Origin of the sequence: Mucilaginibacter limnophilus, from assembly GCF_004005815.1 — a bacterium.
GTDB lineage: Bacteria > Bacteroidota > Bacteroidia > Sphingobacteriales > Sphingobacteriaceae > Mucilaginibacter > Mucilaginibacter limnophilus.
This window is the reverse complement of record NZ_SACK01000003.1, coordinates 1-57,671: the sequence shown is the minus strand read 5'-3', so window position 1 is coordinate 57,671 and position 57,671 is coordinate 1. Positions and strand designations below refer to the sequence as shown.

Sequence of the window (57,671 nt, the reverse complement as noted above, 5' to 3'; positions counted from 1 at the left end):
ACAGGCGCAAGATGCTTGATGAAGTATCGAAGTTAAACCATATGTCGTATGAAGAATTTGGCGATCCTGAAATAAGCGCCAAAATACAACAATACGAAATGGCCTACCGTATGCAAACGGCGGTGCCCGAAGTGACCGACCTTTCAAAAGAGCCTGATGATATAGTAAAGATGTATGGCCCTGATTGTTTAGTACCAGGTACCTATGCAGCAAACTGTTTGCTGGCACGAAAACTATCTGAAAATGGAGTGCGCTTTGTACAACTTTACCATCAGGGCTGGGATCAGCATGGCCGTTTACCACCAGAAATGGCAACACAGGCAAAGGATACAGACCAGGCGTCGGCAGCGCTGGTTACCGATTTAAAACAGCGCGGATTGCTTGATGAAACTCTGGTAATTTGGGGTGGAGAATTCGGCAGGACAAACTATAGCCAGGGCAAACTTGAAAAGGATAATTACGGTCGCGACCACCACCCGCGCTGCTTCAGTATATGGATGGCCGGCGGTGGTATAAAACCGGGCATTGTTTACGGCGAAACTGATGATTTCGGTTATAACATAGTAAGTAATCCTGTGCATGTACATGATTTTCAGGCAACTGTTTTAAACCAGTTAGGCCTCGATCATGAAAAGCTTATTTACAAACACCTTGGCCGCCGCTACAGGCTTACTGATGTTTCGGGCAAAGTAGTGCGCGACTTAATAGCTTAAACCAATTATACCTGATTATGGAACGAAGAACATTTATACGGAACACTGCTGTAACCGCGGCAAGCTTTTTTATCATGAAAGATATGCTTGCCAGACCGAAAGGCACTGTGTATGGCCACAATGGCATGCAGTACACGATGGATAAGGATTGGGGCGTGTTAAACCGCGATGTAAACCCGGTTAACGACTGCCATGAAATGGTGCAGGACAGTAAGGGACGTATTTTGCTTACTACCAACGAAACTAAAAATAATGTACTGATTTACAACAAGTCGGGTAAACTACTTGAATCGTGGGGACATGATTTCCCGGGAGCACACGGCTTAACACTGGCTGATGAAAACGGCACCGAATCGCTGTTTATCACCGACTATGCAAAGCACGAGGTGTATAAAACTACCATTAGTGGCAAAACATTGCTTAGCATCAGCGCGCCGATGGAACCGGGTATCTACAAAACTAAAGAAGAGTTTACGCCTACCGAAGTTGCTTTCGATACAACAAACGGGGATTTTTTTGTGGCCGATGGGTACGGTTCACAATACATTCTGCATTACGGCAGTGACGGCAAACTAAAAAACTACTTCGGCGGGCGCGGCGGGGGCGATGAACATTTTGATAACGCGCATGGTATTGTTATCGACAGGAGAAAGAGTACACCTACCCTGCTGATTACCGACCGTACACGCAATAGTTTCAAGCGTTTCAGTATGGATGGTAAATTATTAGAAGTGATCAAACTGCCTGGTGCCTGTGTTTGCCGCCCGGTGATTAAAGGAAAGCATCTGTATGCGGCCGTACTGATGTCGCACGATTTGAAGCAGGTTGGTACCGGTTTTGTTACTATTCTGGATAAAAACAACAAGGTGGTATCCAATATCGGTGGAACCGAGCCTGTTTATAAAGACGGTGTTTTAAAGGAAATGGCCCAGGCTGAAAAGATATTCATTCATCCGCATGATGTATGCGTTGATGACGACGAGAACCTATATGTATCACAATGGGCTTCGGGCAAGGTTTATCCTTATAAATTTAACCGCGTATAATTAGCAACCTCCACTCCTTCCGTTAAACTATGAAGAGCAACCTTAAAGGTTTTGCAGAGAACTTATTATTTGTCCTTAATATCCTGATTGTATTCTTTTTACTGTTCGAAAGTAAAATTGTAATACCGCATTGGCTTATTCCTGTAGGCCGTATGCACCCAATGATACTGCACTTCCCTATCGCCATACTGATATTAGCAATGGTGTTGGAGTTCTTCCGGTTTAAGGATAAATATCAGGCCGAGCTGTTTTATCAACGTTTTACTTCAAACCTGCTGCTTATCGGCCTTATTTCAGCTGCAGTTACAGTCATCATGGGGTTGTTCCTTTCTAAGGAAGAAGGTTACGAAGGCAGTATACTGCAGTGGCATAAGTGGACAGGCGTCAGTATAGTTTTGGTTGCTTCGGTTATTTACTGGTGCCGAAATTTTACGTGGTACAATGCACCGCTGGCTAAAGGTGGCGCGGTGGTTACCATACTATGCCTGGTACTTGCAGGGCATTTCGGCGCTACGCTTACGCATGGCGAGAGCTTTGTATTAGGTCCGATACTTCCGCAAAAAACTATGCCGCAAGTATCTTTAGAGCAGGCGCAGGTTTATGAGCATGTTGTAAAACCAATTCTTGAAGCTAAATGTAACAGTTGCCACAATCCCGAAAAACTAAAAGGCCAATTGATGCTTACTGATGAAGCATCGATACTAAAGGGCGGCAAAACAGGCAAGCTTATTATCCCCGGCAAACCAGAGTTGAGCCTGCTGATTCAGCGCATACATTTACCTGCTGAAGATAAAAAACACATGCCCCCAACAGGCAAACCGCAGTTAACAGATGAAGAAGCGCTTTTATTGCAACTATGGGTGAAGAACGGTGCAGATTTTAAACGCAAGGTAGTCGATCTTCCGGCAAATGATTCTTTGCGTAAGCTTGCTTCTTTATTTATAAAGCCGGCAATTGCAGCAACTCCGGCTTATGCTTTCGAGGCGGCATCAGAGGCAACAATAAAGAATTTGAACAATGATTACCGTACGGTAACGCCACTGGCCAAGGGCTCACCTGCATTGGCGGTTAACCTGTATAATCGTGCTAATTATAAAGCCAAACAACTGGATGAACTTGGCGAGATAAAAAAGCAAATTGTATCACTTGACCTGAACATGATGCCTGTTAAAGATGATGATCTGAAATACATCACATCGTTTGAAAACCTTACAGCACTTAACCTGAATTTCACCGATGTTAATGGCAGCGGGCTAAGCAAAATTGCCGGATTAAAAAATTTGCGGACATTGTCGTTATCGGGGTCTAAGGTCACATTACAAAATCTTCAGCAAATAAAAGGATTTAAAGCACTTAAAACACTTACACTTTGGAATACCGGCATTGCTGCCAAAGATATTGAGAAACTACAGGATGCAAACAAAAATATTCAAATTATAAGCGGTTATAAGGATGACGGCAAGGCAATGAAGCTAAATCCACCACAACTTAATAATGCGCAACAAATATTTAAACAAACAACGGCGTTAAAACTGAAACATCCTATTCGTGGTGTTGAGATACGATATACATTGGATGGAAATGATCCCGACAGCTTAAAGTCGCCAGCATTTAACAAGAATATCTTGCTGAACAAACATACAACTGTACGGGCTAAGGCTTTTAAAAAGGGCTGGATAAGCAGCGACATAGTTGAATTTAAATTTTATAAAAGTGCTTATACGCCCGATACCATTTATCTTACTAACCAACCCGTTGAACGGTATGCCGCTAACGGTGCACAAACTTTGATTGACAATGAACTTGCCGATCTGGTAAACCTTAACAATCGCTGGTTAGGTTTTGAAAAGAAGGATATGGAGGTGTTTATGCACTTTGATAAGCCTGTAAACTTATCATCGGTAATGGTGCAAAACGTTTCGCTACCGCTGTTTTTACTATTACCGCCTGCGCAGATAGATGTTTGGTGCGGGCCAAATGAGGGTAATTTGAAATTATTAGGTACGGTTAAACCTGCTGTGCCAAAAGTACCGGGAGTATCAGTTTATACAGATTCATTTGTGGGCTTCAAACCTCAAAAAGTGCAATTTTTAAAGCTAAGGGCCAAAACACAGTTTGTACTATTGGTTGATGAGATCTTTTTAAACTAAATTGCCTCAGTTTGCGCAAAGATTATATCTGCACAAACTGACGCTATATTAATAATTATTGCTGAACCGACATATCAATCACATCTGCCTTGCGTGACGCCGGACTTACAACCAAGTCAATCAGCTTACCGTCTTTTACTTTTCCCTGAACTGTAGTTTTGTACGGCGCGTTCAGTTTAAATTCGGCATCCCAACCTTTTGGCCAGGCAGGTAACAGCATGATCTTTTTGCCATCGGTTTGCATCAGCATTTGCTGTAAGCCATGCTCGCCATTACCACCATTGTCTTCATCAGGTGCATAATCATGCCCGGTTGCCCAAAAAGCAGGAAATTTCAAGTTGGGTTGCTTCCGTGTTAGCGCAAAAGTCACATAGTCCTTAGCCACATCAGCATAGCCTATCATTGCAGCCTGAATCGGATCCTGGTGCCAGCAGCCTTTGTCTTTAAACTGACGTACGTCAAACGAATTTTTTGCAAGTTGCAGGTCAGATTTTCCTAAGCCGTATATACGGAACGGATAAATGGCATACAACTCAGGATTTTCAAAGTTATGCCCCTTTACAGTTTGCGGGCCGGTGTAAGGAAGCAATATTTGCTTATCATTCTTAACACCTACAGGCAAAGGTGGCAACTCGCTGTATAGCCTTTTCCATCTTGAAATTGATGCCTCGTCGGCTACATCTCCAGTCAGGCTTATCATGCGGGACGTAACAGCCCTTAAACCTGCAATGTCAGGTGCAGGGTTATGCGCCTTCCAGAACATTTCAATTGAGTTATCCGGATCAAGCAGTAGCTTGCCCTGCTCATCACGTTTAAAATGCTCATCAAAAAACTGTAAGCCTGCCGAAGCAACGGGTAGCAATATTTCCCTGGCAAATTTTTTATCCTGGGTATGTTCGTAATAATCAAGCATCATCATGCTTAATTCCAGTATAGGTGTAAAATAATGCCCTGTCCAGTTTTCAGGCACTTCGGGGCCCATGTAAAGCAACCCACCCCAAAATGGCGCTGTTTCGGCAAAGTAGGCGCCGCCGTGGTTGTAATATTTTCTAACCAGTTCTTTGTTTCCGGGAAGGATGCTGGCATACATTTTAAATAGCGGCAACATCTCGTCAAAATCACCTGCCGATAGCCGTGGCCAGTACATTGCACGGGTATTTTGGAACCAGTACTGTCCGCCCCATTCACGGTAGTCAGCATCAATAGCCCGGGCAGGCTCATTTCTGTTCGGTTGATATTGCGGATTATCAACCACAAATATCGACCCGTTGAACTTTATCGGGTAAGCCCCTCTTCCCGCACAAGCCGTAACAAAACGTTGTAAAATATAGCCCTGCGTGGTTTTTTCAGCGTCATCGTTACCGCCAATAAATACCCAGCTGCGCTGCCAGAAATTACTCCACCATTTTTGATGCTCGGTTTGTGCGATGGACAAAGGTTGCTTGTCAGCAACAGTTTGGCTGTTAAGCTTGGATAAAAATTGTTGTGCCGTACCTGTTTTTGTTGTAAGCGGATAAATTGATATAACCTGCTGAGTTAATGGTTTAGCCGATTGCAGCGTTGTGTCATTTCTATTTACCATTCCGCTGCCTTTTACGGTAGCGCCAAAAATTATATTATTTAAAGGGGTTAACTCACTTTTACGATTGCGGTGATACCATGTGATATTGTTGGCTTGTTTGGCAAGTAAGGTATCGCCCTTGCCCAAGCGCCAGTTATCAACCGTAACTTTTACTGAAACAGGTTTAAGGCTTTTTGTTTCAACCCTGATTACCGGGTTATTGGCATCAACCCAAACTTTTAGCTCAGTATCACCTTCTTTTACCAGTATTTCACCTGTGTGAAGTTTTAATATTTGCTTAAAGGCCGCATCTTTGGTCAACGAAGAAGGACTTAACGATACCCGCACTTTCCCAAGTTTCATCAATACGCCGCCTTCGCGTATCCAGTTGTTTTTCTCGTTAACGTCAGCTACACCCCATGCATCGGTTTTGGCAATGTAAAAAAGCAGGTCGCCATTAGGTTCAACCCAAACGTTCAAACCGATATCACCATTGCCAATAGGCATTGATTGTGATGATGTTGGCCCGGGCGTATCCCAGCTTACATTATATTTTTCGAGCAAACCGGCCACATTGGTTGTCTGGCCGAAACAAACCGATGTTAAAAATAAAAGCACGGGCAACAGCAATAAAGAAATTTTATACTTGTTCATTTCAGGTTAGATATGTTGGTTGGAAGCCGTGAGTATTTACAGCATTTGATTGATACGAAGGTATGAGGCAGATCAGTATAAAGCAGATGACTGACAAGGATTTATCAATCATCTGCTGAAGAAAAATATTAGATATAACGGTTGATCAGGTTTTCAAGATATTCCTGTTTGCCGCTTATGGTTGCAGGCTCACCGTTATTGGCAGCATATTGCCTTAAATCTTCTAATGATAGTTTACCTGCTTCAAAATCAGCACCGGCACCGCTGTCGAAAGATGCATAACGGTCAGTTCTGATCTTTTTGTAATCAGATTTTTGAAGGATGTTATCTGCAGTTACAAGCGCACGTGCAAAAGTGTCCATGCCGCCGATATGCGCGTAAAACAGATCAGCCGGGTCTGTTGAGTTACGACGGATCTTCGCGTCGAAGTTGATACCACCTCCCTGGAAGCCGCCGCCTTCAAGAATGATCAGCATTGCCTCGGTTAGTTCGTTAATATCATTCGGAAACTGGTCGGTATCCCAGCCGTTTTGATAATCACCACGGTTGGCATCTATCGAACCTAATAAACCTGCGTCAACAGCCACCTGAAGCTCATGCTGGAATGTATGCCCAGCCAGTGTAGCATGGTTTACCTCAAGGTTCAGTTTAAAGTCGTTCAAAAGATCATATTTCTGCAGGAAGCCTAATACGGTTGCCGCGTCATAGTCATACTGATGCTTGGTTGGTTCACATGGTTTCGGCTCGATAAAGAAAGTGCCTTTAAAGCCTTGTTTGCGGGCATAGTCTTTTGCTGTATGTAAAAATTTGGCTAAATGCTCCTGCTCGCGTTTCATGTCGGTGTTCAACAAAGTCATATAACCTTCACGACCACCCCAGAATACATAGTTTTCACCGCCTAAAGCAATTGTAGCGTCAAGCGCGCCTTTAACCTGCGCGCCGGCATGCGCCAGTACGTGAAAATCAGGATTTGTTGAAGCGCCGTTCATGTAACGTTTGTGGCTAAACAGGTTAGCAGTACCCCAAAGTAGTTTCACACCGCTATCCGCTTGTTTTTGTTTTGCATATTCAACAAGTCCCTGAAGTCTGCGATCGTTATCATTCACATCATCAGTGTAATCAACCACGTCAACATCATGAAAACAGTAAAAAGGCAGGTTCATTTTAGTAATGAACTCAAAAGCCGCATCCATCTTGTCTTTAGCGCGCTCAACAGCGTCGGCTTTTTCATCCCATGCAAAAACGTGGGTCGGCCCTCCAAACGGATCAGCACCGGTACCGTTGAATGAATGCCAGTAAGCACATGCAAAGCGCAGATGTTCTTTCATGGTTTTGCCCGCTACAACCCTGTTCTCATCATACCATCTGAACGCTAAGGGATTGTCTGACTCCAGACCTTCAAATTTGATCTGGCCAATTCCTTTAAAAAATTCCTTGTCTCCGGTTATTACACTCATATTATTGTTTATTAGATTATTATGTGTTTTAATTAATTAATAACTCACGGTCGAGTAGTGCCTTCCACTCGGCGTAAACAGGCTCCATAGCACTGCCTGATGGCTCAACTACGTCGATACGCTGCATGTTTGAAAATGCTTCAGCCGGCGAAGTAAAGATGCCTGCACCTATCCCGGCACCTAATGCTGCCCCGGCGCTACCATCGTTTTTATATAACTCGACAGGCACGCCGGTAACATTTACAAAGGTTTCGGTAAACAGGCGGCTCAGGAACAGGTTGCTCCTTCCGGCACGGATTACAGTTGGGTTCATGCCGTTCTCGCGCATAATATCAAGCCCGTAACGAAAAGCACATGCAATGCCCTCTTGCACTGCGCGGAAAATATGCGCCCGGGTATGCAAATTCAGGTCAATATGATGCAGATGCACACCTACCAGTTTATTGTTAAGCATACGTTCGGCGCCGTTACCAAAAGGCAGTATGCGCAAACCGTTACTGCCAAGCGGAACCTGCGTGGCTTCATCGTTCATCTGATGATAGCCAATGGTAGTACCAAACAAATTTTTCGTCCAGCGGTAAAGGCTCCCCGTACCGTTAATGCAAAGCAATACGCCAAGTCGCTGCAAATCATGCGCATAGTTAACATGGGCAAATGTATTTACCCGCGATTGCGGATCGAACCTCAGCTTGTCGCTCACGCCATATATCACACCCGAGGTACCTGCTGTTGCGGCAACTTCTCCGGGATTTAGCACATTTAGTGACAAAGCATTGTTCGGCTGGTCGCCTGCTTTATAAGCCACGGGTATGCCTTCAGGTATGCCCAGTTGCCCTGCCATCGATTGCAGAACAGTGCCATGAGAAGAGAAAACAGGGTGTACGGGTGGAAATAGCGACTCGTCGAAACCGTAGTAATTTGTCACCTGCTTGGCTATACTGTTATTCTTAAAATCGAAAAATATACCTTCAGAAAGCGCCGATTCAGAAGTGGTGATCTCTCCTGTCAGCTTCATGGCAATGTAATCACCCGGAAGCATGATCTTATCGATCTTCGCGTAAACTTCCGGCTCATTTGCTTTTACCCATGCCAGTTTCGAGGCCGTAAAATTACCTGGCGAATTCAGCATGGTTGACAAACATTTGTCGTGACCGATGGCATCAAACGCCTTGTCTCCTATTTCAACGGCGCGGCTGTCGCACCATATGATGCTGTTACGCAGTAAGTTTTGGTCTTTATCTACCAAAACCAAACCATGCATTTGGTAGGCAATGCCTATAGCTGCAATATCGTTGGGATTGTAAGTGCCTGTGGCATGACAGCGTTTAAGCGCTTGCTGCATTTGCTCCCACCACATAGCGGGTGATTGTTCGGCCCAGCCCGGTTGTAAAGAAATTATGGGCGATTCTTCGTCCGGGTACTGCGCCGAAGTAACTATCTGCTGCGTATCAGCATCAACAACGCATACTTTTACCGACGAGGTGCCGATATCAATACCTAATAAAAGCATATGTAAACGTCAGGTTTATTTTTAGGAATACGTATAATTATTATTTTGCAACGAATTTAGAGTTAATTTTCAAACCTGCAATCGATTGCTTAAATTATTTTTCAGTAGCTTTAACCTTTCATGAAACCCAAAAAACGCACCACAATATATGATATAGCCGAAAAGCTGAATATCACAGCATCGTCGGTATCGCGCGCGCTCAACAACAGCAATCATGTTAATGAGGAAACAAAAAAGCTGATACTTAAAACCGCTGCCGAACTCAATTATAAGCGCAATGTGCTGGCGTCTAACCTGCGTAAGGGGCAGACGAAAACTATTGGGGTTGTGGTGCCACGTATCAATCAGAATTTCTTTTCGAATGTAATTGCAGGGATTGAGGAAACTACTTATAGCAAGAATTTTAATCTCATCATTTGCCAATCGAATGAATCGCACGAGAAAGAAATAAAGTGCATTAACGCGCTTATTAACCAGCATGTTGATTGTATTGTGATATCGGTTGCAATTGAGGGGACAGACTACTCGCACCTGCAAAATGTAATCGATCATGGCATTCAGTTGATACAGTTTGACCGTGTGGCTGACGAGATTGAGACGCTTAAGGTGATCAATGATAACGAGCAGGCAACATTTGAGGCCATCACCCACCTTATCGACCAAGGGTATAAGCGCATTGCCTTGCTTGAGGGGCCGCAAACGCTAAACATCTTCAGGCAACGTAAGGAAGGCTATCTTAAAGCGCTGAACAAGCATAAAATACCTGTAATAGATGAACTGATAATCGAGAATGCCTGGACCAAGGAACTGGGCGCCGAGGCTACCCGCAAACTGCTGAGCCTGCCAGAACCGCCTGATGCCATCTTCGCTTCTACTTCTGATTTCTCTGCATTGGGCGTGTTGGAGGTTGCTACTTCAATGGGCTTTAAGGTACCGACTGAGTTAGGCATTTTGGGATATGCTAACGAACCATTTACCGAACTCACCAGTCCGTCCATCACCACAATCGACCAGTTTTCGCAGTACATGGGAAAAACCATAGCCAACCTGTACTTCCAGGAATCGGAAAATAAGGACACTACGGTAGTACCGCGTACCATCAGTGTAAAGCCTAAATTGATCGTCAGGGCATCAACGTCGAGGAAGTAATTTTGTGCAGGTGTTGACGTCAACAGAGTCAACACCCGTCAACACTGTCAAAATATTGGCAGTGGTTAAACCGGTATATTATAAAAAGCAATTTACTTACCTTACTATAAGCAACTTATAATATTATTACTGTAGGCGGAAAGTTCTGCAAACGTCAGGAAGTCAACACCGTCAACACCTGAAAAGGTAAAAATCAACACCCCGTCAACACCCGTCAACACTGCAAAATTTTGGCAGTAGCATTATTTATCCCCACCTTTCACCTTCATCTTTAAAATATAAATGCCTTTTGAAGCGGTGATAAATAATACATCCCTGTTCTTCCCCCCGAAAACAACATTGCCTGTCCATTGCTCAGGAATGGGTATGTTAGTTATCTTCTTCCCTTCCGGGCTGTAAATGGTTACACCTTTTCCTGTCAGATAAATATTGCCGAGGTTATCAACGGTCATCCCGTCCGACCCCTGTGTTATAAGCAATGTTTTATTGGTTAACTGTCCGTTTTTGCCAATGTTATAGCGGTAGGTTTTATTATCTCCAATATCGGCTACATACAAATACTTACCATCGGCAGTACCTACAATGCCATTCGGCTGTTTAAATTGAGCGTCGGCTACCACCGGTTTTGAACTGTTCTTTGCCAGGTAATATAATTTCTCTCCGTCAAGGGCTGATGATTTACGTGTCCAGTAGTCGCGCTGGTAGTATGGATCAGTAAAGAACATGTCGCCGTTAGGCGTTATCCAAACATCGTTGGGGCCGTTCAACAGTTTGCCGTCAAGATCTTTTACCAACACTTTTACTTTGCCATCAGGCGTGATAGACCATAACTGGTTATGCTCATCGGCACAAGCTATCAAATTGCCTTTCTTGTCAAAATACAAGCCGTTGCTGCGCCCGGCATTATCCATAAATACCGAAAGTTTACCATCAGTATCATACTTCCATATCTTATTATTCGGCTGATCGGTGAAAAAAACATTACCATATTTATCAGTTGCCGGTCCTTCAGTAAATATGAACTGCCCCGACACAAGCTGCGGTGTCGCTCCTGCCTCAAACAGGTTATACGTGGTGTCCTGCATTGTAAAATCAAATTTGGGAGCGCTAAAGTCAGGCTTAAAAGCAAAAGCGACAAACAGTACCAAATGCGCCAGGCTGATGTAGATGATTTTTTTCATAGGTTTTATATAGATGCTTACAAATATAAAATTCATTTACAATAAATAAATTGCTAACTTTGTTAGCATGAAACGCTCAGGCAATGCCGATCTTCCTTTGCATTACGGCTATGTACCAACATGGCTTGCCGAACGTATGGCTAAACTCGGGCTGGCAATTGTTGAGAATATCGTTGCTGATTATGGTACCAATGAAGTGCTCACCCGCCTAAGCGATCCGTTCTGGTTTCAAAGCATGGGCGCCGTTATGGGTATGGACTGGCATTCGTCGGGCATTACCACATCGGTTATGGGCGCGTTGAAGCGTTCCGTCAATCCGCATAGTAAAGAACTGGGTATTTATATCTGCGGCGGCAAAGGCAAACATTCAACCAACACGCCGGCCGAGCTACTGAAGGTTTGCAACACTACCGGACTGGATGGCAATCACCTGGTTAAATGCAGTAAACTAAGCGCCAAGGTTGATAATACTGCCGTACAGGACGGCTTTCAGCTATACACCCACAATTTTATAGTAAGCAATACCGGGCAATGGTGCGTTATACAGCAAGGTATGAGCGATGTTACACGTACCGCGAGGCGCTATCATTGGCATTCGGAAAGCCTCAAATCGTTTGTTGACGACCCGCATACATCCATCTACGGCCCGAATACAGGCTATATCCTGAATATGGCTGATAAGCAGGCTGAGCCTTCACGCAACGGTGTAATGCAGATTGCCAAAGAGAATCCAGACCTGATGCTGAAGGAAATAAAGCATCTGATTATGCCCTCGCATCATGATGTACGTGCCGAAAATGTTGATTTAAAACGTTTGGGTACAGTGCTTTGGCTGGCGCAGGAAAAACAACCCCAGGATTTTGAAGAGCTGCTTTTATTGCAGGGACTTGGCCCGCGTACACTGCAATCGCTGGCTTTGGTTAGTGAGGTTATACATGGTTCGCCATCAAGATTTAAAGATCCTGCCCGGTTTTCATTCGCACATGGCGGCAAAGATGGGCATCCCTTCCCGGTACCAACAAAAGTGTACGACGAAACTATCGGCGTTTTACAAACGGCCGTTTATAAATCAAAATTGGGAAACAGTGAGAAAAGTGAGGCGATTAAAAGGCTGCATACTGTAGCTGTTCGTGCCGAACAGGACTTTATACCGAATGCGAATTTTGATAAGGTGATTGAAGAAGAGCGGAAAAATTCGTGGCGCTATGGCGGCCGCACTGTATTTGGTAAAGAGCGCCCGCCACAGCAGCAACAGCTTAAATTATTTTAATGAAGCCTGCAAAGCTTTAGCCGAGTCGAGGTGTGCTTTAAGCTTCGGTACAGTTTTTTCGGCAAGATCAGAAACGCTTTTTATACGGCTGTGAGAGGCTTCTGAAAAAAGTTGAACAGCTTTTTCATGCTCTTCTACCATCATCTGCGCGTATGCTTTATCAAAGCCGGCAGGTTGTTTTGACAGGGCAAGCACCTGTTGTTGTCTTTCGGTACTCATGGTATCCATATGCGAAACCATTTTATCATCCTGTACTTCACGCAGTTTATCCAGCAGTGCCTTATGGTCTTTAATTATCATATCGGCAAATGCCAGTACTTTTGGGTTTTTAGAAGAGTTTTTTGTAGCTATAGATGCCTCAATCTCGGTTTGACTGCCCAGTACAGCGCTTTGTACAAAGCGATAACTGTCATCGTCAACCTGTGTTTGACTGTTGCTGTTAAAATTCTTAGCGCGACGCTTTTGCTCGCAACCCTGTAAAGCTACAAATGCTATTAATAAAAGCCCGAATACAGAACAAATGAACCTACTCATAGATAGTAATTATTATATTGGTAACACCAACATAACAACTTTATGCGGTTCCTGTTTAATAAATTTACTATTAAGTAAAAAATTAAGCCAGATTACGGCCTGCATTCACAATACCATACACCGTACGCACTACAAGCTTATTGTAAATTTCACTTAATTCGGGATGACTGTTTTTATTCAGCTCTTGTAAAGCATAGTGCTGCATAATTACCAGCGGCAGTACTATTTTTTCTCGAACAGCTATTGAGCGGCGTTCAACAGGATACTCCTGCATCAATACTTCGCTGCCGGTCAAATCAAGCAATAAGGCTTTAGTCAGCTCAAACTCGTTGTGCAGCTTTGTCCAGAACGCGCCGAATTTTTCATCATTCTGCAGATAAGCCGTTACCCTGAAATCTGATTTAGACATCGACATCATGCAATTATCCAGCATGGTACGGAAAAAGCCTGAGCCTTTGTACAAGTCACGCACCTGCTCCCAGCTGCCTTCGTCTTTCATTTTCTTCAAGGCTGTGCCTACACCATAAAAGCCGGGAATACTTTGTTTTAATTGGCTCCATGAGGTTACAAAGCTGATGGCGCGCAGGTCTTCAAGCTTCAACGGAGCATCGGCATTACGCTTGGTTGGGCGGCTGCTTATGTTAACACGTGAAAGCAATTTAAGCGGACTGAATTTCTCGAGATATTCTACAAACAACGGATCTTCGCGCAGTTCAAGGAACAGGCGGTGGCTTTCGCCCGCCATATCCCCTATCAGTTTTTTATGTTTTGCATCCAGCAAGTCGTGCTGATTAGGATGCAATGCTGATATAATACCTGCGTGTATAAGTTGTTCGGTATTGAACCTTGCCGTTTCAACCGAGCCATATTGCGAACTCACAGTTTGCCCCTGAATAGTTAATTGTATGTGGCGGTTGGCAATCTCACTACCCATTGATGAATAGAAACGGTGTGTTTTACCACCACCACGTGCCGGCGGGCCGCCACGGCCGTCAAAAAATGTCAGGTCGATATTGTACTTACGCGCCATAGCTGTCAGCTCGACTTTACCTTTGTATATCGACCAGTTGGCCATCAGGTAACCACCGTCTTTGGTACTATCGCTAAAGCCAAGCATGATGGTTTGCTTGTTGTTGCGATGTTTAAGGTGTTCTTTGTAGAATGGATGCGTGTAAAGTTTTTCCATTACGCCGGCCGCATGCTGCAGGTCGTTCACGGTTTCAAACAACGGCACAAAATCTATAGGCAGGTGGTCTTTTTCCCATCCGCTCCATAAAAACAAATCGATAAGCTGAAGGATATCTGATGCCTGCTGACAGTTACTTATAATAAAGCGCTGACAGGCTTTTTCACCGTTGCCATGCTGAATCTTTTTCACCAGGCGGATGGTGTTCAACGTATCCTTTGTCATTTCGTCGGCGTCATCCGGGCAAAGGAAATCAGCCTCGTTAAATTTGATGTTCTTGAGCTTTTTTGCTTCGTCAAACTCGAAGTATTCCGGCTTTATACCTGCTTCGGATATTTTTTCGGACGCATATTTAAATACATTACGTAATATGCGGCTGTCCTGCCGGATATCAAGCGTAGCGAAGTAGCAACCGAACAAACGCACCTTGCGGATCATGCCTTCCACCACATCGACAAACAGGCTGTCGTGATCGGTTATTAATGTTTTATGTATTGATTGCAGCAGGCTTAACAGCTCTTCCTGTACATCGTGCGGTTCGCGCTGCGGGTTAAAAGCGTTTTGATAAAGCAGTTTTTCAAGCTTATCAATGGTGTTGCCAAAGCCCCTGAATGTGATACGGCGTTTCAATACCCTGAAATCACGGTAATAGCACCTGAATAATATCTGCCTTAAAATACTGGCAACTGACTTGGTAGTATCGGTGGTTACGTTGGGGTTGCCGTCACGGTCGCCGCCCGGCCAAAAACCAAGCTCCAATATCTGGTTCGACGCATCGATATCGTATTCTTCCTCAAGGGTAGTTTGTATACCCGACATGGCATGGTAAAAAATATTCTCCATAAACCAAATCAGGCTCACCGCCTCGTCAACCGGTGTTGGCGAAGTCTTATTAAAGAAAGGCGTTTTACCTAATTGCTGCAGCAGTTCGTCAATCGAAGTAAGGTCGTTATGCTTCAGCGCCTCAATAAGGTCTGTCATAATACCCAATACTGTACCCGGATAAAACTGCGTAGGGTGAGCAGTTAGCACCAGCCGGAGCGAAAAATCTTTAAACTTATCGCTGATGTCTTTGCGTGTTTGTTCGTTTATAACGGTTTGCTGTAAACTTTGCAAGGTACCTACATCGGCGCGGCTCAGCTTGCCGAATGAAGAATCTTCAATGGCATCAAACAAAACCACCTGACGTTCGATATATTGAATAAACCTGAACATGCGGTTTATCTGTTCCTGGTGGTCGATATCCGGTACATGTTTTTTAAAGAATGATTCAATAATTTCGGTAGGAGATTGCTCCTTTGCGGCGCCCTTTTCGCAATGAGCGCTGAAGAACGGCAGCAATATGCCTATCTCTTTTACCTGATAAAACGGAAGTGTTTGAAACAAACTGTTATACAACTCAAAACGGGCGACAACTTCGTTGTTAAAAGTTGTTTCTCTTTGGCTGAGCTTTAACGATGCGGACATATGATGTATAAGATTAAGAGCAACCGGCGTACTAAATTATACGCTCAAATCGCGGTGAATTTAAACAAAATCATGCAACTTCTGCTTATTAATTACCAATTCGGCAAGTTTATGTCGAATTTTGTGACAAACTAATGCCATTATAAAAGCTATTTTTGTAAAGTGTCTATATTTTCGATCAAAACACTCACTGATTATCCGCCGCTTGAGGTAAAAAGCTTCTTTTACAGCCAATATTTTACCGATGGGTTGCGCATTACAACAGGTGTGCTGCTCCCCTCTCTGGTGCTCTCGCACTTCGGGTTGTTTGATATTGGCTTCATCCTTTCCCTTGGTGCATTGTGTACCTGCGCAATTGACAGTCCCGGCCCTGTAGTGCATAAGCGTAATGCCATGGCCATAGGTAATTTATGTGTTTTTCTGGTAGCGCTTATTACGGGTTTCGCCCGGTTAAACATTTTTATTCTTGGTGTTGAGATAACCGTTTTCTCGTTTATCTTTTCCTTGCTTACCGTTTATGGCAACCGCGCAGCCTCAGTGGGTACGGCTTCCCTGCTTGCCATGGTATTTATGATGGGTAAGGATACCCAGCCGGATGAGGTACTGAAATTTAGCGGCATATTGCTTGCCGGCGGGGTTTGGTATATGCTGTTCAGCTTACTATTCTTCAGGATACGCCCCTACCGTGCCGCGCAGCAAACGCTTGGCGAAAACATTGCCGACATCTCAAAGTTCCTGCGCATTAAGGCCGACTTTTATGATGTAACAAAGGATATCGATGACAGTTATCACAGGCTTGTAGCACAACAGGTACAGGTAAGCCAGCACCAGGATGCCGTACGCGAAATGTTGTTTAAAACGCGTATAACCGTTAAGGAGTCAACCAACGCGAGCCGTATTTTAGTGTTAACGTTTGTCGACCTGGTGGATATGTTTGAGCAGATAATGGCTACACATTACGATTACAGCCGTATACGTGAGACGTTTAAAGACAGCGAAGTGCTGATGCACATAAATAAGCTGTTACATAAAATGGCCGATGAACTGGATAACGTCGGGTTTATGGTGCTGTCAAATATTCGTTATAAACGCATAAATGATCTCAATAAGGAACTTGAACACCTGAAGATTGAGATTGACAAGGCCGGTACCAATCCGGAAGGTGCAAGTAACCTTGTGTTAAAGAAGATATTGATCAACCTGCGCGACCTTAACCAGAAGATACATAACATTTACGATTACTATAATTCAAGTTCGTCAAAGCTGTTGTTTGAAAAAAGCAGCCGTATCGAATTCTCTAAATTTGTAACACATCAGGATTACGCGCCGCACATCTTTTTTGATAACCTCACATTTAGTTCAAGCGCCTTTAAGCACGCGCTGCGGGTGTCGCTGGTGTGTCTTACAGGTTTTATCGTATCAAAATTTATAGCCACCGGACATCATAGCTACTGGATATTGCTAACCATTATCGTGATACTAAAGCCGGGTTTCAGTTTATCGAAACAGCGGAATTATCAGCGTTTAATAGGGACAATAATAGGCGCAGTTGTTGGGGTACTGATACTGGCACTCGTAAAAAATTCAACAGCATTATTTTTAATTATGCTGGTTTTTATGGTGGGCACCTACAGCTTTATCAGGCTGAACTATGTTGTCGCTGTAACGTTTATGACGCCCTTTGTGCTTATCATGCTGAAGTTTGTGGGCATAAGCAGTTACGGCATTGTGCAGGAACGCATTCTTGATACTATAATAGGTTCATCTATAGCTTTTATAGCCAGTTATTTTATCTTTCCATCGTGGGAGTTTGAGCAGATACGCGAAAACCTGCGCGACGTGATACATGCTAACGTAAATTACCTGGTTAAGATAGGTTATTCACTCGCCGGTAAATCAGTAGATATTACCGAATTTAAACTTGCCCGTAAGGATGTATTCGTACACTCGGCTAACTTATCGGGTGCCTTTCAACGGATGACATCCGAGCCAAAAAGCAAACAGGTACGCATTAAGGACATACACAAACTGGTGGTGCTAAACCATATCCTGTCATCATACATCGCTATGATAGCCGCCGGGATGGTTGGTAAGCCGCCCCGCCTGGCCAGACCTTCGGCATTGCGTTCGTTAAAAAGAAGTATAGCCGTATTAAATGATACCAATAAAAAGCTTCACGGCCCGGTTGCCGAACTAAAGATAGATAAGCAGTTAACAGAAGATTTCGGCCCGAACGGACCTGAGGCTACTGCCGACGACAATCTGTTAAAAGAGCAGCTTGCCTTTATTAACAAGATAAGCAACGATATAGCCCGTGTGGCTGATGGGTTTGCTACAGCAATTCTGTAGCTAAATTAGCCAGTTCGCTGCGTTCGCCTTTTTGCAGGGTGATGTGCGCATACAATGGGTGATTTTTTGCTTTATCAATCAGATATGATAAGCCGTTACTTTCCGCGTCCATGTAAGGGGTATCAATCTGGTAAATATCCCCGGTGAACACAAACTTGCTGTTTTCTCCCGCTCTTGAAATGATGGTTTTTACTTCGTGAGGCGTAAGGTTCTGCGCTTCGTCAACAATAAAAAAGATCTTGCTAAGCGTACGTCCGCGTATAAAAGCGAGTGGCGATATGGATATTTTATCGTTATTAACCAGTTCCTCAAGCTTGGCCTGCATCTTTTCATCGCCTGCAAACTGGTCTTTTATAAACTTCAGGTTATCCCAAATGGGCGCCATGTAAGGGTCAACCTTTGATTTTACATCTCCCGGCAAAAAGCCGATATCCTTATTACTAAGCGGAACAATTGGGCGGGTAACAAATATTTGCCTGTAAAACTTTCGTTGTTCAAGGGCGCTGGCAAGCGCCAGCAGTGTTTTACCTGTGCCTGCGTTGCCTTGTATGCTAACCAGCTTTATATCCGGATGCAGCAGCGCATGTATAGCCATGGCCTGTTCGGTATTGCGTGGGAAAATGTTTAACGCCGGCTGCTCTGTTACTTTTTCAAACTGTCCCAACTGGGCGTTATAAAATACCGGTACTGACGTTTTTTTGCTGTTAAGAATGTAAAAATGATTACCGGGATAAGCTTGAACGTTTAACTGATTGGCAGAAAGAACATTGTTTTTGTTTAACTGCGATAACGACTTTTCGGTTATTTTATCAACTGATGTAACGCCGGTGTACAGCTCATCAACATTTTTAACCTTACCTGTTTCGTAGTCTTCCGCATTTATGTTAAGCGATTTCGCTTTCAGCCTGAGGCAGATATCTTTTGATACCAGGATCACCTTTTTATCAGGATGCTCTTCCTGGATGCTTAGGGCGGAGTTAAGTATACGGTGGTCGGTTTTGTCTGATCCGAATACCTTTTCGGCATCGGTAGACGATTTATTGTCCATTATCACCCTGAAGCTCCCCCGGCTGTTTCCGTTTAACGGTGTCCACTGGTTAAGCAGGTTGTTTTTGCTGATATCGTCTATCAGGCGTAAAAAGCTTCGCGCTTCAAAGTTGCGGGTATCGTTCCCCGACTTCTTATTATCCAGCTCTTCAAGTACCTGAACGGGTATTGCCACGTCATGCTCCTGAAAATTCTCGAATGCGTTATGGTCGTACAAAATAACCGAAGTATCCAGAACAAATATCTTTTTAGCCGTAGTCTTATTCCTGCCATCCTTCATACATGGCTAAATTAGTAAAATTAGTGCATTAGTGAGTGGTGAGTAGTTAATAGTGAGTAGTATATGTCATTTCGACTATAAGGAGAAATCTTTGAAGCGGAGTGATTTCTCCCCGTTCCTTGTCGAAGTTAATTCGCCTAATTATTAAAAACTATGTCATTTCGACTGTAAGGAGAAATCTTCTTGAAAGCGGCATGATTTCTCCCCGTTCCTTGTCGAAGTTAATTCGCCTAATTATTAAAAACTATGTCATTTCGACTGTAAGGAGAAATCTTCTTGAAAGCGGCATGATTTCTCGCCGTTCCTTGTCGAAGTTAATTCGCCTAATTATTAAAAACTATGTCATTTCGACTGTAAGGAGAAATCTTCTTGAAAGCGGCATGATTTCTCCCCGTTCCTTGTCGAAGTTTAGTAATTAAAAACTATGTCATTTCGACTGTAAGGAGAAATCTTCTGAAATCGATGTTTGCATGTGCATATCGAAGAAGATTTCTCCTCGTTCCTCGTCGAAATGACAATTAGAATTAACTTCTATGATAATAGATATTTCCTGTTAAGCCCCTCTCCCTTGGAGAGGGGTTGGGGTGAGGCAGGCCTAAAATGCAAAACGGAAGCCACCTCTTGCGATCGGACTTCCGTTTCTAACCCCTTACACGGCCGTAGCCGGTATAGAGCATCAAGTTTTGTGTACTGTTGAACCCGTCAGGCTCTTCAATCCTGTCACCCTCGCGGGTGTCCGGCTGATCATGCCAATGACTATTGCTTCTTGTTGCTTTTACTCCGTAGAGTTCCGCAATTTCTGCAATACCCCGTTAACTACGTTTCTTGTTCGAATTAACTTTCGTAAATTCTCTTTTTCTATGTAGTTCAAGCACTTCCCTTGATCTTTAGCTCCCCCGAAGGTTCGCCCGATTCAATTTCTTTTACTTGTAGGGCTGTCAAAGTACGTCGTTCTTGATAATACTAAGGTAGCTCGTTGAGGCACACTTGTCAAGTGTTTTCTGAAATTTTTTGTTAACAGGTTATGCACAATTTCATTAACATTAATAGACATTGATTTATAATTACTTACGCTACAAACACATAATCATTAACATTCGGCTTATACACAATTTTGATGGAATAAATAAATTGCTGCGCTTTTTAAAACTACTGAAATCAGAATTTTTCAGGCAGATGTTTCCAGTACCTTCGCGGTATATGGCGTAAATGCAGCTTGGTGTTTTTGCGCGAAGGAATGTTTACGCTGTGAAAATAATTTTTCCAAAGATGCTGATATAAGCCCTCATCCTCTGTATATGAGGCTATAGTATTAACTGCCTGGTTATTGTCATTAAAATCAATAGAAATGAATTGCGTATCGTGCAGATCGTAATAGATACCATATTGACGCCTGATATCATAAATTATCCATTTCTGATCGGCATAGCGGTTTTTAAAATGCCGCACAAGCAATGGCAATACGTTAAAATCGGGCTCAATAGCCGAATAGAAAACACCATCTTTCAGTTTTTGAAAACGCACAAATGCTTCCATCCTGTGCTTTTCGCGCCGCAACGAGCGCACAATTTCTGATACGCGCATAACATACCTGTTGCCATAATCTTCCTCAATATTTTGCGACGAATCAAACACATAACGTATATAGCCTATCAGCGTGTTCTCCTCTCCTTCCATGTCGCCGGTATGTGCAATGTATAATCGCTGTATTCCGGCCGCCGACAGCTTTTTATGCAAGCCTTTTAATACTCTTACAGCACGGCCTTCATCAGTAACAACCTGCATTACATTTTCAAACAAAGCGGTGGTATTCCATTCACCTTTCTTCAGGCGCACATGCTGCAGTTTATGCTCATAAATTTCGAAAACGGCCGTAAGCAAACCTTCAAACGTGCCGTCGTAAATCAGGGTTGTCATTAAAAGATACTCAGTTGTGTTGTCGAATTCTTTAAATACTTGCTTGTTGATTCGGCCAGTATAAACTGCTTTATTTTTGTGCCGGTAAGGTCGCGACGTTCATAATCGCGACTGTTGCAAAAAATAAAATACCGTGCCCGGTTGATAGCTACGCCTATTTTTTTTAGCTGATCCCAACCAAGTTTACCAAACATACGTGCGCTCACAATTTTTTGTGCCGACTGCAACCCTATCCCGGGCACACGCAATATCAGTTGCAAATCGGCCTTATTTATGTCCAGCGGAAATATATGCAGGTTACGTATGGCCCAGCTTAGTTTTGGGTCGATATCCAGATCAAGGTGCGGCTGGTTTTGATTGACGATCTCGTTTACCGTAAACCCGTAAAAACGCATCAGCCAGTCGGCCTGATATAGGCGGTTCTCCCGTACCATTGGCACGGCGGTATTTAATGCAGGCAGGCGGCTATCGGTAAGTACCGGTACATAGCCCGAATAATAAACCCGCCTCAGCCGAAAATTCTTATAAAAGTAATTAGCCGATTGCAGTATCTGGTTGTCATTCTCGGGTGTGGCACCGATGATCATTTGTGTACTCTGCCCTGCCGGCGCGAACATCGGCGCTTTTTTGAATATCTTTTTTTCTTCTGTCCGCTGGATGATCTCATTCTTCAGGAAACCCATCGGCTGTATCATGTCCTGACGGTTTTTATCCGGCGCGAGGAGTTTCAGACCTTCTTCAGTCGGCATTTCAAGATTTACACTTAGGCGGTCGGCATACAGGCCGGCCTCGCGCATTAGTTCATCACTGGCACCGGGAATGGATTTCAGGTGGATATAACCGTTAAAGTTATGTTCGGTGCGCAGTTTTTTTGCCACCAGCACAAGCCGCTCCATGGTATAATCGGCATTTTTAAAAATGCCTGAACTTAAAAATAAGCCCTCGATATAGTTTCGGCGATAAAAATTAATGGTCAGGTCGACAACCTCCTGAACGGTGAAAGCAGCGCGTTTAATGTCGTTACTTTTGCGGGATACACAGTAAGCGCAATCATAAATACAATGATTGGTAAGCAGTATCTTCAGCAACGACACGCATCGGCCGTCTTCGGTATATGAGTGGCAAATGCCATTACTGGCATTGCCTAAACCCTTATTCTCATTCTTCCGCTTGCTCCCGCTCGACGCGCATGATACATCATATTTGGCCGCATCGGCCAATATATTAAGCTTTTCGGTTATCCTGTCAACATTCATCTCAAATCAAAAATACTAATATTTTTAGTATTTATAAGATTTGATCGAAATAGTTTACTCCTATTTAGTTTATTCTGAAGTATCTGCTTTTATGATGATATTTTTAATCGCTTCATCCAGCCGGTTGCTGCTTTCTTCCAACATAGCGCATATGGCTGCTTCGCTTGCACCAAGATTCAATTTTTTTAAAATGCCTACCAGTCCCATTATATTAGCTAATGGTGCACGTACAATATGTGATTGTTCGTAGGCTATTGTTTCAAGCAATACCTGTTTGTTCTCAAGGTCTTTATTAATATTCTGTACCTCGTTTTTAACACTTTCATATTCGGTGATATCATAACCCAGGCAAAAGATTCCTTGCGGCACGCCATCTTCTACCATTAAAGTAAACTCCCACTGGGTAACAACATATCCGCCCTGTCCGTTATGCTTGCGTATAGTGGCCGGAAAAAGCTTGCCCGGTTCAGCAAAGCATTTGCCGCCAACTTCTTCACAAACCTTTATATCGTCCGGATGCATGGTGATATAAAAAGGCTGGCCTACCAAGTTTTCATGTATGTATTTAAAGCTATTGGCGTAATTATTATTTATATAGCTATATTTTCCTTCGTTGTCAGTACAGATGATATAATAAAAATTAGAATCGTGAAGCAGCTTTTTGGTAGGTTCGAAGTTGGATATAAGCATATTCAGTAAAGTAATTTAGCCGTAATTATATTGTGTAGTTGATTTTACTTTACTGGTAATATAATTATGAAGTTGTTTGTTTATTTAAAACGAGGTTTTCAAAATTTTCTTTGATACGCGCCCTTACATTATAATCTGTGAAATCTATAATATTAAGATTATAGGTGATATTGCTGAATGTATAAATTTCTATTAGATCCATGCCTACCGAAATAGATGTAATATCGCTTACATTAATTTCCTTTGGAATGTTGTTGTCGAACAATTTATAGAATATTTTATGTGACCACCATTTGATATACTGGCTTTTTCTTTTGCTAAGTCTCTTGAAAGATGTAAACGAAGAAATTGAGCTGAAAAGCAAAAGCAAACAATCAAAAATAAATCCTATACCTTTCTCTGAATGCAAATTCAAAATTATTTTTGCGAGAAAGCATATAAATAATAGTAAACCTGCGATTAAAGATATTTTAGCAAAGTTATCAGCCTTGTTACTTTTTACTTCGTCAAGTAAAACGTCTTCCATTAAATAATGATATTACCCAATCACTTCATTAATACTCATTTCCCTAACTTCTTTCACTTCATTAGGACGGCCGTTTTTAAAGGCTTCGCGTGGTTTTAGGCCAAGCAATTCAAACATGGCCATATCATCGCTGAAAGCAGGGTTTGGTGTGGTCAATAATTTATCACCGGCAAATATGGAGTTTGCGCCGGCCATAAAGCAGAAAGCCTGTTCAAGTGTGGTCATTTCGGTACGACCGGCTGATAGGCGTACAACCGTTCTCGGCATAATGATGCGCGCGGTAGCTATCATGCGCACCATTTCCCAAACAGAAACACGCGGCTGGTCAGCCAATGGCGTTCCTTTAACCGGAACCAGTGCATTAATCGGCACCGATTCTGGATGTTTAGGCAGGTTTGATAGCGTTTTCAGCATCGAAATACGGTCTTCTTCAGTTTCACCCAAGCCGATGATGCCGCCGCTGCAAACGGTAAGTTTTGCTTTGCGGGCATGCTCAAGGGTTTTCAGGCGGTCGTCGTAAGTACGGGTAGTAATGATACGTTTATAGTCGTCTTCAGATGTATCAAGATTGTGGTTGTAGGCATATAAGCCTGCATCAGCAAGGCGTTGTGCCTGGTTTTCGGTAAGCATACCAAGGGTACAGCAAACCTCCATGTCCATAGAGTTTACGGCCTTCACCATTTCAAGCACCTTATCAAAGTCGCGGTTATCGCGTACTTCCCGCCAGGCCGCACCCATGCATAAACGGGAAGCGCCGCCGTCTTTGGCTCTTTGAGCGGCCATTACTACCTCGTGTAAAGGCATCAGGGCATGTACGTCAACCCCTGTATTATAACGGGCGGCCTGAGGGCAATATGCGCAATCTTCAGGGCAGCCGCCTGTTTTTATTGATATTAACGAACTTATTTGCACCTCGGCATAGTCTTTATTCTCGCGGTGAATGGTAGCCGCGCGGTAAACAAGATCTAATAAAGGCGAGTGGTATATTTCAGCTATTTCTTCTATTGTCCAGTTGTTCCGTACCTCTGTCATATCTTTTCAAATGGTTTGAAGCGTGCAAATTTATAATAAAAGCTTAGATGCCAACCAAAGCGGCAGCAAAAAGCCTATACAATCGGTAAATGTCGTAATAATTATTGATGATGCCACCGCAGGGTCGATCCCTACCCTTTTCAATATCAGCGGTATAGTTGCTCCTGTTAAACCAGCAATTATCAGGTTACCCGTCATCGCCAGAAACATCACCAAACCCAGCATCGGGTTAGCATCATAAAAATAAGCTACCGCGAACACTATTACGCCGTTGGTAGCGCCATTTATCATGCCCACCAAAAATTCTTTTAATACAGTAACGTATGCTTGCCTGTCGCTCAAATCGCTAAGTGATATACGCCTTACTGTTACCGCCAATGCCTGTGTGGCTGCGTTGCCACCCATACTTGCAATAATTACAATGTAGGCGGCAACAATGGGCAGTTTTTTAGCTGTATCGTCAAAACTACGTATGACCGATGCGGCTAAAAATGCTGTACCAAGGTTTACAATAAGCCAGGGTAAACGGCTTTTCACCGCGTCCTGCCAGCTACCGGCAAGTTCCTCGTCTTCAGATACACCTGAGATCTTTAAGATGTCCTCAGTGTTCTCTTCTTCCATTACGTCAATAATATCATCAACAGTAATGCGGCCAAGCAACTTCATGTCGGCATCAACAACAGGGATACTCGTTAAGTTATATTGCGATATCAGTCTGGCAACTTCTTCCTGATCAACATGCGCCTCTACATAAACAAACTCATTAACCAGCAGGTCTTTTATTTTAGCGTCGGCACGGGCTTTTATAATGCTTTTTACAGATACTATTCCCTGAAGAGTCCCTTCATCATCAATCGCATAAATGGTGTAAAACTCTTCCATTTCTTCAGATTGACGGATAACTTCATCAAGGGCGTTTTTCTTGTTCAGGCAAACGTTAACCTTGATTACATCAGTATTCATCAGTCCGCCTGCGGTATCCTCATCGTAGGTTAGCAGCGTACGGATATGGGTGGCATCCTCTTCATTCAGGTCTTCAAGTATCTCCTGCTGATCTTCTTCATCAAGCTGCGAAATAATATCGGTAGCAACGTCGTAATCCAGCTCTTCAACAATTTCCGAGCGTTTTTCAGGATCAAGGCTAATTAATATTTCTTCAGGGTGATGTTCTTCATCCATCTCGGAGATAACTTCCGAGGCAAATTGGGCCGGCAGGATGCTGATGATCTTTTCTTTCGCTTCATGCGGAAGTTTTTCGAAAATTATGGCAATTTCTGAAGCATGATATTCCTGCAAAATTGTTTCCAATTCTGCGTCATCCCTTTCAAGCGCAGCTTTTATGCGTTGAAGGTCTGTTTTATCAATTTCAAAAGATTGCATATCCGACTAATGTAAGCAAAATTCCGGCCTGCAGGAAACAAAAAAGGGCGATATTACTATCGCCCCCGTGGGAATGGTCAATTAATCACAATGTCTTTTATTAAGCTACTTTTTGCAGTTTGTAAGAGGTATTCTCATGGTTTATAACAAGTTCGTCAAGGCCGATATGCTCAACCATTATCCTGCGCTCGCCTAACCTATCGTAATTATGAATAAGTAAATAAAGATTGCCGTCAGCCTTAATCATGCGGAATGGCGACACAATTGTTCCGGCAGGTTTGGCATCCTTGTAATAACTTATTTTTAGAAGATGCCTCACAAAATCGAATTCGAACCTTTTCTCATTTTCGAGATAGATTCCCAAAGGCAGGTTGTTCATGATGTTATAGTAGGATTTTTAGTTTCTTACTATTACAACAGCATGGTTTGCCTATTGTTTGATGAAATAGAAAATAATTTATTAAACTGTTAAAGATATTGCAGTGCTTGCGGCCCCTGGTTAAACAACAGATCGACAATGCTTAAATCGGGCAAAAAGCCGTGCCTTTCCTCAAATACCTGGTAGTATGTCTTTGATATTGCAACTGCAGGCTTTTTTGGGTGGATGCTTTCGCGGAAATCGGCAACCGGCGCAGCGTACGCAGGTTCAAAAGATTCAGTAAATCTCAGTTCCGTTTTTATTTTGAGAAGCTTCAATATCAGCTCAAGCAATTGCTGATTGTAATCAAAAAGATATTCAAACTTACCCTCATAAAACGGAGTGAAATAGTCTTCGTAATATTCAAAATAGGCTGAACGGCGGTAACAGGCCTGCAGGCTCATCCAGTGCAGGCGCTGCCAGTTAAAATCGTAACTAATGCGTACATCCTTAACCTTAGTATGATTCTTTGAACCTTTTATAACAGGTACCACCAGACTCAACACACCGTCCGGCGAGTAAACATTGGCCCGGTTGCGGTAGGTTTGCTTGGGGAAATGTTCCTCCCTTTCAATATAAACATCAGGCTTAAATGTGTTGAATTGTGTAAAGTAAGCTGCCGGTGGCAGATAAAACAATGGTAGCACAGCGCCTTTATCGATCATATATTTTATGTTTGTGGTCAAATTTCGCAGAAAATAATGATAAACAAAGGGCTTTCATATGTTGGGATAGGTATTTTATACCTTATCTCGCTGTTACCCTTTTGGTTATTGTATTTAATTGCCGATGTTTTATTTGTGCTGATGTACTATGTTATTGGTTACCGGCGCAAGGTTGTGCAAGACAATCTGAAAAATGCTTTCCCCGAAAAAGGCGCAGAAGAAAGGCAACTTATTGAGCGTCGCTTTTTTCGTTATTTTGCCGACCTGGTAGTTGAAACTATTAAGGGTATTACTATATCCGAGAAAAGTTTACGCCAACGTATGCAGGTTCCGAATATCGAGATCATTGAAAAATATTTTGGCGAAGGTCGAAATATAATTGGTGCTGTAGGACATTACTGCAACTGGGAAATGGGAGCGCTGGGTTTTAGTATTTATACCAATAAGAACCGGGTTATTGTGTACAAACCGCTTAGCAGCGAAATATTTGATAACTTTTTTATTAAAGTACGCTCCCGCTTTGGCGCTACGCTGGTTTCAATGAAAAACACCCTGCGCAAACTGGTTGAGCTTAAAAATGAGCTTACCATGAGCGTACTGGTAGCCGATCAAACGCCGGTGCAGCACGAGGCGCATTTTTTTACTGAGTTTTTAAATCAACCAACCGCTGTATTTTTAGGCATAGAAAAACTTGCCAAACTAACCAACGCAGTTGTTGTTTTTTGCGATATTAAACGCGTAAAAAGAGGCTATTATACATGTACATTTGTGCCGCTCGCTGAAGAACCCAAACAAACAGCTGAGTATGAAATTACTAAGCTGCATGTAAAATATTTGGAGAGCATGATAAAGCACGAGCCGCAATATTGGTTGTGGAGCCACCGCAGGTGGAAATTTAAGTCCCGGGAACAAAATTAAATGAGTATTTCACCTAAAGTAGCCGTAGTAATATTAAACTGGAACGGCATAAAACACCTTCAGCAATTTCTTCCCTCCGTATTGGCGTCAACCTGGCAAAACATTGAGATCGTGCTGGGCGACAACGCGTCTACAGATGGCTCAGTTGAATGGGTTAAAAGCCGGTATCCACAGATAAATGTTATTCAAAACGACGCTAATTATGGCTTTACCGGTGGATATAACCGTGTTTTACAGCATGTGGACGCTGACTATTTTGTGCTGCTTAATTCAGACATTGAAGTACAGCCCCGCTGGATAGAGCCGGTGATCTCGATGATGGAAAGCGATGACAACATTGCCGCGGCTGCTCCGAAAATATTATCATACGCAAATAAAAGCATGTTTGAACATGCCGGGGCTGCAGGCGGCTTTATCGATAGTTTTGGTTATCCATTTTGCCGTGGGCGAATGTTCTATGAAATTGAAGAAGATAAAGGCCAGTACGATGTTTCAGACGAAGTGTTTTGGGCTACAGGTGCCGCGCTGTTTATAAAGAAGAAATGCTGGGACGAAGCAGGCGGTTTTGATGAGCGTTTTTTTGCCCATATGGAAGAAATTGACCTGTGCTGGCGTTTGAAGAACATGGGCTACAAGATAATGTATTGCGCGCAGTCGGTAGTTTATCACGTGGGCGGCGGTACGCTCAATACCGAAAATCCGTTTAAAACATACCTGAATTTCCGCAACAACCTGCTTCTGCTGAAAAAGAACCTGCCTAAGGGACGTGCTTCATTTGTAATCGGCACGCGTTTCTGGCTCGATCTGTTGGCCATTTTCCGGTTTTTAAGCGAAGGTAAACGCAAGGATGCCTGGGCAGTAAGCAAAGCGCATCAGAATTTTGTACGTCACATCTTTAAAAAAGAAGACCGGCCGAAAGCACCACGTGCATTAACCGGCATGTACAAAGGCAGTTTAGTGGCGGAATTTTTTGTTAGGAAAAAGAGAAAATTTTCTGATTTGGATAAAGGTTGCTTTGAGTAAAGAATAATTATTTGTCATCCCGAACTTGTTTCGGGATCTCTCAGAACTGAGTAAGATAGCAAGAGAGATGCTGAAACAAGTTCAGCATGACATTTTGAGAATAATTATCAAACAAAACTTTCCACCGCCAATCTGTACGATTCCATCCCGAAACCGGCAATAACCCCCTTACAGTTTTTGGCCATTAATGATGTCTGGCGGTATTCTTCACGCTTGTACACATTGCTTATGTGTACTTCAACAACCGGGGTGTTGATAGCGGCAATAGCGTCGGCAATAGCTATGGACGTATGAGTGTAAGCGCCGGCATTCATTACAATGCCATCATAACTAAAGCCAACTTCATGCAGTTTATTTATAATTTCGCCCTCAACATTACTTTGGTAGTAACTGAATGCGATGTTTGGGTAACGCGAACGCAATTGCTCAAGATAAGCTTCAAAGCTGGTGTCGCCGTAAACAGATTTTTCGCGAACACCAAGCAGGTTTAAATTAGGGCCGTTGATAATGAGTATATTCATTTGCCCAAACTTAATTATAAAATAGCAAAAGCAAAATCAAATTGAACTGGCAGGCTGCAATAAAAGGTTTTCAAAACTATCTCAAGCTTGAGCGCTCGCTTTCGGGTAACTCAATTGAGGCATACACAAGAGACATAGATAAACTTGCACAATTTGCTGACAGTGAAATAAATAAGCTTTCTCCGGAAGGCATCAAGTTAGCAGACCTACGCCGTTTTATTATCTGGATAAACGAGCTGGGCATGATACCCTCATCACAGGCGCGCATCCTGTCGGGCATTAAAGCCTTTTACAAATACATGCTGATGGAAGACCTGATAAAGGCCGATCCATCTGAACTATTGGAAGCACCGAAAATACAGCGTAAGCTGCCCGACACGCTGAGTTATGATGAGATAAACGCCATAATTGCCGCCATCGACCTTTCAAAACCTGAAGGCCCTCGAAATAAGGCGATACTTGAAGTTTTATATGGTAGTGGACTTAGGGTGAGCGAGTTAACTGAACTAAAGTTATCTAACCTTTACCTTGATATTGAATTTATAAAGGTAACCGGCAAGGGAAACAAGGAGCGACTGGTACCCATAGGAGAAGCTGCAATAAAGGCGCTTAAAATTTGGATAAACGAGGCACGTGTACATGTGCCTGTTCAAAAAGGTGAAGAAGACATTGTGTTTCTGAACCGGAGAGGCAAACGGCTTACACGGGTATATATTTTTTTAATGCTGAAAGAGCTGGCGCAGCTGGCAGGTATAAGGAAATCAATTAGTCCGCATACACTGAGACATTCGTTTGCCACTCACCTGGTTGAAGGCGGCGCCGACCTGCGCGCCGTACAGGAAATGCTGGGGCATGAAAGCATCACCACTACCGAAATTTATACGCACCTTGACAGGGAGTATTTAAAGAGCACGATTATTCAATATCACCCGCGTAATTAGGACTCGAATTTTAGGAATTAAGGAATTATCAGAATTTAGATTGCGTTAAGGGAAATTCTGATAATTCCTTAATTCACAAAATTCTGGTTCAGACACTTGCTTTCACCATTCTATCCCTCCCTTTCATATCCTGTCTTAACTCGATGTTTTTAAACCCCTTATCAGTCAGCATATCAACTGTTTGTTTACCGTAGCTTTCATTTATTTCGAAGAATAATAGTCCGCTTGGCATTAGCGTTTTAAGTGCATAATTGGCAATGGCTTTGTAGAATAGTAACGGGTCATCCTGCGGCACAAACAAAGCTGTGTGTGGCTCAAAATCGGTTACGTTGGTATGCATCAACTCCTTATCGGCCGGGGTGACGTATGGCGGGTTGGAGATGATTAGTGAGTAGCGATCAGAAAGTAGAGATTTGTTGTTTGCCGCATTTAATATATCAGCTTCAATAAAGTTAACCTCAGTTTTGTTGAGTTCAGCGTTTACTTTGGCTGTTTTTAACGCCTCGGGAGAAATATCTATAGCACTTACCGAAGCGTCAGGCAGATTTTTTTTCAAACTGATAGCAATACAACCGCTACCGGTGCCGATGTCAAGGATGGTTAATGGCGAGGCACTTGGTGCAGGGTGCTTAGCGTTTACACCATCCGCCTTCCGCCATGCTCCAACTACTACCGAAATCACCCACTCTACCAGTTCCTCAGTTTCAGGGCGGGGTATTAGTACCGAAGAATTGACTTTAAATGGCAATCCATAAAATTCAGTTTCACCGGTAATATACTGTAATGGTCTGCCGGTTTTAAGTTCTGTGAGGATGGCAGATAGTTTTCCTGATTGTGTATCCATAAGCTCTTGTTCAGGAAACGCCTTAACAGTAGCCCTTGAGAAACCGGTAATATCTGTTAATATCAAAAGGGTAAGCGCCTCAATTTCAGTAGGCGCGTATAGGTTGGCAAGCTCTAAACGGAATATATTGAAAGCATCCTTCACAGTTTTCATGCAACAAAGTAACATAAAAGCTACTTTTGTGCCATGCCTTCGCACGAAATATATATGCAGCGCTGCCTGCAACTGGCCGCTTCAGGCGCGGGCAATGTTAGCCCCAATCCTATGGTTGGCTGTGTAATTGTCCACGAAAATAAGATTATTGGCGAAGGTTATCACGGCAAATATGGCGAAGCACATGCAGAGGTTAACGCCATAAACGCGGTGATTGCCAAATACCCTAATCATGCCGAATTGCTTGCCCAGGCTACATTATATGTATCGCTCGAGCCCTGCGCGCATTATGGCAAAACGCCTCCCTGTGCCAATCTCATAATTAAGCACCACATACCACAGGTGGTTGTTGGCTGCCGCGACCCGTTTCCGCAGGTTGATGGCAAAGGCATTGAAAAACTTATAGAAGCCGGCGTTGAGGTTGCTACCGGTGTATTAGAAAACGAATGCCGTGAATTGAACAGGCGTTTTTTTACCCGCGTTCAAAAGCACCGGCCATATATCATTTTAAAATGGGCGCAAACACAGGACGGCTTTTTTGCTCCTGCCGATAAATGCCAGTACTGGATAACTGGTACTGAAGCCCGTAAACTGGTGCATAAATGGCGCAGCGAAGAAGATGCCATACTGGTTGGCAAAAACACAGTTGCCATTGATAACCCGCAGTTAAACACACGCTATTGGGCTGGCAAGTCGCCAAAGCGGGTGGTTATCGATCGTCGGCTTGAACTTGATAACAACTTTAATATTTTCGATCAAAGTATTGAAACGCTGATATTTAATGAACTAAAAACTGATATTGACGGTAAAATAAAATACATCGCCCTTGAGGACTTCGACCGCTTTGTGCCGCAATACATCATGTACCAATTGTACATGCAGGATATCCAGTCGGTGATTATTGAGGGTGGTGTATATACGCTTAATTCATTCATTGAAGCCGGATTGTGGGATGAAGCACGCATTTTTACAGGAAGCGGTGATTTGCTTGCAGGAATAAAAGCGCCTGAAATTTCGGGCACGCTGTTGGCCGAAGAAAATTTTGGTGCCGATAAACTAAAAATCCTTCAACATAATACCGCCCTATAGTACCATGCTGTTTGACGATACCTACAATACCATTGATAAACCGGCCGAAGGACTGTTTACTGATCGCGGCAGCAAATTTATAGCGTATGCCTATCCCATTACTACCGATAGCGAAGTAAAAACTTTATTGCAGCAGGTTAAAACTGAGCACCCTAAAGCCAGGCACCACTGCTGGGCCATGCGCCTTACTCCCGACCGTTCTGTATTCCGCATAAATGATGACGGTGAACCATCGGGAACAGCGGGCAGACCAATACTTAACACCATGCTGTCGCATAACATTACCAATGTATTTATTGTGGTTGTACGCTACTTTGGCGGAACATTACTTGGCGTACCCGGGTTGATCAATGCTTATAAAACGGCTGCAAACGAAGCGGTTAAAAACGCTAATGTTATCTCAAAAACGGTCAATGACATTTATCAAATTGAATTTGATTACCTGCAAATGAACGAGATAATGCGTATTATCAAAGATGAAAATCTGAACGTAATAAAACAGGAATTTGATAATCAATGTGCGGTTACATTATCCGTCAGGCAGATGCAGGTTAACACGGTTACAGCAAAATTTGGTGCTTTGGATGGTGTGAAGATTAAATTCCTGTACAGCGCTTAAAATCCTTACCTATTTTTAGTTAATAAAAATCCTTGGTTATTGCTAATATATTTAGCAATTTTACTTCTATGAATCAAAACTCAACAGAAATACGTACCGAACCGCGCGTATTGTTTGTTGATATGAACAGCTTTTTTGCGCGGTGTGAGCAGCAGGTGAATTACTGGTTGCGTAACCGTCCTGTGGGCGTTTGTGTATATACGGGCAAATATGGGTGTGTAATTTCACTATCAACCGAGGCTAAAGAGCTTGGCATTAAAGCAGGCATGCGTTTAAACGATGTAATGGCAAAATGCCCCGATTTTGTCCCGGTTGAAAGCAACCCTACCCGTTACCGAGAATTTCATAAAAAGATCATCCAGGTGATAAGGCAGTATTGTAATGATGTGGTGCCCAAAAGTATTGATGAGGCTATAGTAAACCTTACAAATTATGAAGGCACTACCCCTTTCGATATAGCCCGGAATATTCAGCGCGATATACTGGAAAAGGTGGGCGACTGGCTAACCTGTTCTATCGGTATTGCACCAAATGCCTTCCTGGCCAAACTGGCATCGGTACAAGGTAAAAAGCGCGGCGGGCTGGTAATAATAACGCCTCAGAATATTGACGATATACTGCGTCCGTTAAAATTGGGCGATTTGCCGGGCATAGGCTACAACATGTCGTACAGGCTGGAGCGAAACGGCATTAAAAGTCCGCTGGAAATGCGCTATGCTACGCCTCAACGCCTCAAGGCGATATTTAAAAGTATCGAAGGTATATACTGGCATTACCGGCTCAATTTTATGGAGACGAATATCATGTCGCATGATTACCGTGGCATGCAGGCCATGAGGCAGATATCGGCAGAAAAGAGAAAAAACATCGAGTATATCGACCAGTTGTTTATGACGCTTTGCCTCACGCTTGAGAGGCGCATGGTACACCATAAATTCTATTCTAAATCCATAGGCTTTACGGCTGTTTACGAGGATGGAACCCGCTGGGACGACGCGTTTACAATCAGTACCCCGGTACAGGACGCTGTTAGCCTGATGCGTATGATACGCCTGCGGATTGATAAGTTCAGGGAGAAAACAGGTTGCGGGCCCGTGCTGAACACCCAGGTTACGCAAATGCGTGTCGCGGTAACCAACTTTGTTACTAATGGCGATACCCTATACAGCTTGTTTGAAGATATGGACCGAAAAGAAACCGCGCTGAAAACCATGCACGCCATCAAAAACAAGTTCGGTTCAGAAAAATTGGTTCGTGCCGTTGAACTGACCGATGGCAAGGTGATTAAAGATGTTATTGGCTTCGGTTCAGTGAAAGACCTTACCGATTTGGATTACAAGATGATGGAATAGACTAACTAAATATATTTTTTAAACAATCCCTTACTTGCCCTGCATATCCGCCGCCAAATAAGTTTACATGTACTAGCAGCGGATAAAGGTTCCACAAATCGAGCCGTTGCTGCCAACCTTTAGCTAAAGGAAAAGCTTCGTTATAAGCTACATAAAACTCATTATTGAAACTACCAAAAAGCGTCGTCATGGCAATATCAAACTCGCGATGGCCGTAGCTTACAGCCGGATCAATGAGGTATGGCCTGCCATCTGAACCGATAAGATAATTGCCTCCCCACAAGTCGCCATGAATAAGAGCCGGTGGTTCCTCATCAAACATACCGGGTAACATTTTATAAAGCGCTTCAAACTTTGAAGCATCGGCGATGTTAAGTCTGGCTTTGTCAACCGCCATTTTTACCATCGGCTGAAGGCGCTGGGTAACGAAAAATTTAGCCCAGGTACTGTGCCGATCATTACGTTGAGCTAAAGAGCCCATATAATTATCGCTATCTAAACCAAATTTAAGTGCTGTAGACTTATGCATGGCCGCAAGTTGAAGCCCAAGTTGACGTGCGTCTTCTGCTCCTGGTCGCTTGGTGTCTAACCATTCCAGCAATAAAAAGCTCTCGTCGTTATGGTCGCCTTGCAAAATAACTTTGGGTACAGCTATGGTGTTGCTTTGATGTATCAGTTCAAGCCCATTTGCTTCGGCGTGAAACATACCTGGAAAGCGGCTATTGCTGTTTGTCTTCAGAAAGTATTTACCTGTAGCCGTATGTAAACAGTAAGCCCTGTTAATATCACCGCCTGAAACCGGTATTGCATTCACAATGTCCTGCCCAAGGTATGCTGCAATAGAACCGAACTGGCTGTTCATCAGTTTATCGCTGCATCAGCCGTGCAACATATTTGCCTATAATGTCAAACTCAAGATTTACGGTTGAGCCTTTTCCGACGTTCTGCAAATTAGTATGCTCAAAAGTATAAGGTATTATGGCTACTGAAAAGGCGTTAGGTTTTGAATTAACCACCGTAAGGCTGATGCCATTCACGCAAATAGACCCTTTTTCAACGGTTACATTACCAAAAGACGCGTCATACTCAAAAGTATACTCCCAACTGCCGTCAAGCTCTTTAAAGTCGGTACAAACGGCCGTCTGATCTACATGGCCTTGCACGATATGACCGTCGAGACGGCCTTTCATCTGCATACAGCGCTCCAAGTTGATAAGATCGCCTTCTTTGAGTTCACTTAAATTTGTTTTGTTCAGCGTTTCTTCAATAGCGGTTACCGTGTGAGTATCATCAGTTACATTTACAACTGTAAGGCAAACGCCATTGTGCGCAACCGACTGATCGATCTTCAATTCATTTGAAATAGCCGACGACACGGTGATATGTAAATTTCCCTGTTCGTGTCTTAAAGAAGTAACTTTACCCAAGGTTTCAATAATACCTGTAAACATGCAGCAAATGTAATGATTAGTACAGGTTGATGTGGTTTCGGTTAAGGAATATTGAATAATGGTGACGCTTTAGCTATCAAACTAATAAACGTTACAGATGTTTATTGGTAAAATACTGAGATGCCTAAGCAAAGCGCCGGAATTTTATTGTATCGAACTATAAATGACCAACCTGAAGTGTTTTTGGTTCATCCGGGCGGACCATTCTGGAAAAATAAAGATGCAGGCGCATGGTCAATACCTAAAGGAGAATTTCTGGAAGGCGAAGATACTTTAACAGCCGCTCAGAGGGAGTTTGAAGAAGAAACCGGTCAGAAAGTACATGGCAAGTTTGTACCGCTTGAGCCTGTTACACAACGCAGCGGAAAAGTGGTTTACAGCTGGGCCGTTGAGGGCGATATCAATATCGACAATATTGTAAGCAACACGTTCGACTTTGAGTGGCCACCCAGAAGCGGAAAATACATCAACATACCTGAAGTTGATAAAGGCGCCTGGTTCAACCTGGAAGCCGCCAAAACGGTGATCAATCCCGGCCAGGTGCCATTACTGGGTAATCTCATTAAAATACTTAACGATAAGCTTTAGCTATACAGTTTACGGTTTCGTTCCCAATTACTTGTTTCACTTTTGGATACAGATGCCTCGTTTTTAATATTGGTTGCAGACAACAGCTTTTCAGTTACCAATGCAGCAATCAGCGCCTCGTCTTCATTATCAGCTTTCAACACATCAGGAGTAAAATACTTAGCCACAAAGTGCGTGTCAAAATTGCCTGTAGTAAAAGCCTCATGCTCCATAACAAACCTGCCGAAAGCTAAGGTTGTAGTGATGCCGGTGATTTGATACTCGTCAATGGCGCGCTTCATCCGGTCGATAGCCTCTGCCCTGTCCTTTCCGTATGTGGTCAGCTTAGCAATCATTGGGTCGTAATAAATGGGTATTTCCATGCCTTGCTCAAAGCCGTCGTCAACGCGTACACCCGGTCCTTTGGGTGTAATATAGGTTTGTAAAGTGCCTATATCAGGCAGAAAATTATTCGAAGGATCTTCGGCGTACACACGCAGCTCAACTGCATGGCCTTTTATTTCAAGATCTTCTTGCTTAAAGCTGACCGGTTCTCCGCGGGCAATCTGTATCTGTTCTTTTACCAAATCAATGCCTGTTATCAGTTCAGTAACCGGGTGCTCAACCTGCAGGCGGGTGTTCATCTCCAGGAAATAAAAATTTAGCTGATCATCCATAATAAACTCCACCGTTCCGGCTCCGGTATAGTTTACAGAGCGGGCCACATCAACCGCGCATTTACCCATTGCCGCTCGAATTTCCGGCGTCAAAACCGCTGACGGCGCCTCTTCCACCACCTTTTGATGGCGTCGCTGCACTGAGCAATCGCGCTCAAACAGGTGTACAATATTGCCGTGCGTATCGCCAAGTACCTGAATTTCGATATGCCTCGGTGAGGATACATAACGCTCAATAAATACCGAACCATCGCCGAATGCCGATGTCGCTTCGGATACTGCGAGCTGCATTTGCTCTTCAAACGAGGCTTCATTTTCCACTATACGCATTCCCTTGCCGCCGCCGCCTGCTGCTGCTTTAATCAGAATTGGAAAGCCTACTTCCACAGCACGCTTTTTAGCTTCCGGAACATCGGTTATAGCCTCTTCAGTACCCGGCACCATGGGTATGTTATACTTCATTGCTGCGGCTTTTGCCGACAGTTTATTACCCATAATCTCCATTGCCTCTGGCGACGGGCCAATCAGCGTCAATCCTGCCTCACGTACCATTCGGGCAAATGTTGCGTTTTCCGACAGGAAACCATAACCGGGATGTATGCCTTCGGCGCCGGTAGCTTTACAGGCATCGATGATCTTTTCGGCAACAAGGTACGACTGGTTCGACGGGGCTTCGCCTATAAAAACCGCTTCATCTGCGTAGCGCACATGCAGGGCGTCCCGGTCGGCCGTCGAATAAACGGCTACGGTTTTAATGCCCATTTCGCGTGCCGAGCGCATCACCCGTAAGGCTATTTCACCACGGTTGGCAACAAGTATTTTTTGCATAGGTAACAAATGTAGCAGATTTATGTATTGCTGCAAGGCATACCCGCAGTTAAAACATTTAGGTGCCTTTTCGCTTATATTATATTATATATCAACACATTAATTAAATTATATAGTTATGAGCACAAAATCAGCCAGACCTGTAAAGGACGAAAAAGGCTTCTTTGATAAAGTAAAAGAAACCGTTAACAATATTTGGGAAGGCACCAAAGAAGAGGCCGCAGAGCTAAAAGATAAGGCCGAAGAAAAGTTTGATGAACTAAAGGATAAGGTTACAGCCAAAAAACCGGCTGTTACTCCCAAAGCCTCAGCGGCAACTACTCTTAAGAAACCATTGGCAACAAAAGCAAAAACTGGTGCTGCTTCAAAAGCATCAGCAACTAAAACAACCGCAGCTGAGAAACCGGTATCTGTAACAAAACCGGTAGCAAGTAAAAGTGCAACTAAGGCTAAAACAACTACTGCCAAGCGCACAACACCAACAAAACGTGCTGCGGCAGCTAAGTGATAAATATAAACGGATCAGGAAAAGGCAGTGAAACGCTGCCTTTTGTGTTTGTAGTGTTCTTTTCAAAGTCAGGCTATTATAACAATTATGTGAAAATATGTTAAAGCCTTATGGTTAACCCTCAGGTTGTTTATATTAGCCTTTTACAATCCGGAGATTATTGATGAGGTACCTGATTACGTTTACTCTACTTACCATTTCGCTGTTTTTTTATAAACCCGCGTTAGCCCAGCAGGATAGCATTTCATTAAACGATGTTGTAGCCAAAGCCAACAAAGTGGCCGAGGGTTACCCTATTGAAAAAGTGTATCTGCATTTCGACAAGCCATATTACGCCGTTGGCGACACTGTTTGGTTCAAAGCATATCTAACATCTGTTTTAAATACACCTTCACAAATCAGCAGAATAATATATGTGGATGTAATAAATAGTAAGGATGTACTTGTACAATCGCTTACCCTGCCAGTAAAAGAGGGTACGGCATCAGGGCAGTTCGCATTAACAAAAGAACTTTACAGCCAGGAAAATTACCATATACGCGCCTATACTAAATGGATGGCTAACTTTGATGCGGCATATTTTTTCAACAAAACCATAACTGTAGGCGATGCCAATAAACAGGTAAGTACCGTAGTGTCTTTAAACCAGGCGGCAGGAAATACAGTTACCGCATCTATTATATACCGTGATGCCGAAGGCAAGCCTTATGCCGATAAAAAGGTTAACTGGTATGTATCTGTTGGTGGTTATGAAGATGTAGCGAAAGGTAAAGGCACGACAGCCAACGACGGTACATTAACCGTAAGCTTTGTTAATTCAAAAAATGCCGACCTGTCTAAAGCCAACCTGCACGCTTCGCTGGCAATAGGTGGTGGTAAAGAAGATTACAATCAGGATATCCCACTTAAAACCATATCCGCTACAACAGACGTACAGTTTTTTCCTGAAGGCGGAAATATGGTAAATAATGTACCCGGACGCGTGGCAATGAAAGCCATTAAACCTGATGGCTTAAGTATAGGCTTTACTGCCGATATAGTTGATGGCGAAGGGAACAAATTAACAACATGCAGCTCGGCGCATGCCGGTATGGGTTCCTTTGAACTAACACCTGTTTCAGGCAAAACATATAAAGCGATAGTTACTTTTACAGACGGCAGCAAAGAAACTTATCAGCTACCACGTGTTAAATCCACCGGATTTGTACTAAGCGCGAATAATCTTACTGATACAAGCAGAATATTTATACGTTTAACAGCCGATTCGTCTTATTTAAAAGCTAATAAAGGTAAAAGTTATTACATAGTAGGCAAAAGCGGCCAGATAGTTTGCTATGCTGCAAAAACTACCTTAAATGACGCTACTACATCTGCTGCTTTACCGGCTTCTAAATTTCCTACAGGTATTGTTCAAATCACCTTGCTTAACAACAATGGCTTGCCAGTAAGCGAGCGACTGGTATTTGTTAAACATAACAACAATCTTACTCTCGGCCTTACTACCGATAAAACCGTTTATCCAAACAGGCAAAAAGTTAAGCTCGGTATATCGGCAAAAAATAACATTACTGCTGCAGAAGGCGATCTTTCGCTTACAATAGTTGATGAAACTAAGGTACCGTATGATGAGAATGCTGAAACCACTATATTAACTTCCCTGCTGCTTACGTCAGATCTTCGTGGTTATATTGAAAATCCTAATTATTATTTCAGATCAGCCAACAAAGATGCAGCCGCTAACCTTGATCTGTTACTACTTACGCAAGGTTATCGCCGTTTTACATATACTGAAATGACTAAAAACAGGCTGCCACAAATTGACTTTTTCCCCGAACAGGGCATCACTATTACCGGTACTCTTCGTCAGTTAAATGGCGTTCCGGTTAAAGATGGCGGAGTAACCCTGCAAATTCCTGATAAATATTATACAACCAGTACTAAAACAAATTCGGAAGGTAAGTTTGCGTTTATCAATCTGGCCTTTGCCGATTCGGCTAAAGTAATAATCAGCGCAAAAAATAACTATAACGCAAAAAACCTGATGCTGATGATTGATGGTATGAGCTATCCTGCGTTAAGTAAAAACCCGAACTACCCTGATGAGCGCCTTAATATTGATACAATTATGCCAAAGTATTTGGCTAATAGCAAAGAGGTGTTAAAATCATCCCGTATGCTTCAGGAAGTAGTTATTAAAGGTAAAGCCATAAAAAAACAAGGCCCAAGCCATGCCGACTACCCTGCCCTTGCAGGTTTAAGCAGTATTGATGGACGTGTGATATCAGGTGATATGCTTAAAGGTTGCGCTAATATATTTTTATGTTTACAGGGAATGGCTCCGGGTGTTACATACGACAGTAACACTGCTGCGTTTTATGTAAGCCGCGATTATAATGCCGGTAAACGTATACCCATGGCTATTTACGTTAATGGTATGCCGGTTGATGTAAATTATTTAAGCAGTATAGTATCTAACGATGTTGAGTCGGTTGAAGTGTTTTTACGGGATGCTCTTGGTCTGGTTAATAACATTAATCAAACCAACGGTGTATTGGTTATCAATAAAAAAACACCGCCCAAGGGTACTAAAATATCATTGCAGGAACTAGAAGAGCTTATTCCGCAACCAAATTTGGCCAAGTTGACGCCTAAAGGCTACGATTTCCCGAAAGTATTTTACTCGCCCAAATACACCGTTGCAGGGGGTAGTTTTGGCCCTGACCTACGTACCACTATTTACTGGAATCCGAAGGTGGTAACGGACGCTACCGGAAAAGCTTCGGTAGAGTTTTTTACAGGGGATAACAAAGGAACTTATAAAGCTATTGTTGAAGGCTTTGACAAGAACGGCCACATCGGCCGGACAGTTTACCGTTTTAAAGTGCAATAGCATTTTAATAAAAAAGCCACGGAATACCGTGGCTTTTTTATTTATTAAGAGAATTAATCAGGCACCAAACTTATATCCAACACCTTTAACAGTAGAGATATAATCTTCACCAAGTTTTTCGCGCAATTTCCGGATGTGTACATCAATTGTACGATTAGTTACCACTACTGAGTCTTCCCATATATTTTTAAGGATAGCCTCACGGGTATAAACTTTACCGGGTTTTGATGCCAAAAGATAAAGCAACTCAAACTCTTTTTTAGCCAGTACAACTTTTTCGCCGGCTTTATATACAAGATATGCCTCGCGGTCAATAACCAGGTCTTCAATCTCCAGTTTGTTATCGGTTACCTCTTCGGCAGGGGCATTACGGCGTAGTATTGCGTTTATGCGGCTAACTAAAGCACGTGGTTTAATAGGCTTCGCTATGTAATCGTCAGCACCTACATTGAAGCCGGCAATTTCTGAATATTCTTCACTGCGCGCAGTTAAAAATACCATAAAAGTATTTTTGAACTCGGGCATAGTACGCATAATGCGGCAGGCCTCAATGCCATCCATTTTCGGCATCATAATGTCCAGCACTATCAGGTCGGGAGATGTCCTTTTAGCCTCGGTTACAGCTTCCTGACCGTTATGTGCCAGGAAAACCTGATAGCCTTCTTTCTTTAAATTGTACTCGATCAGCTCTAAAATATCAGGCTCGTCATCAACAATTAAAATCTTTTGTTTTGCTGTGCTGCTCATTTAAGTTAAATTTTGGTATAAATTTATACGCTTAATGAAAGCTAATAGTTAACCGCATATTAACAAATTGTTAAGCATTACGATAGCTTAACAATTTATTTAGGCTTGTTAAAGGTTTTCTTTAAAAATTCTTCAAGAGCAGCTCCGGTTATATTTTTCGCGATTATAATGCCCTGAGGGTCAATTATGAAGTTTGATGGTATGGCGTTAACCTGGTACATCCTTTCAACAGTGCCTTCAAATCCTTGTAAATTAGATGCATGCTTCCACATCAGCCCATCAGCTTTTATGGCTTGCGCCCATTTATCTTTCTCGTTATCAAGTGAAATACCCAGGATGTTTAAGCCTTTAGGATTGTAAATTTTATATTGTTTAACCACATTAGGATTTTCCATTCGACATGGGCCGCACCACGATGCCCAAAAGTCGATCATAACATACTTGCCCTTGTAATCGGCCAAACTAATGTTTTCCCCATTTATTCCGGGTATGGTAAAATCCTGCGCCTTTTGCCCCACAGAAACGGGTTTAATCGCGATCATTTGATTGCTAAAACGCTGTACATTCGGATTATTTGAAAACTGTTTTTTCGCTTTTTCTGCGTAAGCAATTAATGCCTGCTCATTCTCACGCGGATCAATCGACAAGGCAGCATAAAATGCGGAAATCTTATTGGAGTTCTTTTCAATGAATTTTACTACATCTTTATTGTAAGCCTGCATATTGCTGATAAATATTGGGCGATAGATACCGAGTAACGAATCGCGGTTAGCTCCCGGAGCTGCCGATTTATTTTCAAATTCGGTATTTAAATCCATGTTCTTTCTCGAATAAACACCGCTCAGCTTCGTGAATTCTTTAAGTTCACTTATTTCCTGCGCGCCTTTTATTTCAAATTCTTCACCCTCACCGGCTTTAAACTCTATTTCATTTCCGTTAGCAGCAATAAAGTCGTAGTTGTTATCGCCAATATGTAACCTGTAGATATTTGGAGACTCACTTGACGAAGTAAGTTTAAACTTATTACCTTCAAATTTAGCGCTATCAACGGGTGTAAATTGCGTGCTGTCTAAGCGCAATAATTGTATAGACATTGTAGAATTGGCATTTTTTGCTTCGCCTTCTACAGTAAAAGTGTCATTGTTGTTTTTGCACGAAAAAATGATCAGGCTGATAAAAGCTGATAAGTATATAACTATTCGATTGCTCATTTACTGGCTTCTAATTGTTTAATTAACAGTTGATTAGTTTTTTGAGGGTCAATTTTTCCTTTCGAGCGTTTCATCACTTCGCCCATAAACAACCCTAAAACGCCCTTTTTGCCTTTATGGTATTCTTTTACCTTATCAGGATATTTTGCCAGCGCTTCACGGATAAATTCATCCACTTCATTACTGTCGGCACTGATAAGCAGGTTAAGCTCTTTGGCAACGGTTTCAGCGTCTTTATCCGGATTATCAAGTAAAGCCGGAAACAATTTATGTGAAGCCACTGTGTTATTCACTTTGCCATCATCAACCAGTTTTATCAATCCTGCAAGCTGGGCAAGATTTACGTGCAGATCGCCAATATGGCCACCTTTTTCGTTCAGGTATGATTTTACCGGTCCCATCAACAGGTGAACCGCCGCTTTATAGTTTGATGTTTGAATTATTAGTTCTTCAAAATACAAGACAAGCTCCTTATCGGCAGTAATTACCGAAGCATCGTACTCGGACAAGCCAAGTTCAGCAATGTATTTATCGTGCAACTGCTGCGGTAAAGCCGGCATTTGTTCACGAATGTTGTTTACAAATACATCGCTAATAACCAGCGGCTGCAGGTCGGGTTCAGGGAAGTAACGGTAATCGTTAGCCATTTCCTTGGTGCGCAGTACCGATGTTTCACCGGTATCAGCATTAAAGTTCAATGTATTTTGATCGATATGTCCGCCTGCTTCAATCACTTTTACCTGGCGTTCAAACTCATGTTCAATAGCGCGTTGTACATTGCGTATTGAGTTCAGGTTTTTTACCTCACAACGTTTGCCGTACTCAGTAGCGCCATGTAAGCGGACTGATATATTGGCATCACAACGCATGCTACCTTCTTCCATGTTGCCATCGCAGATATCCAGGAAACGAAGCAACCTGCGTATTTCCGTTAAAAACTGACCGGCTTCTTCGGCACTTCTCAGGCTTGGTTCAGTAACAATTTCTAAAAGAGGAACCCCTGCCCTGTTCAGGTCGATCAACGAATCGGTATGGTGTCCATCATGTGAGCTTTTGCCCGCATCTTCTTCCATATGTATATGATGCAGGGTGATATTTTTGGTTTCGCCGCTGCTAAGTTTAACCTTAACAAAGCCGCCGGTACAAATAACATGCTGGTCTTGAGAGATTTGATAACCCTTAGGCAGATCAGCGTAAAAATAATTTTTGCGGGCAAAAGTATTGTAATGATTGATGGTGCAGTTACAGGCTAACCCCATTTTTACCGCGTATTCAACAGCTTTTTTATTGGTAAAGGGTAATGTACCCGGATGCCCCAATGATACAGCGCTGATATGTTCGTTCGGACCGGCACCAAAGGCAGCGGAATCTGCCGAAAACATTTTGCTTTGTGTAGATAGCTGAGCATGAACCTCTAACCCCACCACCAACTCGTATTTGTCGCTCATCCAACCTGTAGTAGTACTCATAATAGTATAGAATTCGGTGCCTGCACCGCTTTGCAAAAAGCCAAATATATAAAGTTAATAGATATTAGCTACAGGTTGCCCATGTTTATGTAGCACAGCAGGAGGTCAGTTGCAAATTAAAAATTACATTTTAAAATACCGAAGAAAGTTTAGAGTATATAATGGCTTATATACCCTAAACAATAGTATTCTTATTGTATAAAGTCTCTGGCTTTGGCCAGGGCCCTGTCTAAACCGCTAACATCCTTACCGCCGGCAGTAGCATAAAATGGCTGACCGCCACCACCACCCTGTACTTCTTTAGCCAGTTCGCGCACTATGGCGCCGGCGTTCAGGCCTTTATCTTTCACCAGATTATCGGCCACCATAACGGTTATGCTTGGTTTGCCGTCGATATCGGCAGTCAACACCAGGTACAGGTCGTTTACAATATCTTTAAGCGCATACGCCAGGTTTTTTATAGCATCGGCATTAGGCAGCGCTACCTTTTGCGCAATGAAGTTTACGCCGTTTATGTTCTCGGCAGTTTTTGCCAGATCGTTCTTTAAACCGGCTGCTTTTTCAAGAATAGATTTTTCAACTTCCTTTTTCAGGCGGTTATTTTCTTCAATCAGGCTTTCAATGCTTTTTGAGATATCTTTTGGGTTTTTCAGCAGGTCTTTAAGTTGATTAACCAGAAGGTTTTGAGCATTGATGTAATTTTCAGCAGCAACACCCGTGATTGCCTCTATACGGCGAACACCTGCGGCAACAGCGCTTTCTGAAATGATCTTGAAGAAACCAATTTGCCCGGTTGCTTTAACATGAGTGCCGCCGCAAAGCTCTTTGCTAAAACTGTCGTCAAACGTTATCACACGCACAAAGTCGCCATATTTCTCACCGAATAGCGCGGTAACGCCGCTATTGATGGCCTGCTGGTATGGCACGTTCCTTTCTTCTTTTAAAGGAATATTCTCACGTACCTTGCCGTTAACGATTGCTTCGATGCGTGCCAGTTCCTCATCAGTTACTTTACTGAAGTGCGAAAAGTCAAAACGCAGGTAATCGGCATTTACTAACGAACCTTTTTGGTTAACATGACCACCCAGTACTTCTTTTAAAGCGGCATGCAGTAAGTGCGTAGCCGAGTGGTTAGCTTCAGTGCTGAGGCGTAACGCAGGCTCAACAATAGCAGTAAGGGCGTCGTTGACTTCGGTTGGTAGCTTATCCGTAAAATGGATAGTTAAACCGTTTTCCTTTTTGGTATCGGTAACATAAACAATCTCTCCATCAGGAAAAACAAGTTCACCCTTATCCCCTACCTGGCCGCCGCTTTCAGCATAAAAAGGCGTTTTATCAAGCACAAGCTGGTATTGCTCTTTGCCTTTAGCGTTCACCTTACGGTATCTTACAATACGGGCAACAGCTTCAGTATCGTCATAGCCAACAAACTCTACTTTGTCATTATCCTGCAGTACCACCCAATCGCCGGTGTCTATGGCAGTGGCGGCGCGTGAGCGTGATTTTTGTTGTTCAAGGGCTATTTTATAACCTTCAACATCTACTGTCCATCCTTTTTCCCTTGCTATTAACTCTGTCAAATCCAAAGGAAATCCAAAAGTGTCTGATAACTCAAAAGCAAAATTTCCGCTTACTGTTTTATTACGTCTATCTTCTTTGTTATCCCGTTTGATGCTTATATGCTCCAATGCATCGTCGTCAATGTGCACTGTAACACCTTGCTCATTAGTCCAATCAAAATAAGTGTTGAATCTTCTTAATCCCACTTCAAGAGTTCTTAAGAAAGCAACTTCTTCTTCCAAAACTACCTTTTGAACAAAGTCCTTTTGATCATATAGTTCATTAAAAACTTCTTTGAACTGTTCAGAAAGTAATGGCACCAATTGATTTAAGAATGGTTCTTTAAATTCTAATGACTGATACTGATACCTAACCGCCCTGCGTAATATCCTGCGGATAACATACCCGGCTTTGTTGTTTGAAGGTAACTGCCCATCGGCAATAGCAAAGCTGATGGCACGGATATGATCGGCAAGTACACGCATGGCAACTGCATTGTTCCAGTCAGCATCACCGGGTTTTGAAGCGGCGTTATATTGTTTGCCCGATTTCTCAGCAATAAACTGTATCAGCGGCTGAAAAATATCGGTGTCATAGTTCGACGTTTTACCTTGCAGCACTCGCACCAAACGCTCAAAACCCATACCGGTATCAACGTGTTTGGCTGGTAACGGTTGCAGCGAACTGTCTTTCAGGCGGTTAAACTGCATAAATACGTTATTCCATATCTCGATAACCTGATCGTGGTCGGCATTTACAAGGGTGGCGCCATCAACGGCTTCTCGCTCATTGTCGGGGCGGCTGTCAAAGTGGATTTCTGAACACGGCCCGCACGGACCGGTTTCACCCATTTCCCAAAAGTTATCCTTTTTGTTACCAGGTAATATGTGGCTTTCGTCAACATACTGCTTCCACAGGCCGAGCGTTTCGGTATCTTTTTCAAGTCCCTCCTTTTCGTCGCCTTCAAAATAGGTAACATACAGGCGGTCTTTCGGTAGCTTATATACCTCGGTTAACAGTTCCCAACTCCAGGCAATAGCATCTTTTTTAAAATAATCGCCAAAGCTCCAGTTGCCCAGCATCTCAAACATGGTGTGGTGATAGGTATCAATACCTACCTCTTCCAAGTCGTTATGCTTACCCGATACGCGCAAGCAACGCTGCGTATCAGCCACACGAGAACTTTTTGCAGGTGCCTCACCTAAAAATATATCCTTAAACTGGTTCATACCCGCGTTGGTGAACATCAGTGTTGGGTCGTTTTTAACAACAATTGGCGCCGAAGGCACAATAGTGTGTCCTTTAGAAGCAAAAAAATCAAGGAAAGCCTTGCGTATCTCGTTAGCCGTCATTTACAAACTGTTTTTGGTGTGCAAAGGTAGTTATTCGGCGCGAAGTGCAAAAGGTTTTCCCCCACTCAAGAGGTGTTTAATAGCGGTTATACATCCACACCCATTGCTTTAGTTGAACTTCATGTTGTTCTTCCAACTGTTTGGGTAATAAACGCCATAGCCAGTTACCTTCAACTGATGATGGCATGTTCATGCGGGCTGTTTCATCAAGACCAATCACATCTTGCACAGGTAATATTACAGTTTCAGCTACTGAAGACAAAGCCAGTGCGTTCAGCACTTCATGAATATTACCCTCGTTAACTTTACGATGGGTGTATTGTTTAACCTGTTTGCGAACATGTTTATCGGTATCCTGCCGGTACCAGCCCTTGGTGGTATTGTTATCGTGAGTGCCGGTGTATGCTATGGTGTTTTTTATGTAGTTATGCGGTATAAACTCTGAGTTCGGCATATCATCGCCAAAAGCAAACTGCAATACCCGCATACCTGGTAAATCAAACTCATCACGAAGCTCAAATACGGCATCATCAACGTCACCCAGATCTTCGGCTATGAAAGGCAACTTGCCAAATTCGTTTTTCATGGTGATAAAGAAATCACTGCCAGGGCCCTGAACCCATTTCCCGTTCTTTGCAGTTTCTTCACCTGCCGGAACCTCCCAATAAGTTGAAAATGCCCTGAAATGATCTAAACGGACAATATCAAACAATTCAATGTTCTTCCGGATACGTTGTATCCACCATTTATAGCCTGTTTCCTTTACTTTATCCCAGCGGAAAACCGGCATACCCCAAAGCTGTCCGTTTTCGTTAAAGTAATCGGGCGGAACACCGGCCATACCCACCATGTCGCCGTTTTCATCCAAACTAAAAATTTCAGGGTTTGCCCAAACATCAACTGAGTCGTAACTCACATAAAAAGGCATATCGCCAATGATTTTTATGCTCAGCGAGTTACAATATTGTTTTAAGCCGTTCCACTGCCTACTGAAAACAAATTGCAGCCACCTGGTTTTTTGGATCTCGTCCTGATGTTTTTTAGCGAAAGATTTTAAAGCTTTTTCATCACGTAATTTATAGTTATCCTGCCATTGGTACCAAGGCTTACCGCCATGATATTTTTTTAGCACAACATATAGCGCAAGATCATTTAGCCAGGCGTTTTCTTTTTCACAAAAAGCGTCAAGATCATTAAGTGAGTTATTGTTCTTGAAATTAGTCCAAGCTTCCTCAAAAACCTCATCACGAATGGTTTCTGCGGCGTGGTAATCAGCTTTATCAGCTGGCTTATTCCTGTGCTTTTTTAAAGTATTGGTACTTATCAGCCTATCTTCAGCCAGCATTTCCGGATTGATAAAAAACGTATTGCCGCCCATGCTTGAAAATGAGCTGTATGGCGAGAATCCGGCGCCTTCTTCAATCGGGCTTAAGGGCAGCAGTTGCCAGTATTTTAAATTGGCTCGGTTTAAAAAGTCGGCGAACTGCTTTGCTTCGGGGCCAAAATCTCCGATTCCGTATGCTGATGGCAACGAACTGATGTGCATCAATATACCTGCACCTCTTGGGTTTTCCGGACGCTTTTGTAAAAGCAATGCAAACGGCAGTCCGGTGAATATATCTCCAACTGTCAATTCTTCTTCAATATCAACTTTGTCTCCTGTCAGCAGGTTTTGCACATTTCCGTTAACTCCGCCCGGCAAAATCACGCGGGTGTTTTTCCAGTTGATATTATTGATCTCCGTTTGCTGTTCTTCGCAAATACTAATCAGATACAACGGAATAATCACAATCAGCCGGTTACCCCCCTGTTCACGCGTAAAAGCCAGGATATTTTCTTTGTACTTACCTTTAACTTTAAGCGGCACATACTCACCTTTTTCAAAAAGCCGGATGTTTTGCTTACGCAGATTCAACAACAAGTTGCTAAGCCAAAGCTTTATTTTGGCGTTATAGCGCTCATTCCATAATTGATTTATGCCGCTCTTTTCAAGTTCAGTAAGCAGTTTATTGCTAAGCTGATAATCAACCGGGCGGCGATTATCAGGGTCAACCAGGCTTAAATCCCAGCGTTCACATCCCTGGTAAATGTCAGGCGTGCCCGGGCAGGTGAACTTCAGAATAACCTGAGCCAGCGAGTTGATAATCCCATGATCGGCGATTTTTGCATGGAAGGCATCAAAGCTTTTACGAAATGTTTCATCTTCAAGCAGTCCGGTTGCGAAATTTTTTGCCGCGGCTTCATACTTTTCATTCGGCGCTGTCCAGTTAGATTTAACTTTAGCTTCGCGAAGCGCCTTTTCCAGATACTGGTGTACACGCTCGGCAAAGTTATCATCGCCCTGGCCCGGCATCGGGTAAGCGCCTAACAAGGTTTGGTAGATCAGATATTTATCATTCGCATCGGGTATGTCACTCTGTGCATTACTATCGATCTCTTGCCATTCTTTAAGCTGACGTTCCCAAAGCTCGGGCGCGGCAGTAAGTACATTTAATCTAGCCCGTACATCTTCGCCCCTTTTAGTGTCATGAGTTGATGTGCCGTTCATTGATAATGGCCATAACTTCAAACGCTCCTGCATTATGTCATGAAAATCATCGACCGGCAACCCAAAACTTTCAGGTGCGTCACCCACTTCATTATGACCAATAAAGCGGTTGTAAGTGTACATCAGCGTATCCTCAACGCCTTTAGCCATCAGCGGACCAGTAAGCTGCATGCAACGCTGGTAAAATTTCAACGCACTTTCATTGTAAGTTATGTCGTTTTCACGGGGACGTTTTAATAGAGCATTTTCCAGTACTTCAGTTGCTTCCGAAAGATCTTTATCCCTTTCCCTGATACGCTCAAAAATCTGCTGTACAAGCTTTGCTTCATTTTCAGCAAGCGGAAAGCTATTGCCATAGTATCTATACACCAGGCAATAGACTAAGAAGCGAGCAATTACAGCTTTTAATTTTTCCCGGGCAACTTGTTGATTTTCAACCGGTAAATTAAGTTTAATGAAGTAATTTGTCAGGTTATCCAGTTCACCAGCCATATGGTTGTGAAGGATATAACCCTTCTTATCCCATATCTGTTCCTCTATAGGTTTTGTATCGACGCCAATGTTTTTATATAGATCAGTAAACGCTTCCTCACCTTGTTTGTCAGTCAATAAATTGTTTACTATAGCCAGGAAATCGTAACCGGTATTACCTTGTATCGGCCAGTCGGACGGTATCTGCTCGCCATTTTCAAGTATTTTTTCAACAACGATATATACCTCGTCGCCTGCCAATCGGCGCAAGTCCTGCAGATATCCAACAGGATCATATAAGCCATCAATATGATCTACACGCAGCCCTTGGAATATGCCTTCTTTTAATAAAGACTGGATGAACTTATGGTAATAATCAAATACGTGCTTTTCCTGTATGTTAAGGCATATCAGCCCATTAACCGTAAAAAAGCGACGGAAATTGATCTGGCTGTCTGTTTGCTGCCAGTTGCATAGGCGATAGTATTGATCATTTACCAGCTTTTGTAAAAATTCCTTTTCGAAATTAACCGCTTCAATGTTCTGGTTTACCGCCTGAGATACGGTTTTATTTTTAAGTAACGACTTAAACTGCAGCAAAAACTCATCTGCAGCTTTATTATATTCCGGTGCTTCGGTAATATCTTTTATGCTGTTTGACAGGCGTGCTAACTGAGTTATTGCTTCGTTAGTTTCGCCTTTTCCTAAAATATCGGCATATGATGATATTTTAAGGGGATATGCGCTGTCATAATATTTCAGTACCAAGCGGTTATTGGCTACAGCTACCTTTAGCTCGCCGTTGTTTAAAACGTTATCGACGTCATCACCCAAAAAAGGCACCATAACCGGCCCGCTGAACAGGTCGCTTATACCTGACATGTCGAAGAAGCCGGCGTAAAAAGATTGTGCTCCACGCTCCAGTACATCCATCAGCCAAATGTTGCCCGGGTCGTAAGCCATGTGATTAGGCACAATATCCTGCACCCAGCTAATAGCGGCTTCTTTAAGTTCGGCGCTTATTTCTCTGAGTTCCTGAATAGTGCCAATCTCCGGATTGATACGATGCGGGTTTAATACATCATAACCATGCGTACTGCCAGGGGTAGCTTCGAATATCGGTGAAGCATAAATGGTACTTACTCCAAGATTTTTTAAATAAGATATTATCTCTTTAAATTGCTTAAAAGTGAAGTCCTTATTAAATTGTATTCGATATGTAGAAACCGGATTAAACATGATTATTCACAAAAATTATGATCGATTCAGGACTTATGGTTACAGTACCTTCGGTTATGCGTGTAAAAGATGAACTTCCGCCCCACTGCTCATCAGCGCTGCTGAATGATAAACGCCAGTCGGCATCAGCAGGAAGCGATACCATTTGCTCTTGTTTTGAAAAATTCATCACGCAGCAAACATGCTCACTTTCATGCCAGCGGCGCAGAATAAGAGTTTGTTGTTCATTATCAAATGTTACGCTTAAATTTTTACGATTAAGAGTACTTAACGGCTTATTTTCCTTTCTCAGCCTGGTAAGCGCTTGGTAATAGTTAAGCATCACCGCATGTTTCCCCTGTTGAGATAAATCCCACTGTAGTTTTGATTCATTAAAGGTTTCTTCGGACTGAGGATCAGGCGCTTCGCCTTGCGCATGGAAAGCCTTAAATTCTTCTTTGCGACCTTTTCGTACGGCCTCGGCTAAGTCTTTATCGGTATGGCTGGTGAAATACAGGAACGGATGCGGCTCACTCCACTCCTCGCCCATAAACAGCATTGGCAGATAAGGAGCAACTAAAACAGCAGCGGCCATCAGCTTTTGCATTTCGAAGCTCACAAGCGTACTGGTTCGTTCACCAAGCATACGGTTACCTACCTGATCATGGTTTTGGGAAAAAACCACAAACTGTTTGCCTTCGTTATCAGTTTTCGCACCGAAAGTTTTCTGGCGATGTGGCGAGTAAATGCCGTTATAGATGTATGCGTCGGCGTATGCCTTAGCAAGATGATTTATGCCCTCGAAATCACTGTAATATCCACTGCGTTCTTCGCCGGCCGTTACACGCAATGCATGGTGAAACTCATCAATCCATTGTGCGTCAAGTCCGTAACCCTGTTTATCTAACGGGTTTATAAATCTTGGATCGTTCAGATCAGTTTCGGCAATCAAATGATACTTTTTACCGGTTATGGCTGTAAGCGCGTCGGTATGTTGTTTTATTTCACGAAGGATATGCGTCGGACTGAAATCCTTTATCGCATGCACAGCGTCAAGGCGTAAAGCATCGATATGAAAATCCCGAAACCACATTAATACGTTTTCGATGAAGTAATGTCGAACCGCGTCGCACCAGGCATCGTCAAAATTGATGGCGTTGCCCCATGGTGTGTTGTACTTATCAGTAAAATACGGACCGAAATCATTAAAGTAATTACCTTCAGGTCCCATGTGGTTGTACACCACATCAAGCACAACTGCCATACCTTTTGCATGGCAGGCATCCACCAAATGCATCAAACCTTCGGCACCGCCATAACTATTCTGCGTAGCGAACGGAAACACGCCATCGTACCCCCAGTTTCTATTCCCCGGAAATTGCGCTACCGGCATTATCTCAATGGCTGTGATGCCAAGTTCAATAAGATAGTCGAGCTTTTCTTCAATGGCCGCAAATGTACCTTCAGGCGTAAATGTACCGGTATGTAACTCATAAAAAATATAATCCTGCATACGCGGATTTACCCAAGCCTCATCACTCCACTTAAAAGCTTTAAGATTAATGGCTTTCGACGCGCCATGCACTCCTTCAGGTTGAGAAACAGATGCAGGATCGGGCCGTTCGGTTTCGTCATCAAGTAAAAACTTATAGGTATCACCCGGTTTTAGCATTGTTGTTGTAAGCTGCCAGTAACCATATTCTTCCTGATTTAATTCGAGGCGCTCATTCCGCTCACTTATCACCAATGAAACTTTTCTAACAAGAGGAGCCCATACCAATATTTCCGCTTCTCCGGAAGCGTTAAAATTAACCCCTATTGCTCTTTTTTCCGGTTGTATTTTTTTCATCATTTCGTTTATGCTGTAATAACACTACCGATCGTCCCTGTACACAAACAACCTCTTCTGCTTCATAGGTGTTTGATTGGGCTTCTGCTTCGCTGGTATCAAGTACTTTCTTCCATTTTGTGCCATATTTTTTTGGCGGAAGCTTATAGTTTAATGATTCATGGAAGGCATTGAAAATCACATAAAAATCATCATCAATTATCTGCTCACCTTCTGGGCCAACTGAGTGTATTCCTCGTCCGTTCAGATATACTGCTAAGGATTTGGCAAAATCATGGCTCCAGTTATCCTCACTCATTTCGGTACCTTCAGGTAAAAACCAGCCAATATCTTCAAGCCCGCGGCCTGTAACCGGCTGTCCCTGGAACCAACGCCTACGTTTGAATACCGGGTGGTCTTTCCGGAATTGTATAAGCGATTGGGTAAATTTTAACAGGTCATCATCCGCTTTCTCCCAGTTTAACCATGATATTTCATTGTCCTGGCAATAGGCGTTGTTATTGCCTTGTTGTGTACGGCCAATTTCATCACCGGCTACTATCATAGGTACACCTTGTGACAGAAACAGCGATGCCAGTAAATTTCGTTTTTGCTGGTTACGTAATGCTATAACTTCTTCGTCATCCGTTTCACCCTCAGCACCACAGTTCCATGATCGGTTGTGGCTTTCACCATCATTATTATCTTCGCCGTTGGCCTCGTTATGTTTTTCGTTATAGCTAACCAGATCATGCAGGGTAAAACCATCATGAGCGGTAATGAAGTTTATACTTGCCGTTGGGCGTCGGTTGTCATCCTGGTAAAGGTCGGGACTTCCGGTAAAGCGCTGTGCAAATTCACCAAGCATACTATCGGCACCACGCCAGTAGTCGCGTATGCAATCACGGTACTTACCGTTCCATTCAGCCCAACCCGGCGGGAATTTACCTACCTGATAGCCACCCTCACCAACATCCCATGGCTCAGCAATCAGTTTAACCTGTGATATAATAGGGTCCTGGTAAATGATATCAAAGAAACCGCTCAGACGGTTCACCTCATGAAGTTCACGGGCCAGTGTAGATGCCAGGTCGAACCTAAAACCATCAACGTGCATCTCCTCAATCCAATAACGCAGGCTATCCATTATATATCTTAACACATTGGGCAGCATGGCGTTAAGCGTGTTACCTGTACCGGTGTAATCCATGTAAAACCGCTTGTCATCTTCAACCAAACGGTAATATGAGGTGTTATCAATACCTTTTAGAGAAAGTGTCGGCCCCATCTGGTTGCCTTCCCCTGTGTGATTGTATACTACGTCCAGGATCACCTCGATACCCGCCTTATGCAACTCCTTTACCATGGTTTTGAACTCAGTAACCTGACCGCCGGTAACGCCTGAGGAAGAATATGCCACATCGGGTGCGAAGAAACCGATGGTATTATACCCCCAGTAATTTTTCAGTCCTTTTTCAACGAGGTAACGATCGTTAACAAACTGGTGCACAGGCATAAGTTCGATTGCAGTCACACCCAAGTCCTTCAAGTGCTTTATAACAGCAGGATGTCCTATAGCAGCGTATGTTCCACGGATTTCTTTTGGAACCTCAGGGTGTTGCATGCTAAGCCCTTTTACATGCGCTTCATATATTACCGATTGATGATACGGTGTTTTTGGCCGTTCATCGCCTTCCCAGTCGAAATTATTATCTATCACAACCGATTTTGGAATGTATGGCGCGCTGTCTGTTTCGCTAAAGCTGAGGTCTTCATCAGGATGACCTATTTCATATGCAAACAACGAATCGTGCCATTCAATCCTGCCTGAAATAGCTTTCGCGTAAGGATCGATTAGTAATTTATTAGGGTTAAAGCGATGCCCGTTTTGCGGCTCGTAGGGGCCGTAAACCCTGTAACCATATAATTGACCCGGCTTTATACCAGGTACGTAGATATGCCAAATCTGGTGCGAACGTTCAACAAGTTTTATCCTTTTTGATTCCGTACCATTTTCAGGTGAATCAAATAAACAAAGTTCAACGCCGGTTGCATTGTCTGCGTATAATGTAAAGTTAACGCCATTTCCGTCCCATGTGGAACCAAGTGGGTATGGCTTACCCGGATAAATAATTGTTTCCATATGCACTTATATAATGCATATTTTGCTATATTGTTTTTTGGATTAATTATTTTCGTTCTAATTAAAAACAATCGATTACTTTTATGAGTTATTAATATAATTATAAACCCCCGGTATGAAAAAACTTATGATCCTGACCGATGATCAGCATGTGCTTGATATAGTACGTGCTGCTTTTGAGCCACAGGGGTTCGAGTTGTTGATGCTAAATAGTTCAGATAATGTTATTACTCAGGTATTGTGGCAAAAACCAAATGTACTATTGCTCGACTTTTTGCTAAGTGAAAATAATGGCGGAAGTATTTGCCATCAGATAAAATCACATCAAGCCCTTACAAACGTTCCCGTCATTCTATTATCTGAATTTAGTGAACCTAATAAGTTTGGTTGTGATGCATGGTTGTACAAACCGGTAGATGAACGGCAGCTTATTGATACGGTTAACGGTTGCGTCGCTAAATATGCCATCGCATAAAAAAGTGATGGTAAAGCGCATCGCTATGTATCGTTTTATTAATTAGCGATGGGTTTGAAACCCATCGCTAACAAGTATTTATTAAATCCCCAGTATTTCCTTCATATCACCGATCAGCTTATTCGCCAAAGCGTTGGCTGCTTCTTCCGACCGGCTTTCTGAATATATCCTGATGATAGGCTCGGTGTTCGACCTGCGCAAATGTACCCATTCCTTACCGAATTCTATCTTCAACCCGTCGATGGTTGAATATGGCTGATCTTTGTACTTCTCTTCGACTTTTGATAGCAAAGCGTCGATATCCATGCCCGGCTGCAGCTCTATCTTGTTCTTGGAGATGAAGTATTCAGGATAGCTTGCCTTTAGTTGTGAGATGCTGGTGTTCTCTTTTGCCAGATGTGTAAGGAACAAGGCGATGCCAACAAGCGCATCCCTGCCGTAGTGCAGTTCAGGGTAGATCACCCCGCCATTGCCTTCACCGCCGATCACCGCATTGGTTTCTTTCATCTTCGTCACTACGTTCACTTCGCCTACCGCTGCCGCGTTGTAGGTACCGCCTGCTTGTTCGGTTACATCCCTTAGTGCACGGGTTGAAGACAGGTTGGATACCGTATTGCCCTTGGTATGTTTCAGTACATAATCAGCTACTGCTACCAGTGTATATTCTTCACCGAACATCGTTCCGTCTTCATTTACAAAGCACAGCCTGTCTACATCAGGGTCGGTTACGATGCCCAGGTCGGCTTGTTTTTCTTTGACCACTTTGGCTATTTCCGTCAGGTTCTCCGGCAGTGGCTCGGGATTATGCGGAAAGTGGCCGTTGGGTTCGG

The 57,671-nt window shown here is 43.0% G+C and carries 43 protein-coding genes and 1 pseudogene (1 of these 44 running past the window's edge); 16 read left to right on the top strand and 28 right to left on the bottom strand.

Translation table 11 applies throughout. The annotated features are described in order from the left end of the window. The 3 genes in view from EOD41_RS09300 to EOD41_RS09290 are tightly spaced (at most 29 nt apart) and all read left to right on the top strand, a layout consistent with a single transcriptional unit that may run on beyond the window. Positions 1–713, top strand: the 3' portion of a protein-coding gene (locus EOD41_RS09300) for a DUF1501 domain-containing protein (RefSeq protein ID WP_127704541.1). 745 nt of this gene lie to the left of the window's left edge; only the last 713 of its 1,458 coding nucleotides appear in the window; its start codon lies off the left edge, out of view; it ends in the stop codon at positions 711–713. A 17-nt stretch (positions 714–730) separates the two neighbouring features. After that, positions 731–1,759 carry an NHL repeat-containing protein gene (locus EOD41_RS09295; protein ID WP_127704540.1) on the top strand — a complete coding sequence of 343 codons (1,029 nt, stop codon included), beginning with the start codon at positions 731–733 and terminating at the stop codon, positions 1,757–1,759. A 29-nt stretch (positions 1,760–1,788) separates the two neighbouring features. Then, positions 1,789–3,909 carry a DUF2231 domain-containing protein gene (locus tag EOD41_RS09290; protein ID WP_127704539.1) on the top strand — a complete coding sequence of 707 codons (2,121 nt, stop codon included), beginning with the start codon at positions 1,789–1,791 and terminating at the stop codon, positions 3,907–3,909. Positions 3,910–3,964: 55 nt separating this feature from the next. Here EOD41_RS09290 and EOD41_RS09285 read toward each other — a convergent pair whose 3' ends face one another. The 3 genes from EOD41_RS09285 to EOD41_RS09275 all read right to left on the bottom strand — a co-directional run bounded on the left by EOD41_RS09285 (position 3,965) and on the right by EOD41_RS09275 (position 9,091). Then, complete coding sequence (locus EOD41_RS09285; RefSeq protein ID WP_127704538.1) at positions 3,965–6,124, bottom strand: DUF5703 domain-containing protein; 2,160 nt, start codon at positions 6,122–6,124, stop codon at positions 3,965–3,967. Positions 6,125–6,252: 128 nt separating this feature from the next. Then, positions 6,253–7,581 (bottom strand): xylose isomerase, encoded by a 1,329-nt coding sequence (gene xylA, locus EOD41_RS09280; protein ID WP_127704537.1) that lies wholly within the window; start codon positions 7,579–7,581, stop codon positions 6,253–6,255. A gap of 28 nt (positions 7,582–7,609) precedes the next feature. Next, complete coding sequence (locus tag EOD41_RS09275; RefSeq protein WP_127704536.1) at positions 7,610–9,091, bottom strand: xylulokinase; 1,482 nt, start codon at positions 9,089–9,091, stop codon at positions 7,610–7,612. A gap of 120 nt (positions 9,092–9,211) precedes the next feature. Here EOD41_RS09275 and EOD41_RS09270 point away from each other — a divergent pair, with 120 nt between their 5' ends. Then, positions 9,212–10,240, top strand: a complete 1,029-nt coding sequence (locus EOD41_RS09270) for a LacI family DNA-binding transcriptional regulator (RefSeq protein WP_127704535.1) — start codon at positions 9,212–9,214, stop codon at positions 10,238–10,240. A 242-nt stretch (positions 10,241–10,482) separates the two neighbouring features. Here the strand turns inward: EOD41_RS09270 and EOD41_RS09265 are convergent, their stop codons facing one another. Next, entirely contained in the window at positions 10,483–11,421 is a 939-nt protein-coding gene (locus EOD41_RS09265; protein WP_240663306.1) for an SMP-30/gluconolactonase/LRE family protein, read from the bottom strand. Positions 11,422–11,488: 67 nt separating this feature from the next. Between EOD41_RS09265 and EOD41_RS09260 the strand changes: the two genes are divergently transcribed. Next, positions 11,489–12,691: a DUF763 domain-containing protein gene (locus EOD41_RS09260; protein ID WP_127704534.1), complete on the top strand. Its 1,203-nt coding sequence runs from the start codon at positions 11,489–11,491 to the stop codon at positions 12,689–12,691. On the opposite strand, the gene EOD41_RS09255 is transcribed toward EOD41_RS09260, so the two are convergent. Together EOD41_RS09255 and EOD41_RS09250 are read right to left on the bottom strand one after the other, a co-directional pair. Then, entirely contained in the window at positions 12,683–13,225 is a 543-nt protein-coding gene (locus EOD41_RS09255; protein ID WP_127704533.1) for a DUF4142 domain-containing protein, read from the bottom strand. The genes EOD41_RS09260 and EOD41_RS09255 overlap by 9 nt on opposite strands. A gap of 82 nt (positions 13,226–13,307) precedes the next feature. After that, positions 13,308–15,878: a phosphoenolpyruvate carboxylase gene (locus tag EOD41_RS09250; RefSeq protein WP_127704532.1), complete on the bottom strand. Its 2,571-nt coding sequence runs from the start codon at positions 15,876–15,878 to the stop codon at positions 13,308–13,310. A gap of 162 nt (positions 15,879–16,040) precedes the next feature. Here EOD41_RS09250 and EOD41_RS09245 point away from each other — a divergent pair, with 162 nt between their 5' ends. Further along, positions 16,041–18,227: an FUSC family protein gene (locus tag EOD41_RS09245; RefSeq protein ID WP_240663304.1), complete on the top strand. Its 2,187-nt coding sequence runs from the start codon at positions 16,041–16,043 to the stop codon at positions 18,225–18,227. Here the strand turns inward: EOD41_RS09245 and EOD41_RS09240 are convergent. The 9 genes from EOD41_RS09240 to EOD41_RS09200 all read right to left on the bottom strand — a co-directional run bounded on the left by EOD41_RS09240 (position 18,211) and on the right by EOD41_RS09200 (position 27,438). Further along, positions 18,211–19,554, bottom strand: a complete 1,344-nt coding sequence (locus tag EOD41_RS09240) for a PhoH family protein (protein ID WP_127704531.1) — start codon at positions 19,552–19,554, stop codon at positions 18,211–18,213. The genes EOD41_RS09245 and EOD41_RS09240 overlap by 17 nt on opposite strands. Positions 19,555–20,712: 1,158 nt before the next feature. Then, positions 20,713–21,471, bottom strand: a complete 759-nt coding sequence (locus EOD41_RS09235) for a TIGR03915 family putative DNA repair protein (RefSeq protein ID WP_127704530.1) — start codon at positions 21,469–21,471, stop codon at positions 20,713–20,715. Then, positions 21,471–22,727 carry a putative DNA modification/repair radical SAM protein gene (locus EOD41_RS09230; RefSeq protein WP_127704529.1) on the bottom strand — a complete coding sequence of 419 codons (1,257 nt, stop codon included), beginning with the start codon at positions 22,725–22,727 and terminating at the stop codon, positions 21,471–21,473. The genes EOD41_RS09235 and EOD41_RS09230 overlap by 1 nt, the downstream gene beginning before the upstream one ends. 69 nt (positions 22,728–22,796) lie before the next feature. Further along, positions 22,797–23,417, bottom strand: coding sequence for a PAS domain-containing protein (locus EOD41_RS09225; RefSeq protein ID WP_127704528.1), 621 nt, complete (start codon positions 23,415–23,417; stop codon positions 22,797–22,799). Positions 23,418–23,481: 64 nt separating this feature from the next. Then, positions 23,482–23,943 carry a hypothetical protein gene (locus EOD41_RS09220; RefSeq protein WP_127704527.1) on the bottom strand — a complete coding sequence of 154 codons (462 nt, stop codon included), beginning with the start codon at positions 23,941–23,943 and terminating at the stop codon, positions 23,482–23,484. Between the two features lie 12 nt (positions 23,944–23,955). Continuing rightward, positions 23,956–24,975, bottom strand: coding sequence for a biotin synthase BioB (bioB, locus tag EOD41_RS09215; RefSeq protein ID WP_127704526.1), 1,020 nt, complete (start codon positions 24,973–24,975; stop codon positions 23,956–23,958). A gap of 30 nt (positions 24,976–25,005) precedes the next feature. Beyond that, complete coding sequence (gene mgtE, locus EOD41_RS09210; protein ID WP_127704525.1) at positions 25,006–26,355, bottom strand: magnesium transporter; 1,350 nt, start codon at positions 26,353–26,355, stop codon at positions 25,006–25,008. 100 nt (positions 26,356–26,455) lie between these two features. Next, a complete protein-coding gene (locus EOD41_RS09205) occupies positions 26,456–26,734 on the bottom strand; it encodes a hypothetical protein (RefSeq protein ID WP_127704524.1) in 279 nt (92 codons plus the stop codon). Positions 26,735–26,823: 89 nt separating this feature from the next. Next, the gene (locus EOD41_RS09200) at positions 26,824–27,438 is read right to left on the bottom strand and encodes a WbqC family protein (protein ID WP_127704523.1); all 615 of its coding nucleotides are present in this window, start codon (positions 27,436–27,438) and stop codon (positions 26,824–26,826) included. 36 nt (positions 27,439–27,474) lie between these two features. On the opposite strand from EOD41_RS09200, the gene EOD41_RS09195 reads away from it, so the two are divergent. Together EOD41_RS09195 and EOD41_RS09190 are read left to right on the top strand one after the other, a co-directional pair. After that, positions 27,475–28,356: a lysophospholipid acyltransferase family protein gene (locus EOD41_RS09195; protein WP_127704522.1), complete on the top strand. Its 882-nt coding sequence runs from the start codon at positions 27,475–27,477 to the stop codon at positions 28,354–28,356. Beyond that, positions 28,357–29,379, top strand: coding sequence for a glycosyltransferase family 2 protein (locus EOD41_RS09190; RefSeq protein WP_127704521.1), 1,023 nt, complete (start codon positions 28,357–28,359; stop codon positions 29,377–29,379). A gap of 107 nt (positions 29,380–29,486) precedes the next feature. Here the strand turns inward: EOD41_RS09190 and aroQ are convergent, their stop codons facing one another. Further along, positions 29,487–29,900 carry a type II 3-dehydroquinate dehydratase gene (aroQ, locus tag EOD41_RS09185; RefSeq protein ID WP_127704520.1) on the bottom strand — a complete coding sequence of 138 codons (414 nt, stop codon included), beginning with the start codon at positions 29,898–29,900 and terminating at the stop codon, positions 29,487–29,489. Between the two features lie 41 nt (positions 29,901–29,941). Here aroQ and xerD point away from each other — a divergent pair, with 41 nt between their 5' ends. After that, positions 29,942–30,841 carry a site-specific tyrosine recombinase XerD gene (gene xerD / locus EOD41_RS09180; protein ID WP_127704519.1) on the top strand — a complete coding sequence of 300 codons (900 nt, stop codon included), beginning with the start codon at positions 29,942–29,944 and terminating at the stop codon, positions 30,839–30,841. Between the two features lie 88 nt (positions 30,842–30,929). Here the strand turns inward: xerD and prmC are convergent, their stop codons facing one another. Further along, positions 30,930–31,838 carry a peptide chain release factor N(5)-glutamine methyltransferase gene (prmC, locus tag EOD41_RS09175; RefSeq protein WP_127704518.1) on the bottom strand — a complete coding sequence of 303 codons (909 nt, stop codon included), beginning with the start codon at positions 31,836–31,838 and terminating at the stop codon, positions 30,930–30,932. Between the two features lie 33 nt (positions 31,839–31,871). Between prmC and ribD the strand changes: the two genes are divergently transcribed. The 3 genes from ribD to EOD41_RS09160 all read left to right on the top strand — a co-directional run bounded on the left by ribD (position 31,872) and on the right by EOD41_RS09160 (position 34,898). Beyond that, a complete protein-coding gene (ribD, locus tag EOD41_RS09170) occupies positions 31,872–32,927 on the top strand; it encodes a bifunctional diaminohydroxyphosphoribosylaminopyrimidine deaminase/5-amino-6-(5-phosphoribosylamino)uracil reductase RibD (protein WP_127704517.1) in 1,056 nt (351 codons plus the stop codon). 4 nt (positions 32,928–32,931) lie between these two features. Then, positions 32,932–33,546, top strand: a complete 615-nt coding sequence (locus tag EOD41_RS09165) for an IMPACT family protein (protein WP_127704516.1) — start codon at positions 32,932–32,934, stop codon at positions 33,544–33,546. A 68-nt stretch (positions 33,547–33,614) separates the two neighbouring features. Then, positions 33,615–34,898 carry a DNA polymerase Y family protein gene (locus tag EOD41_RS09160; protein ID WP_127704515.1) on the top strand — a complete coding sequence of 428 codons (1,284 nt, stop codon included), beginning with the start codon at positions 33,615–33,617 and terminating at the stop codon, positions 34,896–34,898. Between the two features lies 1 nt (position 34,899). Here EOD41_RS09160 and EOD41_RS09155 read toward each other — a convergent pair whose 3' ends face one another. Together EOD41_RS09155 and EOD41_RS09150 are read right to left on the bottom strand one after the other, a co-directional pair. Then, positions 34,900–35,760 carry a fructosamine kinase family protein gene (locus tag EOD41_RS09155; protein WP_127704514.1) on the bottom strand — a complete coding sequence of 287 codons (861 nt, stop codon included), beginning with the start codon at positions 35,758–35,760 and terminating at the stop codon, positions 34,900–34,902. A 4-nt stretch (positions 35,761–35,764) separates the two neighbouring features. Then, complete coding sequence (locus tag EOD41_RS09150; protein ID WP_127704513.1) at positions 35,765–36,349, bottom strand: riboflavin synthase; 585 nt, start codon at positions 36,347–36,349, stop codon at positions 35,765–35,767. Positions 36,350–36,469: 120 nt separating this feature from the next. Between EOD41_RS09150 and EOD41_RS09145 the strand changes: the two genes are divergently transcribed. Continuing rightward, the gene (locus EOD41_RS09145; RefSeq protein WP_127704512.1) at positions 36,470–36,937 is read left to right on the top strand and encodes an NUDIX domain-containing protein; all 468 of its coding nucleotides are present in this window, start codon (positions 36,470–36,472) and stop codon (positions 36,935–36,937) included. On the opposite strand, the gene accC is transcribed toward EOD41_RS09145, so the two are convergent. Continuing rightward, complete coding sequence (accC, locus tag EOD41_RS09140; protein WP_127704511.1) at positions 36,934–38,421, bottom strand: acetyl-CoA carboxylase biotin carboxylase subunit; 1,488 nt, start codon at positions 38,419–38,421, stop codon at positions 36,934–36,936. The genes EOD41_RS09145 and accC overlap by 4 nt on opposite strands. Before the next feature lie 118 nt (positions 38,422–38,539). Between accC and EOD41_RS09135 the strand changes: the two genes are divergently transcribed. Together EOD41_RS09135 and EOD41_RS09130 are read left to right on the top strand one after the other, a co-directional pair. Beyond that, entirely contained in the window at positions 38,540–38,929 is a 390-nt protein-coding gene (locus EOD41_RS09135; protein ID WP_127704510.1) for a hypothetical protein, read from the top strand. 163 nt (positions 38,930–39,092) lie between these two features. After that, complete coding sequence (locus EOD41_RS09130) at positions 39,093–41,819, top strand: carboxypeptidase regulatory-like domain-containing protein (protein WP_127704509.1); 2,727 nt, start codon at positions 39,093–39,095, stop codon at positions 41,817–41,819. Positions 41,820–41,876: 57 nt separating this feature from the next. On the opposite strand, the gene EOD41_RS09125 is transcribed toward EOD41_RS09130, so the two are convergent. From EOD41_RS09125 to glgX, 7 genes are all read right to left on the bottom strand, one after another. Beyond that, on the bottom strand, positions 41,877–42,566 hold the full coding sequence (locus tag EOD41_RS09125) for a response regulator transcription factor (RefSeq protein ID WP_127704508.1): 690 nt from the start codon (positions 42,564–42,566) through the stop codon (positions 41,877–41,879). Between the two features lie 95 nt (positions 42,567–42,661). Next, a complete protein-coding gene (locus tag EOD41_RS09120; protein WP_127704507.1) occupies positions 42,662–43,777 on the bottom strand; it encodes a TlpA disulfide reductase family protein in 1,116 nt (371 codons plus the stop codon). Then, positions 43,774–45,246: an Asp-tRNA(Asn)/Glu-tRNA(Gln) amidotransferase subunit GatB gene (gene gatB, locus EOD41_RS09115; protein WP_127704506.1), complete on the bottom strand. Its 1,473-nt coding sequence runs from the start codon at positions 45,244–45,246 to the stop codon at positions 43,774–43,776. Before gatB ends, EOD41_RS09120 begins: the two co-directional genes overlap by 4 nt. Before the next feature lie 191 nt (positions 45,247–45,437). Further along, positions 45,438–48,158 (bottom strand): alanine--tRNA ligase, encoded by a 2,721-nt coding sequence (gene alaS, locus EOD41_RS09110; protein ID WP_127704505.1) that lies wholly within the window; start codon positions 48,156–48,158, stop codon positions 45,438–45,440. Between the two features lie 76 nt (positions 48,159–48,234). Beyond that, positions 48,235–52,416 carry a malto-oligosyltrehalose synthase gene (treY, locus tag EOD41_RS09105; RefSeq protein WP_127704504.1) on the bottom strand — a complete coding sequence of 1,394 codons (4,182 nt, stop codon included), beginning with the start codon at positions 52,414–52,416 and terminating at the stop codon, positions 48,235–48,237. Then, positions 52,409–54,247 (bottom strand): malto-oligosyltrehalose trehalohydrolase, encoded by a 1,839-nt coding sequence (gene treZ, locus EOD41_RS09100; RefSeq protein WP_240663302.1) that lies wholly within the window; start codon positions 54,245–54,247, stop codon positions 52,409–52,411. Before treZ ends, treY begins: the two co-directional genes overlap by 8 nt. Beyond that, the gene (gene glgX, locus EOD41_RS09095) at positions 54,204–56,366 is read right to left on the bottom strand and encodes a glycogen debranching protein GlgX (protein WP_127704503.1); all 2,163 of its coding nucleotides are present in this window, start codon (positions 56,364–56,366) and stop codon (positions 54,204–54,206) included. The genes treZ and glgX overlap by 44 nt, the downstream gene beginning before the upstream one ends. Before the next feature lie 115 nt (positions 56,367–56,481). Between glgX and EOD41_RS09090 the strand changes: the two genes are divergently transcribed. Further along, positions 56,482–56,841 carry a response regulator gene (locus tag EOD41_RS09090; protein WP_127704502.1) on the top strand — a complete coding sequence of 120 codons (360 nt, stop codon included), beginning with the start codon at positions 56,482–56,484 and terminating at the stop codon, positions 56,839–56,841. A gap of 81 nt (positions 56,842–56,922) precedes the next feature. On the opposite strand, the pseudogene EOD41_RS09085 reads toward EOD41_RS09090, so the two are convergent. Continuing rightward, positions 56,923–57,671: pseudogene (locus EOD41_RS09085) on the bottom strand (phosphoglucosamine mutase); the annotation flags it as partial.

What these genes read in the sequence shown, in the direction of transcription:
- treZ (WP_240663302.1), bottom strand. Translation starts at nt 54,247, where the DNA reads ATGATGAAAAAAATACAACCGGAAAAAAGAGCAATAGGGGTTAATTTT.
- EOD41_RS09240 (WP_127704531.1), bottom strand. Translation starts at nt 19,554, where the DNA reads ATGAAGGATGGCAGGAATAAGACTACGGCTAAAAAGATATTTGTTCTG.
- EOD41_RS09270 (WP_127704535.1), top strand. Translation starts at nt 9,212, where the DNA reads ATGAAACCCAAAAAACGCACCACAATATATGATATAGCCGAAAAGCTG.
- EOD41_RS09265 (WP_240663306.1), bottom strand. Translation starts at nt 11,421, where the DNA reads ATGAAAAAAATCATCTACATCAGCCTGGCGCATTTGGTACTGTTTGTC.
- EOD41_RS09275 (WP_127704536.1), bottom strand. Translation starts at nt 9,091, where the DNA reads ATGCTTTTATTAGGTATTGATATCGGCACCTCGTCGGTAAAAGTATGC.
- EOD41_RS09150 (WP_127704513.1), bottom strand. Translation starts at nt 36,349, where the DNA reads ATGTTTACAGGTATTATTGAAACCTTGGGTAAAGTTACTTCTTTAAGA.
- EOD41_RS09255 (WP_127704533.1), bottom strand. Translation starts at nt 13,225, where the DNA reads ATGAGTAGGTTCATTTGTTCTGTATTCGGGCTTTTATTAATAGCATTT.
- EOD41_RS09090 (WP_127704502.1), top strand. Translation starts at nt 56,482, where the DNA reads ATGAAAAAACTTATGATCCTGACCGATGATCAGCATGTGCTTGATATA.
- EOD41_RS09220 (WP_127704527.1), bottom strand. Translation starts at nt 23,943, where the DNA reads ATGGAAGACGTTTTACTTGACGAAGTAAAAAGTAACAAGGCTGATAAC.
- EOD41_RS09290 (WP_127704539.1), top strand. Translation starts at nt 1,789, where the DNA reads ATGAAGAGCAACCTTAAAGGTTTTGCAGAGAACTTATTATTTGTCCTT.
- EOD41_RS09145 (WP_127704512.1), top strand. Translation starts at nt 36,470, where the DNA reads ATGCCTAAGCAAAGCGCCGGAATTTTATTGTATCGAACTATAAATGAC.
- EOD41_RS09165 (WP_127704516.1), top strand. Translation starts at nt 32,932, where the DNA reads ATGCTGTTTGACGATACCTACAATACCATTGATAAACCGGCCGAAGGA.
- EOD41_RS09195 (WP_127704522.1), top strand. Translation starts at nt 27,475, where the DNA reads ATGATAAACAAAGGGCTTTCATATGTTGGGATAGGTATTTTATACCTT.
- EOD41_RS09250 (WP_127704532.1), bottom strand. Translation starts at nt 15,878, where the DNA reads ATGTCCGCATCGTTAAAGCTCAGCCAAAGAGAAACAACTTTTAACAAC.
- EOD41_RS09130 (WP_127704509.1), top strand. Translation starts at nt 39,093, where the DNA reads ATGAGGTACCTGATTACGTTTACTCTACTTACCATTTCGCTGTTTTTT.
- glgX (WP_127704503.1), bottom strand. Translation starts at nt 56,366, where the DNA reads ATGGAAACAATTATTTATCCGGGTAAGCCATACCCACTTGGTTCCACA.
- alaS (WP_127704505.1), bottom strand. Translation starts at nt 48,158, where the DNA reads ATGACGGCTAACGAGATACGCAAGGCTTTCCTTGATTTTTTTGCTTCT.
- gatB (WP_127704506.1), bottom strand. Translation starts at nt 45,246, where the DNA reads ATGAGTACTACTACAGGTTGGATGAGCGACAAATACGAGTTGGTGGTG.
- treY (WP_127704504.1), bottom strand. Translation starts at nt 52,416, where the DNA reads ATGTTTAATCCGGTTTCTACATATCGAATACAATTTAATAAGGACTTC.
- EOD41_RS09160 (WP_127704515.1), top strand. Translation starts at nt 33,615, where the DNA reads ATGAATCAAAACTCAACAGAAATACGTACCGAACCGCGCGTATTGTTT.
- EOD41_RS09235 (WP_127704530.1), bottom strand. Translation starts at nt 21,471, where the DNA reads ATGACAACCCTGATTTACGACGGCACGTTTGAAGGTTTGCTTACGGCC.
- accC (WP_127704511.1), bottom strand. Translation starts at nt 38,421, where the DNA reads ATGCAAAAAATACTTGTTGCCAACCGTGGTGAAATAGCCTTACGGGTG.
- EOD41_RS09190 (WP_127704521.1), top strand. Translation starts at nt 28,357, where the DNA reads ATGAGTATTTCACCTAAAGTAGCCGTAGTAATATTAAACTGGAACGGC.
- EOD41_RS09155 (WP_127704514.1), bottom strand. Translation starts at nt 35,760, where the DNA reads ATGAACAGCCAGTTCGGTTCTATTGCAGCATACCTTGGGCAGGACATT.
- bioB (WP_127704526.1), bottom strand. Translation starts at nt 24,975, where the DNA reads ATGACAGAGGTACGGAACAACTGGACAATAGAAGAAATAGCTGAAATA.
- prmC (WP_127704518.1), bottom strand. Translation starts at nt 31,838, where the DNA reads ATGAAAACTGTGAAGGATGCTTTCAATATATTCCGTTTAGAGCTTGCC.
- ribD (WP_127704517.1), top strand. Translation starts at nt 31,872, where the DNA reads ATGCCTTCGCACGAAATATATATGCAGCGCTGCCTGCAACTGGCCGCT.
- EOD41_RS09260 (WP_127704534.1), top strand. Translation starts at nt 11,489, where the DNA reads ATGAAACGCTCAGGCAATGCCGATCTTCCTTTGCATTACGGCTATGTA.
- EOD41_RS09205 (WP_127704524.1), bottom strand. Translation starts at nt 26,734, where the DNA reads ATGAACAACCTGCCTTTGGGAATCTATCTCGAAAATGAGAAAAGGTTC.
- EOD41_RS09285 (WP_127704538.1), bottom strand. Translation starts at nt 6,124, where the DNA reads ATGAACAAGTATAAAATTTCTTTATTGCTGTTGCCCGTGCTTTTATTT.
- EOD41_RS09225 (WP_127704528.1), bottom strand. Translation starts at nt 23,417, where the DNA reads ATGCTTATATCCAACTTCGAACCTACCAAAAAGCTGCTTCACGATTCT.
- EOD41_RS09295 (WP_127704540.1), top strand. Translation starts at nt 731, where the DNA reads ATGGAACGAAGAACATTTATACGGAACACTGCTGTAACCGCGGCAAGC.
- EOD41_RS09120 (WP_127704507.1), bottom strand. Translation starts at nt 43,777, where the DNA reads ATGAGCAATCGAATAGTTATATACTTATCAGCTTTTATCAGCCTGATC.
- EOD41_RS09135 (WP_127704510.1), top strand. Translation starts at nt 38,540, where the DNA reads ATGAGCACAAAATCAGCCAGACCTGTAAAGGACGAAAAAGGCTTCTTT.
- EOD41_RS09125 (WP_127704508.1), bottom strand. Translation starts at nt 42,566, where the DNA reads ATGAGCAGCACAGCAAAACAAAAGATTTTAATTGTTGATGACGAGCCT.
- mgtE (WP_127704525.1), bottom strand. Translation starts at nt 26,355, where the DNA reads ATGCAATCTTTTGAAATTGATAAAACAGACCTTCAACGCATAAAAGCT.
- xylA (WP_127704537.1), bottom strand. Translation starts at nt 7,581, where the DNA reads ATGAGTGTAATAACCGGAGACAAGGAATTTTTTAAAGGAATTGGCCAG.
- EOD41_RS09200 (WP_127704523.1), bottom strand. Translation starts at nt 27,438, where the DNA reads ATGATCGATAAAGGCGCTGTGCTACCATTGTTTTATCTGCCACCGGCA.
- aroQ (WP_127704520.1), bottom strand. Translation starts at nt 29,900, where the DNA reads ATGAATATACTCATTATCAACGGCCCTAATTTAAACCTGCTTGGTGTT.
- EOD41_RS09230 (WP_127704529.1), bottom strand. Translation starts at nt 22,727, where the DNA reads ATGAATGTTGACAGGATAACCGAAAAGCTTAATATATTGGCCGATGCG.